Annotated in this window: 53 protein-coding genes (2 of these 53 running past the window's edge); 35 read left to right on the top strand and 18 right to left on the bottom strand. The window is 45.0% G+C overall.

What is annotated here, in order from left to right:
* Both prfB and pruA read left to right on the top strand, forming a co-directional pair.
* The gene (prfB, locus tag GFS24_RS05435; RefSeq protein WP_153658565.1) for a peptide chain release factor 2 occupies nt 1-1,030 on the top strand; it begins 66 nt to the left of the window's first position. Within the gene, nt 1-1,030 belong to an annotated coding region that runs on past the window's edge; the region does not span the whole gene.
* A 54-nt stretch (nt 1,031-1,084) separates the two neighbouring features.
* Nucleotides 1,085-2,716 carry an L-glutamate gamma-semialdehyde dehydrogenase gene (pruA, locus tag GFS24_RS05430; protein WP_153658564.1) on the top strand — a complete coding sequence of 544 codons (1,632 nt, stop codon included), beginning with the start codon at nt 1,085-1,087 and terminating at the stop codon, nt 2,714-2,716.
* A gap of 42 nt (nt 2,717-2,758) precedes the next feature.
* Here the strand turns inward: pruA and GFS24_RS05425 are convergent, their stop codons facing one another.
* The 3 genes from GFS24_RS05425 to GFS24_RS05415 all read right to left on the bottom strand — a co-directional run bounded on the left by GFS24_RS05425 (nt 2,759) and on the right by GFS24_RS05415 (nt 5,684).
* Nucleotides 2,759-4,360: an arylsulfatase gene (locus tag GFS24_RS05425; RefSeq protein ID WP_153658563.1), complete on the bottom strand. Its 1,602-nt coding sequence runs from the start codon at nt 4,358-4,360 to the stop codon at nt 2,759-2,761.
* 77 nt (nt 4,361-4,437) lie between these two features.
* Nucleotides 4,438-4,950, bottom strand: coding sequence for a peroxiredoxin (locus GFS24_RS05420; protein WP_253906402.1), 513 nt, complete (start codon nt 4,948-4,950; stop codon nt 4,438-4,440).
* Nucleotides 4,951-5,003: 53 nt separating this feature from the next.
* The gene (locus tag GFS24_RS05415; protein WP_153658562.1) at nt 5,004-5,684 is read right to left on the bottom strand and encodes an outer membrane beta-barrel protein; all 681 of its coding nucleotides are present in this window, start codon (nt 5,682-5,684) and stop codon (nt 5,004-5,006) included.
* A 158-nt stretch (nt 5,685-5,842) separates the two neighbouring features.
* Here GFS24_RS05415 and pyrR point away from each other — a divergent pair, with 158 nt between their 5' ends.
* The gene (pyrR, locus tag GFS24_RS05410; RefSeq protein WP_153658561.1) at nt 5,843-6,373 is read left to right on the top strand and encodes a bifunctional pyr operon transcriptional regulator/uracil phosphoribosyltransferase PyrR; all 531 of its coding nucleotides are present in this window, start codon (nt 5,843-5,845) and stop codon (nt 6,371-6,373) included.
* A 23-nt stretch (nt 6,374-6,396) separates the two neighbouring features.
* A complete protein-coding gene (locus GFS24_RS05405) occupies nt 6,397-7,332 on the top strand; it encodes an aspartate carbamoyltransferase catalytic subunit (RefSeq protein ID WP_153658560.1) in 936 nt (311 codons plus the stop codon).
* Here the strand turns inward: GFS24_RS05405 and GFS24_RS05400 are convergent.
* Nucleotides 7,329-9,665, bottom strand: a complete 2,337-nt coding sequence (locus GFS24_RS05400) for an ABC transporter permease (protein ID WP_153658559.1) — start codon at nt 9,663-9,665, stop codon at nt 7,329-7,331. The genes GFS24_RS05405 and GFS24_RS05400 overlap by 4 nt on opposite strands.
* 157 nt (nt 9,666-9,822) lie before the next feature.
* Between GFS24_RS05400 and GFS24_RS05395 the strand changes: the two genes are divergently transcribed.
* The 6 genes from GFS24_RS05395 (at nt 9,823) to GFS24_RS05370 (ending at nt 16,207) form a co-directional block, all read left to right on the top strand.
* Nucleotides 9,823-10,152 (top strand): DMT family protein, encoded by a 330-nt coding sequence (locus GFS24_RS05395; RefSeq protein WP_153658558.1) that lies wholly within the window; start codon nt 9,823-9,825, stop codon nt 10,150-10,152.
* Nucleotides 10,153-10,155: 3 nt separating this feature from the next.
* Complete coding sequence (locus GFS24_RS05390) at nt 10,156-11,232, top strand: serine hydrolase (RefSeq protein WP_153658556.1); 1,077 nt, start codon at nt 10,156-10,158, stop codon at nt 11,230-11,232.
* Between the two features lie 10 nt (nt 11,233-11,242).
* A complete protein-coding gene (locus GFS24_RS05385) occupies nt 11,243-11,416 on the top strand; it encodes a hypothetical protein (RefSeq protein ID WP_153658555.1) in 174 nt (57 codons plus the stop codon).
* Nucleotides 11,417-11,542: 126 nt separating this feature from the next.
* Complete coding sequence (locus GFS24_RS05380; RefSeq protein ID WP_153658553.1) at nt 11,543-11,710, top strand: hypothetical protein; 168 nt, start codon at nt 11,543-11,545, stop codon at nt 11,708-11,710.
* Nucleotides 11,711-11,752: 42 nt separating this feature from the next.
* Nucleotides 11,753-14,224, top strand: coding sequence for a PIG-L family deacetylase (locus tag GFS24_RS05375; protein ID WP_253906401.1), 2,472 nt, complete (start codon nt 11,753-11,755; stop codon nt 14,222-14,224).
* A 282-nt stretch (nt 14,225-14,506) separates the two neighbouring features.
* Complete coding sequence (locus tag GFS24_RS05370) at nt 14,507-16,207, top strand: sodium:solute symporter (RefSeq protein ID WP_153658552.1); 1,701 nt, start codon at nt 14,507-14,509, stop codon at nt 16,205-16,207.
* Nucleotides 16,208-16,564: 357 nt separating this feature from the next.
* Here the strand turns inward: GFS24_RS05370 and GFS24_RS05365 are convergent, their stop codons facing one another.
* The 5 genes from GFS24_RS05365 to GFS24_RS05345 are packed head-to-tail and all read right to left on the bottom strand — an operon-like array spanning nt 16,565 to nt 19,992.
* Nucleotides 16,565-17,398 (bottom strand): DUF2911 domain-containing protein, encoded by an 834-nt coding sequence (locus GFS24_RS05365; protein WP_153658550.1) that lies wholly within the window; start codon nt 17,396-17,398, stop codon nt 16,565-16,567.
* Nucleotides 17,399-17,443: 45 nt separating this feature from the next.
* Nucleotides 17,444-18,103 carry a response regulator transcription factor gene (locus GFS24_RS05360; RefSeq protein WP_153658549.1) on the bottom strand — a complete coding sequence of 220 codons (660 nt, stop codon included), beginning with the start codon at nt 18,101-18,103 and terminating at the stop codon, nt 17,444-17,446.
* 13 nt (nt 18,104-18,116) lie between these two features.
* On the bottom strand, nt 18,117-18,917 hold the full coding sequence (locus tag GFS24_RS05355; protein ID WP_173002973.1) for a sensor histidine kinase: 801 nt from the start codon (nt 18,915-18,917) through the stop codon (nt 18,117-18,119).
* A complete protein-coding gene (locus GFS24_RS05350; protein WP_153658545.1) occupies nt 18,914-19,588 on the bottom strand; it encodes a hypothetical protein in 675 nt (224 codons plus the stop codon). The genes GFS24_RS05355 and GFS24_RS05350 overlap by 4 nt, the downstream gene beginning before the upstream one ends.
* Before the next feature lie 8 nt (nt 19,589-19,596).
* Nucleotides 19,597-19,992: a hypothetical protein gene (locus tag GFS24_RS05345; protein ID WP_153658543.1), complete on the bottom strand. Its 396-nt coding sequence runs from the start codon at nt 19,990-19,992 to the stop codon at nt 19,597-19,599.
* Between the two features lie 450 nt (nt 19,993-20,442).
* Here GFS24_RS05345 and GFS24_RS05340 point away from each other — a divergent pair, with 450 nt between their 5' ends.
* A complete protein-coding gene (locus GFS24_RS05340) occupies nt 20,443-21,330 on the top strand; it encodes a hypothetical protein (protein ID WP_153658542.1) in 888 nt (295 codons plus the stop codon).
* A 111-nt stretch (nt 21,331-21,441) separates the two neighbouring features.
* On the opposite strand, the gene xerD is transcribed toward GFS24_RS05340, so the two are convergent.
* Complete coding sequence (xerD, locus tag GFS24_RS05335; protein ID WP_153658540.1) at nt 21,442-22,338, bottom strand: site-specific tyrosine recombinase XerD; 897 nt, start codon at nt 22,336-22,338, stop codon at nt 21,442-21,444.
* A gap of 87 nt (nt 22,339-22,425) precedes the next feature.
* On the opposite strand from xerD, the gene GFS24_RS05330 reads away from it, so the two are divergent.
* From GFS24_RS05330 to GFS24_RS05320, 3 genes are all read left to right on the top strand, one after another.
* A complete protein-coding gene (locus GFS24_RS05330; protein ID WP_153658538.1) occupies nt 22,426-22,812 on the top strand; it encodes a hypothetical protein in 387 nt (128 codons plus the stop codon).
* Nucleotides 22,813-22,993: 181 nt separating this feature from the next.
* Complete coding sequence (locus tag GFS24_RS05325) at nt 22,994-26,449, top strand: pyruvate carboxylase (protein ID WP_153658537.1); 3,456 nt, start codon at nt 22,994-22,996, stop codon at nt 26,447-26,449.
* A 50-nt stretch (nt 26,450-26,499) separates the two neighbouring features.
* Nucleotides 26,500-26,787: a hypothetical protein gene (locus GFS24_RS05320; protein WP_153658535.1), complete on the top strand. Its 288-nt coding sequence runs from the start codon at nt 26,500-26,502 to the stop codon at nt 26,785-26,787.
* 121 nt (nt 26,788-26,908) lie between these two features.
* Here GFS24_RS05320 and GFS24_RS05315 read toward each other — a convergent pair whose 3' ends face one another.
* The gene (locus GFS24_RS05315; protein ID WP_153658534.1) at nt 26,909-28,891 is read right to left on the bottom strand and encodes a CehA/McbA family metallohydrolase; all 1,983 of its coding nucleotides are present in this window, start codon (nt 28,889-28,891) and stop codon (nt 26,909-26,911) included.
* 131 nt (nt 28,892-29,022) lie between these two features.
* Between GFS24_RS05315 and GFS24_RS05310 the strand changes: the two genes are divergently transcribed.
* From GFS24_RS05310 to GFS24_RS05275, 8 genes are all read left to right on the top strand, one after another.
* On the top strand, nt 29,023-30,411 hold the full coding sequence (locus GFS24_RS05310; protein ID WP_153658533.1) for an alkaline phosphatase: 1,389 nt from the start codon (nt 29,023-29,025) through the stop codon (nt 30,409-30,411).
* Nucleotides 30,412-30,532: 121 nt separating this feature from the next.
* A complete protein-coding gene (locus GFS24_RS05305) occupies nt 30,533-31,129 on the top strand; it encodes an RNA polymerase sigma factor (RefSeq protein ID WP_153658531.1) in 597 nt (198 codons plus the stop codon).
* A 72-nt stretch (nt 31,130-31,201) separates the two neighbouring features.
* A complete protein-coding gene (locus GFS24_RS05300) occupies nt 31,202-32,371 on the top strand; it encodes a FecR family protein (protein ID WP_153658530.1) in 1,170 nt (389 codons plus the stop codon).
* Between the two features lie 229 nt (nt 32,372-32,600).
* Nucleotides 32,601-35,954: a TonB-dependent receptor gene (locus GFS24_RS05295; protein ID WP_153658528.1), complete on the top strand. Its 3,354-nt coding sequence runs from the start codon at nt 32,601-32,603 to the stop codon at nt 35,952-35,954.
* Between the two features lie 11 nt (nt 35,955-35,965).
* Nucleotides 35,966-37,858, top strand: coding sequence for a RagB/SusD family nutrient uptake outer membrane protein (locus GFS24_RS05290; RefSeq protein WP_216647360.1), 1,893 nt, complete (start codon nt 35,966-35,968; stop codon nt 37,856-37,858).
* An 18-nt stretch (nt 37,859-37,876) separates the two neighbouring features.
* A complete protein-coding gene (locus tag GFS24_RS05285) occupies nt 37,877-38,563 on the top strand; it encodes a DUF3823 domain-containing protein (RefSeq protein WP_153658526.1) in 687 nt (228 codons plus the stop codon).
* Nucleotides 38,564-38,639: 76 nt separating this feature from the next.
* Nucleotides 38,640-38,990: a VOC family protein gene (locus tag GFS24_RS05280; protein WP_153658525.1), complete on the top strand. Its 351-nt coding sequence runs from the start codon at nt 38,640-38,642 to the stop codon at nt 38,988-38,990.
* Between the two features lie 98 nt (nt 38,991-39,088).
* On the top strand, nt 39,089-40,957 hold the full coding sequence (locus tag GFS24_RS05275; protein WP_153658523.1) for a tetratricopeptide repeat-containing sensor histidine kinase: 1,869 nt from the start codon (nt 39,089-39,091) through the stop codon (nt 40,955-40,957).
* Nucleotides 40,958-41,009: 52 nt separating this feature from the next.
* Here GFS24_RS05275 and GFS24_RS05270 read toward each other — a convergent pair whose 3' ends face one another.
* Nucleotides 41,010-41,426: a nucleoside-diphosphate kinase gene (locus GFS24_RS05270; RefSeq protein WP_153658521.1), complete on the bottom strand. Its 417-nt coding sequence runs from the start codon at nt 41,424-41,426 to the stop codon at nt 41,010-41,012.
* 186 nt (nt 41,427-41,612) lie between these two features.
* On the opposite strand from GFS24_RS05270, the gene GFS24_RS05265 reads away from it, so the two are divergent.
* Both GFS24_RS05265 and GFS24_RS05260 read left to right on the top strand, forming a co-directional pair.
* Nucleotides 41,613-42,617, top strand: a complete 1,005-nt coding sequence (locus GFS24_RS05265; protein ID WP_153658520.1) for a bifunctional oligoribonuclease/PAP phosphatase NrnA — start codon at nt 41,613-41,615, stop codon at nt 42,615-42,617.
* Nucleotides 42,618-42,636: 19 nt separating this feature from the next.
* A complete protein-coding gene (locus tag GFS24_RS05260; protein WP_153658519.1) occupies nt 42,637-43,533 on the top strand; it encodes an FKBP-type peptidyl-prolyl cis-trans isomerase in 897 nt (298 codons plus the stop codon).
* Between the two features lie 58 nt (nt 43,534-43,591).
* Here GFS24_RS05260 and GFS24_RS05255 read toward each other — a convergent pair whose 3' ends face one another.
* A complete protein-coding gene (locus GFS24_RS05255) occupies nt 43,592-44,338 on the bottom strand; it encodes a pseudouridylate synthase (RefSeq protein ID WP_153658517.1) in 747 nt (248 codons plus the stop codon).
* Nucleotides 44,339-44,422: 84 nt separating this feature from the next.
* Here GFS24_RS05255 and GFS24_RS05250 point away from each other — a divergent pair, with 84 nt between their 5' ends.
* Together GFS24_RS05250 and GFS24_RS05245 are read left to right on the top strand one after the other, a co-directional pair.
* Nucleotides 44,423-44,854, top strand: coding sequence for a DUF1801 domain-containing protein (locus GFS24_RS05250; protein ID WP_153658515.1), 432 nt, complete (start codon nt 44,423-44,425; stop codon nt 44,852-44,854).
* Between the two features lie 575 nt (nt 44,855-45,429).
* The gene (locus GFS24_RS05245; protein WP_153658513.1) at nt 45,430-45,816 is read left to right on the top strand and encodes a hypothetical protein; all 387 of its coding nucleotides are present in this window, start codon (nt 45,430-45,432) and stop codon (nt 45,814-45,816) included.
* A 90-nt stretch (nt 45,817-45,906) separates the two neighbouring features.
* Here GFS24_RS05245 and GFS24_RS05240 read toward each other — a convergent pair whose 3' ends face one another.
* Nucleotides 45,907-46,332 (bottom strand): thiol-disulfide oxidoreductase DCC family protein, encoded by a 426-nt coding sequence (locus GFS24_RS05240; protein ID WP_153658512.1) that lies wholly within the window; start codon nt 46,330-46,332, stop codon nt 45,907-45,909.
* Nucleotides 46,332-47,672, bottom strand: a complete 1,341-nt coding sequence (purB, locus tag GFS24_RS05235) for an adenylosuccinate lyase (RefSeq protein ID WP_253906400.1) — start codon at nt 47,670-47,672, stop codon at nt 46,332-46,334. The genes GFS24_RS05240 and purB overlap by 1 nt, the downstream gene beginning before the upstream one ends.
* A 94-nt stretch (nt 47,673-47,766) precedes the next feature.
* Between purB and GFS24_RS05230 the strand changes: the two genes are divergently transcribed.
* Both GFS24_RS05230 and GFS24_RS05225 read left to right on the top strand, forming a co-directional pair.
* Complete coding sequence (locus GFS24_RS05230; RefSeq protein ID WP_153658510.1) at nt 47,767-48,504, top strand: menaquinone biosynthetic enzyme MqnA/MqnD family protein; 738 nt, start codon at nt 47,767-47,769, stop codon at nt 48,502-48,504.
* 32 nt (nt 48,505-48,536) lie between these two features.
* Complete coding sequence (locus GFS24_RS05225; RefSeq protein WP_153658508.1) at nt 48,537-49,175, top strand: NADPH-dependent F420 reductase; 639 nt, start codon at nt 48,537-48,539, stop codon at nt 49,173-49,175.
* A 459-nt stretch (nt 49,176-49,634) separates the two neighbouring features.
* Here GFS24_RS05225 and GFS24_RS05220 read toward each other — a convergent pair whose 3' ends face one another.
* A complete protein-coding gene (locus GFS24_RS05220) occupies nt 49,635-50,861 on the bottom strand; it encodes a TCR/Tet family MFS transporter (RefSeq protein WP_153658506.1) in 1,227 nt (408 codons plus the stop codon).
* Between the two features lie 122 nt (nt 50,862-50,983).
* Between GFS24_RS05220 and GFS24_RS05215 the strand changes: the two genes are divergently transcribed.
* Nucleotides 50,984-51,145: a DUF1328 domain-containing protein gene (locus GFS24_RS05215; protein WP_153658505.1), complete on the top strand. Its 162-nt coding sequence runs from the start codon at nt 50,984-50,986 to the stop codon at nt 51,143-51,145.
* On the opposite strand, the gene GFS24_RS05210 is transcribed toward GFS24_RS05215, so the two are convergent.
* Nucleotides 51,131-52,216 carry a DNA replication/repair protein RecF gene (locus GFS24_RS05210; RefSeq protein WP_153658503.1) on the bottom strand — a complete coding sequence of 362 codons (1,086 nt, stop codon included), beginning with the start codon at nt 52,214-52,216 and terminating at the stop codon, nt 51,131-51,133. The genes GFS24_RS05215 and GFS24_RS05210 overlap by 15 nt on opposite strands.
* A gap of 139 nt (nt 52,217-52,355) precedes the next feature.
* On the opposite strand from GFS24_RS05210, the gene pdhA reads away from it, so the two are divergent.
* Genes pdhA through GFS24_RS05180 form a run of 6 tightly spaced genes read left to right on the top strand, consistent with a single transcriptional unit; the run spans nt 52,356 to nt 56,469 of the window.
* Nucleotides 52,356-53,348: a pyruvate dehydrogenase (acetyl-transferring) E1 component subunit alpha gene (gene pdhA / locus GFS24_RS05205; protein WP_371729877.1), complete on the top strand. Its 993-nt coding sequence runs from the start codon at nt 52,356-52,358 to the stop codon at nt 53,346-53,348.
* 42 nt (nt 53,349-53,390) lie between these two features.
* The gene (locus tag GFS24_RS05200) at nt 53,391-54,092 is read left to right on the top strand and encodes a tetratricopeptide repeat protein (protein WP_153658501.1); all 702 of its coding nucleotides are present in this window, start codon (nt 53,391-53,393) and stop codon (nt 54,090-54,092) included.
* Nucleotides 54,093-54,101: 9 nt separating this feature from the next.
* The gene (gene ribH, locus GFS24_RS05195) at nt 54,102-54,599 is read left to right on the top strand and encodes a 6,7-dimethyl-8-ribityllumazine synthase (protein ID WP_153658500.1); all 498 of its coding nucleotides are present in this window, start codon (nt 54,102-54,104) and stop codon (nt 54,597-54,599) included.
* A 28-nt stretch (nt 54,600-54,627) separates the two neighbouring features.
* Complete coding sequence (locus GFS24_RS05190) at nt 54,628-55,347, top strand: (Fe-S)-binding protein (RefSeq protein WP_153658499.1); 720 nt, start codon at nt 54,628-54,630, stop codon at nt 55,345-55,347.
* Between the two features lie 31 nt (nt 55,348-55,378).
* Nucleotides 55,379-55,786 carry an EVE domain-containing protein gene (locus GFS24_RS05185; RefSeq protein WP_153658498.1) on the top strand — a complete coding sequence of 136 codons (408 nt, stop codon included), beginning with the start codon at nt 55,379-55,381 and terminating at the stop codon, nt 55,784-55,786.
* The gene (locus GFS24_RS05180) at nt 55,783-56,469 is read left to right on the top strand and encodes an NAD-dependent deacylase (RefSeq protein ID WP_371729873.1); all 687 of its coding nucleotides are present in this window, start codon (nt 55,783-55,785) and stop codon (nt 56,467-56,469) included. The genes GFS24_RS05185 and GFS24_RS05180 overlap by 4 nt, the downstream gene beginning before the upstream one ends.
* Before the next feature lie 196 nt (nt 56,470-56,665).
* On the opposite strand, the gene GFS24_RS05175 is transcribed toward GFS24_RS05180, so the two are convergent.
* Nucleotides 56,666-57,671 carry the 3' portion of a saccharopine dehydrogenase C-terminal domain-containing protein gene (locus GFS24_RS05175; RefSeq protein ID WP_153658497.1) on the bottom strand. The gene runs 320 nt beyond the window's last position, so only the last 1,006 of its 1,326 coding nucleotides appear in the window; its start codon lies beyond the right edge, outside the window; its stop codon occupies nt 56,666-56,668.

Here is a 57,671-nt window from a genome sequence, read left to right as displayed (position 1 = left end):
ACAGGACCGCATAGACAAAATAGAAAATGATAAGCAGATGACCCTCGCGCCCGGATTCTGGGATGATAACGAACGGGCAACTGCTATCCTGAAAGAAATTAAAGTTAGCAAATTCTGGGTGGACCTTTACCAACAAGTAAAGGACGCAATTGAAGACAGCGCCGTATTGCTGGAATTTCAAAAGGAAGGCGAAGCAACAGAGGAAGAAGTGAAAGCAGCTTATGATAATGCCACTGCGGCATTGGATGAACTGGAATTCAAGAGTACCCTGAACCAGCCGGAAGATGAAATGCCGGCCGTTCTCACCATCAATTCCGGAGCCGGTGGTACGGAAAGCCAGGACTGGGCTGAAATACTCCTCCGCATGTATCGCATGTACGGGGAAAAGCAAGGCTGGAAAGTGAGTGAGATCGATGTGCAATATGGTGACGGTGCAGGGATCAAATCCGCTACACTGGAATTTGACGGGGATTTTGCCTACGGACTGTTAAAAGCAGAAAGTGGTGTTCACCGCCTGGTGCGCATTTCTCCATTTGACTCCAATGCCCGCCGTCATACTTCCTTTGCTTCCGTATTTGTATACCCGCTCGTAGATGATACCATAGAAGTAGCCGTAAACCCGGCCGATCTGGAATGGGAATTTTACCGTTCAGGTGGTAAAGGTGGTCAGAACGTGAACAAGGTGGAAACCGCTGTTCGTTTGAAACACATTCCTTCCGGTATTATCATCGAATGTCAGCAGGCACGTACGCAAGGAGAGAACCGTACAAAGGCGCTCACCATGTTGAAATCCAGGTTGTATGAAGAAGAGATCCGCAAACGCGAAGAACTGAAGAACGCCTCGAATGCAAATAAACGCAAGATCGAGTGGGGCTCACAGATCCGCTCTTACGTTTTCCACCCATACAAAATGATCAAAGATCACCGCACTGAACATGAAGTAGGGAACATCGGCCCTGTAATGGATGGTGAACTGGATGGATTCATCAAGGCATACCTGATGATGCAGAAAGAAGAAGAGAAAGGTTGATTGGAATACCCATCACCAACCATATTGTATAACAACACAACAACAATCTAAGCCATGCATAATGCTTATTTTGACTTTGCAGCACCAAGCAATGAACCGGTTATGAGCTTTGCTCCGGGATCCCCGGAAAGAGCCGCATTGAAAAAACAACTGGCCGCATACAAAGCTGTTGAGCAGGACATCCCCATGTACATCGGCGGTAAAGAAGTACGTACCGGTAAAACGGTAGACATTCGCCCGCCACATGAGATCAAACATAAACTCGGTCATTTCCATTCCGGTAATGCCAGTCATGTTACAGATGCCATCAACGCCGCACTGGCCGCACGCCAGCAATGGGCAGATACACCATGGGAACATCGTGCCGCCATCTTCCTGAAAGCAGCTGAATTACTCGCCACCAAATATCGCGCGCATACCAATGCCGCTACCATGTTAGGTCAGAGCAAAAGTGCTTACCAGGCAGAAATCGACAGCGCCTGTGAACTCATCGACTTCCTGCGCTTCAACGTGCATTATCTCACAGAGATCTATCGTCAGCAACCTATCAGTTCTCCCGGTGTGCACAATCGCCTGGAATACCGTCCACTGGAAGGTTTCGTACTGGCAGTAACACCTTTCAACTTCTCCGCTATCGGTGGTAACCTGCCTACTTCTGCTGCCATGTGCGGTAATGTTGTAGTATGGAAACCCGCTAATACACAAGTGTTTCACGCAAGCCTTTTCATGAAGGTCCTCATCGAAGCCGGTTTACCGGATGGTGTGATCAATCTTGTTTATGCAGACGGACCCACTATCGGCGAGGTGTGTTTTGCTCATGCAGACTTTGCAGGCATTCACTTCACAGGTTCTACCGGTGTATTCCAAACCATGTGGAAAACCATCGGCAACAACATTCACAAATACAAAACATACCCACGCATAGTAGGAGAAACCGGTGGTAAGGATTTTGTGATCGCACACAAGTCTGCTAATGTAGATGCAGTAGTAACTGCACTGGCAAGAGGCGCCTTTGAGTACCAGGGTCAGAAATGCTCTGCTGCTTCCCGCGCATACCTGCCCAGCAACATTGCAGAAGAGATCAAAACCAAACTCGCTGCTACCCTGAAGACCATGAAAATGGGTACTACAGAAGATTTCTCCAACTTCATCAATGCCGTGATCGATGAGCGTTCTTTTGATAAGATCGCTACTTACATTGATAACGCGAAGAAAGATGAAAAGGCAAAGATCATTGCCGGCGGTAACTATAATAAAACAGAAGGTTACTTCATTGAACCCACTGTGATAGAAACAACAGATCCTTTATACACTACCATGTGTGAAGAGATCTTTGGACCAGTACTCACTGTATACGTTTACGATGCAGAGAAATATGAAGAAGCATTGGCCCTGGTAGACAGTACCAGTACCTATGCACTTACAGGAGCTGTATTGGCACAGGACCGTTATGCACTGGAACTGGCTGCTAAAAAACTGGTGAACGCAGCAGGTAACTTCTACCTGAATGATAAACCAACCGGTGCTGTAGTAGGCCAGCAACCATTCGGCGGCGCCCGCGCTTCCGGAACTAATGATAAAGCTGGTTCTCAGTTGAACCTTTATCGTTGGTTAAGTGCGAGAACAGTGAAAGAAACACTGGTTCCACCAACAGATTACAGGTATCCTTTTTTACAGGAAGCTTAGATAAATAAAAAAAAGGTTGTATCGTTTGATACAACCTTTTTTTTATAGTGCTGCCTTGGCATCTTTATAATTATAGAACCATTTAAATGTTCTCTTAAATGGCTCTGCCTGTACCTTCTGATACCAGCTTTCGTATTCGCTTTTCAATCTGCCCGTTATCTCTGGCTGCTCAGCAGAAAGATCATGCAATTCTGAACGGTCATTCTCAATATCATACAACTGCCATTGTTCTGTATGCTCGGCAACCAGTTTCCACTTACCATCCAGTATAGCCTTGTTTCCTTCATGTTCCCAGAAAATGGGGTTTGTTCTTTTTATCTTTCCGCCTGTAAAGGCAGGTACGATACTGGTGCCTTCCAAAGGAGGAATGGAATTACCTCCAAATGTAGAAGGGTATTGCGTTTTACCCAGATCAACCAATGTGGCCATGATATCGGTAATATGAGCCGGCTGCCGTTCAAAAGTACCATTTTTGGAAGCCGGTATCCCTGCCGGCCAGGAAATAATACAAGGGGAGGAAATGCCACCTTCGTGTGTTTGGTGTTTATATCCCCAGAACGGTGTACAGCAAGCCTCAGCCCATCCTTGCCCCAGGAACACACTGGATTGAGAAGAACCGGGTATGGCGCCGTCGTATTTTGCTTCCGGCCCAGGCTCTGCATTGCCACCATTGTCTGAAACAAAGAGGATGACCGTATTATCAAAAACTTTTCTCTTTTTCAAACCCGCTACCAGATCTCCGATGCTCTTATCCATATGCGACACTACTGCAGCATAGATGGCCATGATGTGATCAAATTTTTCTTTATCCTGCTGGCTCAGCTGATCCCAGTCAGGAACATTTGGATTAAATGGTGTCAGTTTCGCTGAGGGATCGAGCAATCCAAGTTTGAGCTGTTTCTTGTATCGCTGCTCTCGTAATTTTTTCCATCCCTCCATGTATTTCTTTTTGAATTTTTCAATTTCATCGAGGGGTGCCTGCAAGGGGAAATGAGGTGCATTATATGCCAGGTAAAGCATAAAAGGCTTTTTTTCCTGTAACGCCCCATCTATAAACTTTAGACTGTATTGGGACCATAGATCTGTGCTATACCAGTCTTTAGGTAGTAAAGAACTTCTTTTAGCCAAAAGGATACCGTTATAAAAAAGTTTTGCATTCGGATGGTCGCCATAATAAAAACCTCCGGCTGGCGCACAGAGCGATCTGTCAAAACCACGTTTCCAGGGTACCACGCCCTGCTGCAAGCCTACATGCCATTTCCCGGCCATCGCAGTAAAATACCCTGCGTTCTTCATTACTTCACCAATAGTGACCGTGTTGTTATTCAACCGGCCCCGGTAAGCCGGGTGCTCCGGACCTTTATCTTCCATCATATGCCCCACACCAGCCTGGTGTGGATATATGCCGGTGAGCAAAGCGGCCCGGGAAGGACAACAGCGTGCTGTATTGTAAAAGTTGGTGAACCGGATACCTTTTTTAGCAAGGGCATCCAGATTGGGTGTTGGAATTTCACTGCCATAACATCCCAGATCAGCAAACCCAAGATCATCAGCCAGGATAACGATAACATTAGGCCGGTCCTGTGCAATAGTGGTTTCTATCGGGAAGATACCAATGGCAAATAACAATAGGGCTTTTTTCATCAGGTGTTGGACATTCTTTTAATTAAATGGTTTAAGCCAAGCAAAAAAAAGGCGCCCTTTTTACAGGGCGCCTTTTTTTAAATTTTCTTAATCGCTGCAATGGCTTCCTCCACATGTTGCGTGGCCTGCGTCATCGAATTGAACTGATGTACAACTGTACCACTCTTGTCCAAAACATAACTAACACGGCCCGGCATCATCATGGTTTTGGGCACACCAAATAACTTCCGTACGGCACCTTTCTCATCACTGAGTAAAGTAAAAGGCAGATGATATTTTTCAGCAAACTTCTTATGAGACGCTACATTGTCTGAACTGATCCCAACTACCTGCACACCTTTATCTGTGAACTCTGCAAAAGAATCACGGAAAGAACAGGCTTCTTTTGTACAACCCGGGGTATCATCCTTCGGATAGAAGTAGATCACCACCGGACCCTTCGCCAATGCTGAAGACAATTTGAAGTTAGCCCCATTTTGATCTTTCAATTCAAAATCAGGGATCTTTTCACCGTTCTTGATCTGTGATTTGGCAGAAGCGCCAAAGCCAAATATTGCCAGGGTAAGGAGCATGGTTTTTATGAATTTCATGATGTTTGATATTAGATATATCAAAGCTACAAAACCGGGATCATTCAGAAATGTTAAAACAGGAGATTTACACCGAGCCTGAAGGAGTTGAAAGCAAAGAAGTCGCTATTGATACCCACATTATGGCCAGAGTTCCTTGTTTTAACGAAACGATCGCTTTGCGCCCTTATCGTTTTCTCGTAATAATTGTAATTAAATAAATTACCCAGGGTAGCCATGAGGTTAATGTTATTCTTTAACCTGAACTGGATCCCGGGTTCGTAAAAAGCGCCCAGGTTGATAGTTTTTGCATCACCAGCGAATCCGCTGGACATGCTTTCCCCGTTTTCGCTATACCCTGCTGAAATGCCAAGGTCGTTATACACAGAGAAACGGCTGCTCCCGATAGGAACAATAAAACGAACAAATGGAGAGGCGGTATAACTATTTGAAGTGTAGAGATTATCTCCACCTGAATGGCTATAGCCTAACTTAATACCCAGTGCAGTGTTCTTCCTGATGTAAAAACCAAACTCCGGGGTAATGCTGTACGTAGTGTTGGTGCCTTTAGTTGTAACATAAGAAGATGGTGTACCAGTACCGGGAGGAACTGTATTGACCGTATTTTCCTGCGTTGTGCTGTTAAATCCTATACTTCCTCCAATGAAGTATTTCTTAGCCGGCGCATCCTGCGCAAATAAACTGGCACTTGAACATAAAGCTGCCGCAAACATGGTTCCGTAAAATTTTTTCATAATTGAGAATTGGGTTATGAGGAATATTGTCTCTACAAGTATAACTAGCCAAATCTTAATATAAAGTTAAATGACTATGCGTTAGATAAGTTCCTTTTAAATCAGAGTTTTTAATCTGGCCCATTAATCCTTATTTTTGATGCTTAAACACTTTTGTTTTGAAATCTATTTTGACAGATCGGCAATTAGCGATTACCATCGACCGGCTTAGTCACCAGCTGATAGAGAACCACCTTGGATTCAAGGACACGGTGCTCATTGGCTTGCAGCCAAGAGGGATCTATTTGTCTGACAGGATCTACCATAATCTGAAAAAGCTGCTTCCCGATACCCATATTGCCTACGGCAAACTGGACATTACCTTTTACCGGGATGACTATAAAAGTGAGAAAGGGCTCCAGGCGCCCAACGAAACAGATATTAATTTTTCCATAGAAAAAAAGCGGGTGGTGTTGATAGACGACGTGTTGTACACCGGCAGAACCATCCGTTCCGCCATGGATGCCATGCTGGATTTTGGCCGCCCGGCCGCCGTGGAGCTGCTTGTACTGATAGACAGGAGGTTCAGCCGAGAGCTTCCCATCCAGTCTGATTACACCGGAAGAACCATCGATGCTATCATAACAGAACGCGTAAAAGTGTTGTGGAAAGAACGGGATGGAAAAGACGAAGTTGTGTTGATTGCCTAAACCTCTTATATTTGCACCTTAGAATGTCATTATCTGTTAAACATCTACTAGGTATACGCGATCTGACGCGTCAGGATATAGAGCTAATCTTCCAAACAGCAGATCAATTAAAGGAGGTTTTGCAACGTCCTATTAAGAAGGTTCCCACACTTCGGGATACCACTATCGTCAATGTTTTCTTTGAGAATTCCACCCGTACCCGCATCTCTTTTGAGCTGGCGGAGAAAAGGCTGGGCGCTGATGTGGTGAACTTCTCCGCATCCGGTTCTTCGGTATCCAAAGGGGAAACACTGATAGATACCGTCAACAACATCCTGTCCATGAAAGTGGATATGGTGGTGATGCGGCATTCCGCAACAGGGGCTCCTCACTTCCTGAGTAAACATATTAATGTGCCCATCGTAAATGCCGGAGACGGTATCAACGAACATCCCACGCAGGCACTGCTGGATGCTTTCTCTATCAGGGAAAGGCTCGGCAGCGTGGAAGGCAAGAAGGTAGCCATCTGTGGCGACATCATGCATTCCCGTGTAGCACTCTCCAATATCTACTGCCTCAAGAAACTGGGCGCAGAAGTAACCGTGGTAGGGCCTCCCACACTCATACCCAAACACATTGCCAAAGCATTAGACGTGAACGTTAGTTACGACATCCGCGAGGCCCTGGCCTGGTGCGATGTGGCAAACGTACTGCGCATTCAGCTGGAAAGGCAGAACATGCCTTTATTCTCCTCCTTAAGGGAATATTCCCTGGCTTATGGTGTGAACCGCGCGCTGCTGGACAGTCTCCAGAAAGAGATCGTGATCATGCACCCGGGGCCCATCAACAGGGGAGTAGAGTTAAGTTCAGATGTGGCAGATTCCGGCCAGTCCATTATCCTGGACCAGGTGGAAAACGGTGTAGCTACACGGATGGCAGTGTTATATCTCCTTGCCCGGAAAGAACCGGTTTTCAATTAATCATTCTTCAAACTCTCTACAGGGTTCACCCTGGCAGCCCGCCAGGTTTGTGATACGATCGTGAGTAAACCTATCAGCAGCAACACAGCCAGGCTGATCAGCAAACTACCCATGCCGAAACTGATCCGCATCGCAAAGTTCTGCAGGAAGAACTGGCTCGCAAAGTAACCGACAGGTAGAGCTATACAAGCCGCTATCAGGATCAGTTTCAGGAAACCACGCGAGAGCAGGGTGATAATACTGCTAATACTGGCGCCCATTACTTTCCTTACACCAATTTCTTTCCTCCGTACCGCTGTATTATAGATCACCAATGCCAGCAATCCCATCGCAGCAATAATGATGGTCATTGCAGCCAGGAAACCTAAGAAGGAAACATCACTCAGGTTTGAATTGCCTTTAAACAATTCTTCTTTCAGCCAGGAGATCTGTAAAGGCTGACCGGGATATAATTTATTCCATACCGCAGTGATCTGTTTATTCAGCGCTTCTTTATTATCCGTATTCACTTTCAGATCTAATGTGTTGTAATTGCCAGGGGAAGGAAGGAATGCCAGTGGCGCTATCATTTTGCCTAAGTTTTCAAAATGAAAGTCCTTTACAATGCCTGCTACTTCTACCTGAAGGGAATCATTCATCCAGATGAGCTGACCAGCTTTCGCTTTCAGTTTTTCCGCAGCTTTCTGATTTAAGATGATCTGTTGTGTAGCCCTTTGTCCATTAAAATTATTACCCTCTACGAAACTGAGTCCCATCATGGAAATGAATGCCGCATCTGCATGATAGTAATCCACCTGCAGCTGTTCCTGTTCTTTGTGTGTAGCAAGCGGGAAACGTCCGCTGGTATATCTTCCAAAGTTGCCGGAAGTTGCTGCAACAGTCTCCACACCACTGATAGCACTCAATTCCTGCGCCAGTAAAGTTTCTTTGTTTCCCTGCAATTGCACCGCCACAACACGGTCTGGTGTAAAACCAGGGTCCGCCTTCGCCATAAATGCAAACTGCTGATAGAAGGCAGTGAGGAAAATAGTGATGATCAGTGAAATGGCGAATTGAAATACGAGCAGGCTTTTGCGTAGGTTCATCCTGCCGAAGATGCGGAAGGAGGGCATGCTTTTCAATACCTGCACCGGCTTGAAAGCAGAGAGTAACCAGGCTGGTAAAGTACCAGCCAGCAAACCGGTAAATACACCAAAGCACAGGAACACCAATATCAGTTTCCAGCTGGCACTCACCGCATGAATGTTTTCGTAACCACTGTTGAACAAGTTGAAACGCGCCATGAGCAAAAGCATCAGGTAAGCCGTCCCTAATGCGAAAAGAGAAATAGAAACCGCTTCAAAAATATATTGTCCGAAGATCTGTTTACGCGTAGCCCCGGAAACTTTGCGAATACCAATTTCCTTCGCCCTTGTTAAAGAACGTGCAATGGAAAGATTTGTATAATTAAAACAGGCAGAGATAAGGATGATCAGCATAATACCCAATGCGCCCATATGTTTAGCCCAGGTGCCGCCATTGTGCATATTGTTATACGTTTCCTCCCATGCCGGCGTGATGCTTCCTAGTGATTGTAACTGGAAGTGAATACTGCCCTGGTCTTCCTTTTTATAAAGTGCAGAAGCGATGCTGTTCAGTTCAGTCTTCAAAGCACTTTTATTTACATGTTCCTTCAGCATCACATAAGTATATGCTTTCTGTGGATCCCAGGTAAATGGTTTTTCATCCACACTGCTGGCAGAACCATAAGCATCAAAATCAATGTGGCTCTTTTCCTGCTGAGGTTTTAATACACCCGTTACCTGGTAGTCGCCACCGTTCTCTATAGAAATGATCTTCCCGATTGGGTCCACAGAACCAAAGAACCGTGTGGCCGCTTCGTCGCTTAATACAACACTGTTAGGTAATTGCAAGGCCGTGGCCGTATTCCCTTTCGCCAGTTCAAATCCGAATACTTTAAAGAAAGAAGGTTCTGTAAAAGCACCATGGATGCTCATCGTTTTGTTACCATCACTTACCTTGCCGTTCAGTGCAGGATATATTCGCACTACTTCTTCTGCCACACTATTATTAGTGAGCAGCGCTTGCCGCAGAAGCAGGGGAGAACTGGCCAGTTTCCAGCTGTTGCCTTCAGGGTTTTTCATCTCCGTGATCACACGATAAGTGCGTTCCGGATGCGGATGGAATTGATCGTAATCCATTTCCTTACTGATGCCGATAATAACGTTCATGCATACACTCATACTCAACGCAAGGCCGAATATGTTGATGAAGGTGAACAATTTATGCCGCGTGATATTTCTATAGGCAGTCAGAAGGTAATTACGGATCATGAAGGTGAATTTAGGTATAATCCCTTTTCAAAGGGAATGCCAGAGAAGAGTGATATGCATATGAATAGAATATAAATGTATATTTATAATAAAGTGTTCGATTACGGTCATCTTATGTTCGCTTGAGAACAATGCAAAAAATGATTAGTTTAGCTGCATGCGTACGATCTTATTACTGCTCGTCTCCAACGTATTTATGACCTTTGCCTGGTACGGCCATCTGAAACATACCGATGTGCCCTTATGGAAAGTGGTACTGATCAGTTGGGGGATTGCTTTTTTTGAATACTGTTTTATGGTGCCGGCTAACCGTTTGGGTTATATGGAAGGTTTTAACGGATTCCAGTTAAAGATGATCCAGGAAGTGATCACCCTTTCTGTATTTTGTGTATTTGCCATCTTTTTCCTGAAAGAGCCGTTGCGCTGGAATTACCTGGTATCCTTTTCCCTGTTATTAGGCGCCGTATATTTTATGTTTAAGAAATAACCTATGAAAAAAATGCTCCTTACAGGGTTTGCATCCCTTTACACTATACTCAGCTTTGCACAAGCCACTGATAATCCGCTAAGAACACCGCGGGATATGATGGTGGATTCCCTTGTCCGTTCCAGCTTTGCCATGGATCAATGTGTAGGACTCGTTGTAGGAATAATAAGGAACGGGAATATTTCCATTTATAATTATGGCGAAACCGTTCGCGGTAATGGCAAATTGCCCGATGAAAATACCGTATTTGAAATAGGTTCTATCTCTAAAACATTCACCGGTACGCTATTGGCTCTGCAAGTGAACCGTGGTAAAGTAAAGCTGGATGATCCCATTGGAAAATTCCTGCCGGATTCAGTTCCTACCCCTGTTTTTGATGGCACGCCGGTAACGATGGTATCCCTCAGTAATCACTCCTCCGGCTTCCCGCGTTTAGCGCCCAATATGTTCCAGGGCGCTCTGGATATGAAAAATCCCTATGCCCAATATTCCAATGAAAAGCTCTTCCGCTTCGTGAAGAATTTTAAACCGCAGAGAAGGGTGGGAGATAAATACGAATATTCCAACGTAGCTGCAGGCCTGCTGGGAGCATTATTAGCACGTAATGCCAATACGAATTATGCCACTTTGCTGGAAAGAGAAATTACGCTACCACTGCAAATGAAGGACACAAAGATCAAGCTCACGGAGTCTATGCAAAGTCGTTTTGCACAAGGATACACAAAAGAACTGGACCCACAGGGCCCCTGGGACTTCCAGGAGATCGCAGGTGCCGGAGGTATCCGTTCCACGATGCACGATATGCTCATTTATGCGAGGGCTAACATGAGCAAACAACCCACCACGCTGGAAAAAGCGATAGCCCTAACCCATATACAAACTTTTTCCGGAGAAAGCAGCGTAGGCCTGGGCTGGCATTTAGCCAACAGAGATGGCCGCCACTGGGTAGTACACAATGGCCAAACCGGTGGATATCATTCATTTATTGGAGTAGATGAAGAAACGGGTGTAGCTGTAGTGGTACTTTCTAATGTTTCCGAAGATAACCGTGTAGGAGCAAGGTTATTGGGGAGGATGTAGTTTGTTTTAGATGAAAAAGGCCATCCGCCTCTTAAAAAGAAAAAAACTTCTTGCAATAGAAAAATTTCCTCGCAAAAAGAAGAAAAAACCGCCCTTTGCAGCGCGGCAAACTTTAAATGAAAAACACTCTCATCCCAAAAAAGAAAGAAAAACCGCCCTTTGCAGCGCGGCAAACTTTAAATGAAAAAACACTCTCATCCCAAAAAAGAAGAAAAAACCGCCTTTTGCAGCGCGGCAAACTTTAAATGAAAAAACACTCTCATCCCAAAAAAGAAAGAAAAACCGCCCTTTGCTGCGCGGCAAACTTTAAATGAAAAACACTCTCATCCCAAAAAAGAAGAAAAAACCGCCCTTTGCAGCGAGGCAAATTTTAAATGAAAAAAACACTCTCATCCCAAAAAGAAAGAAAAACCGCCCTTTGCAGCGCGGCAAACTCCAAGATGAAAATCCACAAACGGTACACCGTTCACCAGATTAATGATTATTTTTGACAACTTGATTTAAACCAGGAAGCTATTTCATGTTAAATATCCGCAACTTTATTCTACTGGCATCCCTGCTAATGCCAGCCACTATCCGAACATCCGCTCAAACCGCTCCGGCACTAAACGCTGCAGAGATCAAACTCCAGCTCAAAAAACTCGCCACACTAGGAAGCGTACTATATATCGCCGCCCACCCGGACGACGAAAACACCAAACTACTAGGCTTCCTCTCAAAAGAAAGCCTCTACCGCACAGGTTACCTCTCCCTCACAAGAGGAGACGGCGGCCAAAACCTGATCGGCAACGAACAAGCAGAACAGTTAGGCCTCATTCGCACACAAGAACTCCTCGCAGCAAGACGAATAGATGGAGCAGAACAATTCTTCACCCGCGCCAACGACTTTGGCTTCTCCAAAAACCAGGAAGAAACCTTCACCATCTGGGACCGCAAAAAGATCTTAGGAGACGTAGTCTGGATCATCCGCAACTTCCAGCCCGATGTGATCATCTGCAGGTTCCCTGCAGACAGCCGCGCAGGCCATGGACATCACACCGCCTCCGCAGTATTAGCCGCAGAAGCATTTGATGCCGCAGCAGATCCAACAAAATACCCGGAACAACTCAGCAAAGTAAAAGTATGGCAAGCCAAACGCATATTATGGAACACCTTCAATTTCGGTGGTAACAACACCACATCTGAAGATCAGTTCAAAATGGACCTCGGCGCCTATAACCCTTTACTTGGCAAAGGTTTCGGAGAAATAGCCGCAGAAAGCCGCTCCCAGCATAAAAGCCAGGGCTTCGGCGTTCCATCCAGCAGAGGTACTTCCATAGAATATTTCGAAACCATCAAAGGAGATAAACCAAAGACCAGCCTGATGGATGGCATCCAAACCGACTGGCCCCGTATAAACCAAAAAGCCATCCAGGAACTGGTAAACGCCGCCGGCAAAAATTACAACATGGAAAACCCATCAGCCACCATCCCACAGCTGTTGGAGATCCGCAAAAAGATCAAAGCACTACCGGACGGTTATTGGAAAACACTAAAACTCCGCGAAACAGATAAACTGATCCTCGCCTGCGCAGGCATCTGGGCAGAAGCATTCAGCACATCCGCAGAAGTAGTACCCGGTGAAACAATGGGCAGCAATCTTCAGCTGATCAACCGCAGTAACATAACCGTAACGCTGGAAAAGATCAGCATCAACGGAAAAGATACCGCTATTCAGCAACCACTTGCTTACAACAAGTTCACCACCTTCCAGAAAACAGTAGCCATCCCGGCAGAAACAGCTATATCACAACCTTACTGGCTGCAGGAGCCACATCCGATCGGCACCTACACCATAAAAGACGAAAGCCTGATAGGCCACCCGGAAAACATCCCAGCCCTCAGCGCTACTTTCTATTTAAAAGTAGAAGATGAAGTGATCGCAGTAGAAAGACCTTTCATTTATAAATTCACAGATCCCGTAAAAGGAGAAATATACCGTCCGCTGGTGATAGCACCACCAGTCATTGCATCACTCAGCAACCAGGTGTTCGTCTTCACCAAAACAGAACCACAAACTGTTCCGGTAAAGATCCACTCCATGAAGAGCAATGTGAGTGGTACCGTAAGTTTGCAATTACCAGCAGGGTTCAAAGCAGATAAAGCTTCCATCCCATATTCCCTCACAGGAAAAGGAGATGAAACAGAAGTAATATTCCATGTTTCCCCCGTAAAAATAAACGGCCAGAATATCGTAGATACCATGACCGTAGCCGTATCCACTAACGGAAAGGAGTATACGCAAAGCATGACCACCATCGAATATGATCATATTCCTTCCATCACTATTTTCCCATCTGCCAGCGCAAGACTCGTTACGGTAAACCTGAAATACAATGGCCGCAAACTCGGTTACATTCCAGGCGCAGGAGATAAAGTAGCAGAATCATTACGCCAGGTAGGATACGAAGTAAGCCTGCTGGGAGAAAAAGAGATCATGCAGGGAGACCTTGCACAATTTGATGCCATCATCACAGGTGTTCGCGCATACAACACACAAGATCGTCTCCGTTACTGGCAGCCACGTTTACTGGATTATGTAAAGAACGGCGGCACATTGCTGATCCAATATAACGTAAGCGGCAACCTGGCCACAGACCAGCTCGGCCCTTTCCCTTTCAGCCTCTCTCGCGACAGGACAACAAACGAAGCAGCTCCCGTAAAATTCCTGTTACCACAGGATAAAGTATTCACTTATCCAAACGAAATCGGCCAAAAAGATTTTGACGGCTGGATACAGGAACGTGGATTATATTACCCTGCCAGCGTAAACAGCGCCTACCTGAAACCATTAGAGATGAATGATCCCGGCGAACGTTCGCTGGATGGATCAACAATTATAGCCAACTACGGTAAAGGAAAATACGTATATACCGGTTTAGCCTTCTTCCGCCAGCTACCAGCTGGTGTTCCAGGAGCATACCGTTTATTTGTGAACATGATATCGAAATAATTATGAGTAATCAAAGCTTCAGCCGTTTTAGGATCTCAGCGCTCTTCTGTATCGGATTGGCACTGCTGCTCGGTTTCATGATGAAAAACGTACGCGTTGGATTATTGATAGGCCTTGCTTTAGGATTATTAAGCGGAGCTTTTTTATCTAAAAGGAATTGATCATGACTGAATCAAACGAGAAGCCACCCTTATTTTCACGTTGGTCCACCTGGTATTGGGTTATTGCCGGCTGGCTCGTGGCATTGATCATTTTTTTCTATCTGTTCACCAAAACATATTCATGAGTTTTCAGGACTGGATCGTACTTGTTTTCACGTTAACTGCTATCATTTTATACGGGGTCTGGAAAAGCCGCGGACAAAAGAACATGGACAGCTATTTCATGGGAAACCGCACCATGCCATGGTATATCGTGTTGCTTTCTATCATGGGTACACAGGCCAGTGCCATCACTTTCCTGTCCGCTCCCGGCCAGGCATATGCAGATGGCATGCGTTTCGTGCAATACTACTTTGGGCTGCCGCTCGCCATGATCGTGATCTGTATAGCATTCGTCCCCATTTTCAGCAGGTTGAAAGTGATCACCGCATACGAGTTCCTGGAGAAACGTTTTGACCTGAAAACACGTACGCTCACCTCTTTCCTGTTCCTCATACAACGCGGTTTGTCCACTGGTATCAGTATCTATGCGCCTTCTATTATATTGTCTTCTTTATTAGGCTGGAACATCTATTACACCAATATTGTAATGGGTGGGCTGGTGATCTTTTATACTATGTACGGTGGCACCAAAGCCGTATCCTACACACAATCCCTGCAATTAGCCATCATCTTCACGGGCATGTTCCTTTCAGGCTGGATGGTCGTAAAACTGCTGCCGGACAACATCGGTTTTTCAGAAGCCCTGCATGTATCCGGTAAAATGGGAAAGCTGAATGTGATCGTAACTGATTTCAATCTAAAAGACCGATATAACATTTGGAGCGGCGTAATAGGAGGTTTCTTCCTTGCACTCTCTTATTTTGGTACAGACCAAAGCCAGGTAGGACGTTACCTCACTGCTAAAACTTTAACTGAAAGCAGGGTAGGCCTGCTCATGAACGGTCTCGTAAAAGTACCCATGCAATTCCTGATCATGCTGATAGGAGCATTGGTATTTGTTTTCTACCTGTATTTCAGAGCACCTATCACTTTTAATAAAGGCGAACTGGACAGGGTGCACAACACAAAATATGCACCCTTAATGGCAGAACAGGAAGCGCGATATGATTCCCTGTTCACTGTAAAAGAAACACATGTAAAAGCCATGGCAGCAGCCCTGGAAACAGATAACGAGAAACAGATAAACGAATTACAGGTGTTGTTGAAGGATGCAGATACCTTGTCCATGAAAACAAGGGATTCCGCCCGAAAGCTGATCCGCACAGCCTTACCCGGTGCAGAGGACAATGATACCAACTACATTTTCCTCCATTTCGTAGTGAACAATCTCCCCAAAGGATTAGTAGGATTGTTGATCGCCATTATTTTCCTCGCTTCCTGGGGAAGTATTGCCGGCGCTCTTAATTCCTTAGCATCCAGTTCCATGGTAGACATCTATCAACGCCTGATAAATCCCAACTGCTCTGATGCAGAAAACTTACGGATGTCCAAATACATAACGTTAGGCTGGGGTATTTTCAGCGTAGCCGTAGCCATGTTTGCGACAAACTTAGGCAGCCTGATAGAAGCCGTAAACATCCTGGGCTCCTTATTCTATGGCACCATATTAGGTATTTTTGTAGTCGCCTTCGGCATGAAAAAGATCAGGGGCACAGCCGTTTTTCAGGGAGCAATCATGGCCGAAATAGGCGTAGTTCTTGTTTGGCTGCTGGATATTGTTTCTTTCCTATGGCTGAATCTGATTGGATGTGCATTCGTGATGCTCTTCGCCTGGCTGTGGCAATTAATAGCACCAAAGAAAATTAACACAATTCCATAAAAAAGGAAAAAGTTTGCCGCGCTGCAAAGGGCGGTAAACTTTTTATTTAAAATTGAAATACTATTTCTTTAAATAAATCATCCTTTCCTCAAAGAAAAAACACAGCCCTCTTCTAAAACACCCATCCTTAAACAAAAAACATCCCTTTAAAAGAAAAAAAACTCCCCCCTGCAGCGGGCAAAATCATCCTTCCCCAAAGAGAAAAAACATCCCTCTTCTAAAACACCCATCCTTAAACAAAAAACCACCCCTAAAAAGAAAAAAAACACCGCCCTTTGCTGCGCGGCAAGCTCTCTACATAAAAAAAGAGGCCGATCAAAACGACCAGCCTCTCAAAAAATTATCGCAGTAAGCAAACTACAAATTAGCCATCAGCTTCTCATTCAAAGCCACATAGTCATCATTCTTCGCTTCCTTCGCCAAAGCAATAGACTGCAAAGCAGTAGCCTTCGCACCCGCTTTATCACCCAATCTAGCCTGTATCTTAGCTTTCAGGTGAAAAATGTAGAAAGCCTTAGGCGCTTCTTTCGTAGCAGCATCAGCCCAGCTCAACGCCTTTTTCAGATCTTTACCAGAGTCATAATAATAGGAAGCCGCAGAGAAATAAGGTTTCTTTTCAGTCGCCATGGCACTATCGATCTGCGCCATTACTTTACCATCAATATCAGCAGTGATCTCAATAGGCACAAGCGTTTTCTCCCAGGCCAGCATCATCGTCATCGCAGTAGGACGAACATTCTCAAACATGATCATGAACGATTCAACAGCGAAAGGCAATTTTTGTGATTCCGTCTGAAACCGCACCAGATCATTTTCTTTCTTGTAACCATCAACACCCCAGTTCTTCAGGCCATCGTTAATTATAATCTCCCAGCCAGTTTTGGAAGGAACAGTATATAATGCATAAGAACCAGCAGGTACAGCTTGTCCATTCAGCTTAACATCTTCACCAAAAGTGATCTTGGTAGGATTGTTAGCACCAGTACGCCATAATTTGTCATAAGGTACGAGGTCGCCCATAATAGTACGCCCTTTAGCCAGCGGACGGGAATAAGTAACTTCTACAGCAGAAAGCGCAAATTGCTGTTTGATAGTTTGGGTAGGACTGGCCGCTGGTGTTTTAATACCCTGGCCCATAGAAGCAGATGCAGTTAGCAGGCAAACCGCCACAGCAGATAGAAATTGTTTCATAGTTTATTATTTGGTGGTAAGAATTCTGCGCGAATGTAAGAAAACCTATTCAATCAATCCATTCCGGAATGCATAGAGTACAAGGCCTACAGTGTTTTTTACGTTAAGTTTCTCCAGCAGTTTCTGCCGAAGGCCTTCCACAGTACGGGGGCTCAGGAAGATCTGCTCAGAAATTTCCTGCGTAGTGAATTCATTGCAAATGAGCTTCAGTACTTCCAGCTCCCGGTCACTGAGCTGTACTTCGTTCTTGAAAGTAGGTTTGAATTGTTGCTTGTTTTTGTGGAGTACCTTTTTAAGCAGGGCAAGGTTTACATTTTCATTGAAGTAGAAACCTTTATCAAAAGTAGTGCAGATAGCTTCGTAGATCTCTTCCGGCTCACTGTTCTTGAGCAGGTAAGCGTTGGCGCCGTTCTCTACAAGGTGAACGATGAAGTTGTCGTCTTCATACATGGTGAGGATGATCACCTTTACCTGGGGATATTTTTCTTTTACTTTGATGGTAGCCTGGATACCATCCATTTTAGGCATCTTGAGGTCCATCAGGATCACATCAGGTTGTTGTTCCTGCATGATCTCCAGGAGATGTTCCCCGTCTTCCGCTTCAAATACCACATTAATATTGGCATAGGGCGTGAGCGTATTGATCACCCCACTACGGAATATTTTATGGTCGTCAGCAATGGCGACTTTGATTGGCGGTAGCATAAACGGAATAAGTTTAACTTACTAAAACAGGCTGATAGTTATCCACCCGGATCTCAGCAACAGTGCCTTTTGGCAAATTTTCCACAAAGTTGATATTTCCGCCGATAATATTCAAGCGGCTTTCGATATTTTTCAACCCTAAATGTCCTGTTTTTTTGCGGAATTCGGTGAGATCCTTAATTAATTTGCTATTCCCGTCGTCTTCAATGCGAACGGTTAGCAGGCTGGGAGAGCTTTCATACGTGATCAGCACGTTATGGGCTTCCGCGTGTTTGAGGATATTATTGATCAGTTCCTGCACAACGCGATACACGTTCAGGGCCTTTTCCCGGTCAACCGGGTAGCTGGTACCATCTGTACGGAAGGAGATCAGGATCTGTTTGTTCTTGTTCATCAGGCTGGAGAAGGAATCCAGCGCATGGCTAAGGCCAAGATTTTCGAGGGTGGTAGGGTGGAGGCTTTGGGAGATGAACCGTAGTTGTTGTATGATGGTGTCTGTAAATTCCTTGGTTTCCTTGATCCGCTCCACTTCTCCGTTGCTGGCCAGCTGCTGAAGATGGTTCAGGTTGAGTTTCAGTACGGATAACTGCGCGCCCACTTCATCGTGGAGGTCTTCCGCTATCCGTTTGCGCTCAATTTCCTGCCCCTGTAATACAGCTACCAGTCGTTCTTTCTGGATTTGAAGGTCTTTATCCTTCAGCTTCAGTTTATACTGAACCACCTGCTTTTGCTGTAATACAACCATTACCACAACAAAAATACCAAGGCTCAGCATAACGATGGTGCCTATTAATATTAATTGCAGTGTGTTCATCTTCTGACTCCTTTGATTTTTAAGAGCCCAATATAAAAAAGAATTGCCTGAAATATGCCTCCACTCCATGTTAAAGAAGCCGTAACCCTGAAAATAGAGAGCAGTTCTTCACCCGGAGGGCCCTTTTGGAGGAAATTAAAGCAAAGGTCCAGCGGGAAGGAACAGCACAGGCTCACAAAGAGGCCCGCATTAAACCAGAAAGCAGGAAGGGTATTGATGTAAATAGATTGTTCGATCAGACTTTCATCCCTCATTAACTGGAGGAAGAATATCACACCGTAAATAATAAGCACAAAGGTGCGGAACGAAATGAAAATGGAGTTAAATACGAAGGGGCCTTCCAGTATCGCAAAATCTACGACACAAAGAATAAAAGTGGCACCCAGTATCATCTGTAAGATCTTTTTGGCTTTGGGATGTTTTAGGACGTTAATGTAAAAGATCGTGAGGATGAAAAACTGAACGAGCATCATCGCGGTGATGAAGATCATATTATTATGATAGATCCTGGCTATGATATCCGATACCACGCCCATAAAGGCATTCGCGATAGCATATGCGAAGATCACCCGTTCTTCCTTATTAAGGAATCGGAAATTTAAAAAGAAGGGGATCAGAAGTAATACTTCGATCCCCACCATGGAATAAAAGATATAATGATGAAGATGCATTTAGTTCTTTATCCGTTATCTGAATCTGAATTTAAAGGATTTGCTTTGGGGCAATCGAAAGGGCAATAAGTATCTGTACCAAGGATATCATCAGCAGGTTGATCTTTAGCGCCTTGATTTCCTTGCGAAGGCAGGATATCATTGCCATTTTCATCTACTGCAACCAGTACGAATTTTTTATCACGTTTGCCATCACCGTCAATGTCCATGCCATAATAGATCCGGAGGCCGGTGGCTTCTTTCTTGTTCAGCAGTTCATTAACCTTGTTCAGACCGAAGAAACCAGCCAAAAGCGGATCTTTGTGTTTTTTACGATCGATCTGATCGATACGGTAAGCTTGTGTAAGCTTGGCGCCGTGAATAAGGGAAATAAACTTCCCGGCGTCTTTGTTAAATTTAGACATGCGTGTCAATTTAAACTGTTAAAAATAGTTATCGGGGCTAAAATTATTACAAATTCTCACATATAAAATCCCTATTAGTTGTAGTGATAACCTGCGGGGAGCCATTGAATATCAATCAAAATCATATCTGCTGCGGTTTTCCCCAGCTGATAAGCTACCCAATGGGATGTTCGATTACGTGTTTCTCCCTCCAAAATGCGTACTTCTACGCATTCAGTATTTATAGGGTCTTAACGCTTGACTGGCAGATTATTCTTTTCAAACTTTGTAACAGTGAAGAGGACGAAAAGGAGGGTTGTTGAAACCGTGTTAATTCCAAAAATTTTACACGCACTCGGGCCTTTCTACCAATGTTTGTTTCGTTAGTATGCAGAGGGTCGGCTGGTTACCCTGAAACCAGTAAACGAAAACAAGTTACCCCCAAAACTGGAAAACCAAAATGTGGTCGCTATGAGTTATCTATTAATTGGAAACATCTCTGCGTTGATCAGTGAAGAATGTATTGAACCCTTGGCAAACGCGCGGATCAGGATTTACTTACCTGTTGCCGAATACAACAGTGAAGACCTGGCGCGCGGCATTTTTAAAGATCTCAGGCAGCTGTCTGAAAGGGACGTGCAAGCCAAAGCAGAACGCCTGTTGGCCGAATCGACACTCGACGAAAGAGGTAATTTCAGCCTTGGCTGGGAAGATCTCCATCTGTTCACCGAACCGCTGGAAATGGATATATGCCTTAACAGCGTGCCCGGTAAACACAACGGCCAACAGGATTGGATCCAGTACAACCTGAGCACCTTCGTGCCCCATTGGAAAAGATCCAAAGAGAAGTATCTCGCAGCCTTCGCCTACGTGATACCTTCTGACATGTGGAGCAGGATCCGCGAAGATTTTGGAGCCTGGGTGATCACTGGTATGGTGAAACATAATGAAACCTACCAGGGACTTGGTACTTATAGAGTGGAAGCATATAATGCCCACAACGATAAATTGCTGGGCTGGTGCCTGAGCAATGAATGCGGAAGTTATAAATTGAATTTTTCACGTAAAGATATTAGTGGCAGCAGATTGCTGTACATTATAAGAGACGATAGGGCAGGTTATAGCAAAGGGCCGGACGTATATTTTAAGGTATATGACCAGAACCAGTTGATCTGGAGTGAAAGTAAAGACATGGCGTTACAGCCGGAAAGGCAGCAGATACCGCCCTGTACGAAACTGAATCTGTTCATTAAACCGCCGGGAGGAGAGAAAAAAGCTCCCAGGCTAACCGGATGGTTCAATGATTTTATAAGTAATACCAAAACAAAAAGTCATTATAAAGACCTCTATGTAATGTAGGTCTTCGCCCAATGTTGGAAGCCCCAATATCTACAAAAACAGCTACCACCCTCAGCCAAGCCTCCAACGGTAGCTGTTTTTTTCCTTTTTCTCCCTATTAGCTTAAGAAGACTAAAATCCTGGATGGTAATGCTGGAGCGTGTCGCGGAGGTACTCCCTGTCTAAATGCGTGTAGATTTCGGTAGTAGTGATGCTTTCATGCCCCAGCATCGCCTGTACCGCCCTCAGGTCGGCGCCATTTTCCACTAAGTGGGTGGCAAAAGAATGACGAAAGGTATGCGGTGAAATAGTTTTATTGATACCCGCTTTGGCAGCAAGGTCCTTAATGATGAGGAAGATCATCACCCGGCTGAGCATGCTGCCCCGGCGATTCAGGAAAAGGATATCTTCCTGGCCCTTTTTAGGCAGCATTCCTTTCCTGGTTTCATTATAATATAATAAGATGTACTTGATGGCAGATTCCCCGATAGGTATCAGCCGCTCTTTATTTCCCTTTCCAATTACCCGGATATACCCTTCATCAAAATTAAGCTGCGAGATCTTTAAAGATACCGCTTCGCTCACCCGCAATCCACAACTGTACATGGTTTCAAGGATTGCTTTATTGCGGTGACCCTCCAATTTGCTTAAGTCTATCTGGCCGATCATGCTTTCGATCTCCTCAAAACTCAAAAAATCCGGCAGCTTGCGCCGCGTTTTTGGCGCTTCCAGCAATTGGGTCGGATCTTCCCTGATCATATCCTGGTTGAGCAGGAACCGAAAAAAAGCCTTGATCCCCGAAATGATCCTGGACTGCGAAGTTGGCGTCATCCCCAAAGCTGCGATCCATTGGGCACAAGCCTGAAGGTCATCCAGCGTAACCTTTTCCGGAGGCAAAGGTTTGTTCACCTCCACCAGGTATTCCGTCAGCCGTTTAACATCCCGCTCATAAGCCTCCACCGTATTGGCCTCAAGATGGCGCTCACTCTTCAAATAGATCCGGAAGCCCTTAATGTTCGATTCCCACATAGCCTAAAAATAAACAATATCTTAGTGCAAATATTTAATATAATGCGCGGAAACATCAGATTAGTACTGGAAGTAATAATTTTATTCATGCTATCCACCATTTTGTACCTGTATTTGCTGGGGCCGATCATAGATCATTTCTCTACGGTACAGTACAACAATGATCATGTCGATTTTTTGGGACTTATCCTGCTCATCTTCATTTTCTCCATTGCTGCCTGCGTACAGAATGCAGCAACGTTAAAAAAGTTAAACAACGAAGGATGGTTGTATAGGATTATCATCTTCTTCCTGGATATCCTCGTAATGCCATTAAGTTTGCTGGCAGTAGTATTGTACAATAATTATCATGCAATTGGAATGATAAACATATCCAGTGTTTTTAACCCGTTAGTGTTTATACTTGTGCATTCGGTGTTGCAGGTATTATTTCTGTTGATACTAAAGCGTAAATCCGATAGAAATTTAATATAATATGATGAACGAGCGGTTTTTTTGTAGAAAACACCTCCCCAATCGAAATCGGTTAAAGAAAATTAATTAAAATCCACTTAATTTTAGAAATAAACGAATAAAAAACCTGATTCTTTTACTACTTTTACGCCCGCTGAGTTTTAGCAATAATGTTATATTGAAGCCTCATTTAACCACAGTTATGTCGGATTCATCGCTAAAAAGAATACAAAAGCTGTTAGTAGCAAACCGCGGAGAGATCGCGGTAAGGATTTTAAGAGCAGCATCGGAATTACGGATCAGGACCGTAGCCATCTTCACATATGAGGACCGCTACTCCCTACACCGCTATAAAGCGGACGAAGCATACCAGATCGGAAAAGACGATGAACCCCTTAAACCTTACCTGGATATAGAGGCCATTATCCATATGGCCAAAACCCAGGAAGTAGACGCCATCCACCCCGGTTATGGCTTCCTCAGTGAAAACGTTCAGTTTGCTCGCAGATGTAAAGAAGAAGGTATCATTTTCGTCGGCCCAGATCCCTCAGTAATGGATCAGCTCGGCGATAAAGTAGCCGCCAAAACACTCGCCAGAAGGGTAGGAGTACCATTGATCGAAGACAGTGAAGCAGAACTTAAAGAACTGTCCACCGTGAAATCAGAAGCCAAACGCATCGGCTTCCCCATCATCTTAAAAGCAGCATTCGGTGGCGGTGGCCGTGGTATGCGCGTAGTGCATCAGGAAGATCAGCTGGAAAAAGCATTCTCCGAAGCCAGAAGCGAAGCAGGTAAAGCATTCGGTAATGATACCATCTTCATTGAAAAGTTCATTGAAGAACCCAAACACATTGAAGTACAATTGATGGGGGACAATCATGGCAATATCGTTCACCTCTACGAAAGGGATTGCTCCGTGCAACGCCGTTTCCAGAAAGTAGTAGAAATTGCTCCTTCGCCCAATCTGCCACAGGAAACAAAAGAAGAAATATACGGATATGCGTTAGCGTTAGCCCGCGCCGTAAAATATAATAACGTAGGTACCGTAGAGTTCCTGGTAGACCGCCAGAACAAAGTTTACTTCATTGAAGTAAATCCTCGTATCCAGGTAGAACATACCGTTACAGAAGAAGTAACCGGTATCGACATCGTACGTTCTCAAATACTTATTGCCAAAGGGCATCATCTATCAGATCCCGAGATCTTCCTGAAAAGCCAGGAAGATGTAAGACTGAATGGTTTCGCCATCCAATGCCGTGTAACCACAGAAGATCCGGAAAACAATTTCACACCAGACTATGGTACCGTTATTGCTTACCGTAACGCAGGTGGTTTTGGTATTCGTTTGGATGAAGGCAGTGCCTATTCCGGCGTAAAGATCTCCCCGTTCTTTGATTCCATGCTGGTGAAAGTAACCGCATCAGGCCGTACCCTTTCAGGTGCCGCCGGTCGTTTACACCGGACATTAAAGGAGTTCAGGATCCGTGGTGTAAAAACCAATATCCGCTTCCTGGAAAACGTGATCACACACGACACTTTCCGCAAAGGCAATTGCACCGTTAGCTTCATAGATAAACATCCGGAGCTGTTCAAACTGTCGCCAATAAGGGACAGGGCCACTAAAACCCTGATGTACCTGGCAGACGTAACCGTGAACGGCCATGTAGATGTAAAAGGAAAGAACGACAACAAACGCTTCCGCGTACCCACTATTCCATCATTTGATCCGCTGGCACCCGTACCAAACGGTTCCCGCAACAAACTGGAAGAATTAGGTCGTGAGCAGTTCTCCCAATGGCTGCGGAACGAAAAGCCCGTTTACTTTACAGACACTACTTACAGAGATGCACACCAAAGCCTGCTGGCTACCCGTGTTCGCTCAAAAGATATATTGGCAGTAGCAGAAGGATACGCCCGCAACAATCCACAGATCTTCTCCATGGAAGTATGGGGTGGCGCCACATTTGATGTAGCCATGCGTTTCCTCCATGAAGATCCATGGCGCAGATTGCAGAACTTAAGGCAGGCAATGCCCAACGTATTACTGCAAATGCTTTTCCGCGGCTCCAACGCAGTAGGTTATTCCGCGTATCCGGAAAATCTCATCGCTAAGTTCATCGAAAAAGCAGCAGAGAACGGCATCGACATCTTCCGCATTTTCGATTCCCTCAATGATATTGATGCCATGACACCCAGCATTGGTTTCGTGCGTAACAACACCAAATCACTGGCACAGGCCGCTATCAGCTATACAGGCGATCTGCTGAATAAAGACAATAAGAAATATACCCTGGATTATTACATCACCCTTGCCAAAAAATTAGAAGATGCCGGAGCACACATGCTCTGTATCAAAGACATGGCAGGATTGCTGAAACCCCAGGCTGCAACCGTTTTGGTAGAAGCATTGAAAGATGCCGTAAAACTGCCGATCGTATTACATACACACGATACCGCATCCGTTCAGGCTGCTACTTACCTGAAAGCAATTGAAGCAGGAGTGAATGTAGTAGATTGTGCTATTGCATCTCTCAGCGGCCTCACTTCCCAGCCCAACCTCAATTCCATGGCGGCTATCCTGGAAGGCCATGAGCGCAGTCAGCACATGAACCTTCATTCATTGAATGAATACAGCAACTATTGGGAAGATGTACGCGAGTACTATTATCCTTTTGAATCAGATATGAAAGCCGGAACGGCACAGGTGTATGAGAACGAGATCCCTGGTGGTCAGTACTCCAACCTCCGCCAGCAGGCTGAATCGCTGGGCCTGGGAGATAAACTGGAAACTATCAAGTTTAACTACGCAGTAGTGAACCAGCTGTTTGGCGACATCGTGAAAGTAACGCCAAGTTCCAAAGTAGTAGGGGATATGGCGCTGTTCATGACCTCCAACAATCTCACTGCACAAGAGGTATTGGACGAAACCCGCAACCTCGCATTCCCTGCGTCCGTTCAAGGTTTCTTCAAAGGCGAGATCGGTTTCCCCTATGGCGGATTCCCTGAAAAGCTGCAAAAAATAGTACTGAAAGGACAAAAGCCTCTCACCGGCAAACCCAACGGCCATTTACCACCCGTTGATTTCGACAGTGATTTCGCTGCCTTCCAGCTAAAATATCCACTGGCCGAATTCCTCGATTACCTCAGCTACCACATGTTCCCCAAAGTATTTGAAGAATACTACGAACATGCAGGTATCTACGGAAACGTAGAAGCCATCCCAACACCCGCATTCTTCTACGGATTGAAGCTGGGAGAGGAGATACTGATCACACTCGGCAGAGGCAAAACCATCATCGTAAAACTCGTGTACGTATTGCCTGCAGACGAAAGCGGCATGCGCACCGTAGTATTTGAATTGAATGGTTACACCCGCCGTGTACAGATCAGGGATAAAGCCGTAAAAAGCGAAGTACCTGTAAACAAAAAAGTAGCCAACAAAGATCTGGAAGTAGGCGCACCCTTACAAGGCAAGCTCTCCAAACTGCTCGTAAAAGCAGGAGATAGCATCAGCGCCAACACCCCACTCTTCATCATCGAAGCGATGAAGATGGAAACCACGGTAACCGCTACACGAGACTCAAAAGTTAAAACCGTCCATCTCCGGGAAGGCACCATGGTTCAGCAGGATGACCTGGTGGTGGAATTGGATGCATAAGGAAATAAAAAAAGGCTGTCTCTAAGACGGCCTTTTTAATACATACTAAAATGAAGATATTCTTAATTCACGGGGGGATTTTTTTAACTTACTTTATAGCAACATCGCTAAAGTTTGTTTATGAAAGATCTCCCAACCCGATCGGGCATGGAATACTGCTGTTGCTCTGTATGCTGATGCATATTGCCGGAGGGATATACTGGATTGTCGCTCACAGGAAAACAATGTTAAAAGCGGATGTTATTAAACATGTTGCAGCATTGCTTTTACCGATCCTGATATTCTTCATCTTTAGCACCCCCATTTACGAGTTACTGTGGAAATGGAGAGGAGATTAAAATACAAAGAGGCGCATCTCAAAAAAGAGACGCCTCTTTATAAAAACCTTAAAACCAAAATCCCTCTCCCCATAAATAAAAAATCCCGAAGGGATTCCCATTAGAGCACAATAAGCCCTACCTAAAATAACCCATCAAAATCCTTCCACAACCCTTCCCGCTCATTTGCCTCAAATTTAATCTCCCATTTCACCGCAGACAACACCGCCTTCGTCTTCTCAAACTCAAACACAGACCATGGCACCTGCCCACCATTGATCGTATTCTTCCAATTATCTTTTTCTCTCCATTTCCCATTGGCAATCCTTTCAAGGATATTCAGGTAAGGAACATAATCAGTATACAAACCTCTTGTAATAGTAGGATACCCTGCAGCACTGATCTTCAGCAAAGCATTCACCGGCATACTGAATTGCGCTCTCCCGTTAATAAGCCGGAAAGAATTGATCTTCTCACCAGTAAGCATTACATCCACCTGCCCATCCACCGGTTTCCCGGTAGCCGGAGAAACAACCGTAAGATCGATCTTAGACTGCAAGGGCCGAGGCCTTACCTCATTTGCAAACCGGAAGTAAAAAGGAGAAGTAATAGCCACAGAATGCCTCCCACCCGGGAACCCCTGCTGCACCGCAGATTTCTCAGCAGCATCACAATAAGCCATCACATCTATATTCTCCGGTTTATCCCAAGCCTCACGGCCATACGCTTTCACCACATACCAGGCATTTTCTTTCTCAGACAAAGAAAGCGTTTCCGAAAACTCCCGGGGCTTTTTATCCCGCAGGTCCCATAAACGAAACACCTTGCCATTGCGGAACACAACAACATAAGATAAGTGGTCCGCCGGATCACCAGATGCATAAGCGTTGATATGAAGCTTATTCGTGTTACCATTTAAAGGAACCACATCACCCACCTGGTATTGATTATCGATATCAGCAAGGATAGCAGGCCCGGAGGTCACAAACGTATGTCCTTTACGAACAGCATCGCGAATACCATCAACCGAAGCCGCAGATGAAGCCAGGTAATAAGTCCGCACCTGCCCATAATAGAATTTATTATCATCCGGATAACCACCATCCAGCTCTGAAAAAGGCGGCATGATATAACCTTCATTCAGCAAATGGAACCAGATATTCTGATAGTAATAGTTATCATTCATATAACCCATCACCGTCATCCCACTCCATATATTCCCGGAAAGCAATCCAAAAGAAAGATTACCCACAACATTGGTAGTATACTTGCTGATATCACCACGTTGCTGCATCCACCAGGAAGTAGGATGCGCAATGATAGCCATCGCATCTTGTGATTTCGAATAGCGGGGAATAACTTCAACATCCGGAATGAATTTAAACTTCAACCAGGAGTAATCCCACTCCGTATGCTGAAATGCCTGGTAGTATTGGTTCTCATACACCGTATCCATCAGGTTTTCAAAATTACCCAATGTACTGCTCAACCCCAGCCACCATACATGCCCTGTACGGTATTTAGGCATTTCTGCGCCATAATATAAATTGAATTTATCATCGCTTACTTTAGCATAAGCTGCTCTCCAGGTATTGTCGTTAAATCCACCCCAACCCTGGCAGGCACTGATGAAATCAACACCTTGTGCCAGGCAGATCTTACGTACCTGTCTTGGTATCGTGTCATTAGATTTTTTATCAGAATACAAATGCGCATGCCCGTCTCCGTTTAACCATCCACGTTGTTTGAGATTGATCCATGGCTGAAGAAAGATCACAGCTTTAACTCCTTCGTTTTCTTTCACGGTAAACGTATGTTCCTGTATCAGGTGATCAATGCCATGAACGATCTTTATACCATACACTCCCGGTTTTAATGGAATCGAAAAAGTCCCGTCTTCTTCCGTGAAGATGCCCTCTAATTTATTCTTATAATAGTAAGTAGCCTGTATTTTCTGTGCAGTGTCTCTTACTTCGATCCTTGCGGATAAGGGCTTTTTCATAACCCCGTCAAATACCTGTCCTTTAATACCAGTAAAGCCCTTCAGCGGTGTGATGGTCTGTGCAGAAGCACACCATGGAAAGAGCAGCAAAAGAAAGATCCCAATTACATTTTTATTCAACATACGGTGTGCTGTTTTTATATAGAACGAACACACAAAGCGTTTAACTAATCCACCAAGAGAAAATATTTTGATAATAAATCCTTAATACAGGAATCCTTCCACATTCGCACTAACATGATCATCTTTATCCAATGAAAAGAAGACAATTTCTACAACACTCATCATTAGCCGCGCTGGCATCTTCCATATTATCCCCGCTTGATCTGTTTGCAACTGATAAGCAAAAGCAATGGGATGGCACAACTGCCAGGAACATTATCTTCCTGGTAAGTGATGGCATGAGCATTGGTACATTATCCATGGCTAATATGCTGCTGCACAGAAAAGAAGGCCGTTCCAGCAGCTGGATAAAATTGTATGAAGAAGGAAAAGCAAAGAGAGCGTTAATGGATACAGCATCTGCCGATGCATTAGTAACTGATTCTGCTGCCGCCAGTTCTGCATGGGGCGGAGGTGTACGTGTACCAAATGGTATGCTGAATGTTAATGCCGATGGTTCTTTCAACACACCCATCCTGCAAAAATTCAAAGCAGCCGGCAAATCTGTAGGTTGCGTAACAACCGTTCCCATCACACACGCAACACCGGCAGGTTTTTGTGTAAACAATGCCAACCGCGGCTCACAACCGGAAATTGCAGAACAATACCTGTCGCTCAGGTTTGATGTTATGATGGGAGGGGGCACAGAATTTTTCAGCGCCAATACCAGGAAAGATAAACAGGACCTCTTTGCCAAATATGCACAAGCTGGTTTCAATGTAGTGCGCACAAAACAGGAAATGCAACAGGCCAACGCAAGCAAACCTATGATGGCCGTATTTCATGAGGATGCGTTGCCCTTCAGCATAGATGCCGTTAGCAGCAGCATTCCTTCACTCGCAGAAATGACGAAGTCTGCCATTGAACAAATGAATAACAACAAGAAAGGTTTCGTGTTACAGGTAGAGGGCGGGAAAGTAGACTGGGCAGCACATTCCAACGATGTAGGTGGATTGATATATGATCAGATCGCTTTTGACGAAGCGATAAAAGTAGCAATTGAATTCGCAGAAAAGGATAAGAACACTCTTGTCATTATCACAACAGACCATGGTAATGCCAACCCAGGCATCTTCGACGGAAGCCCGAACGACAAAAAATTCGACAGCATCCAACACTTTAAACACAGCAACGACTGGTTACTGAACGGCATCGATAAAGGATTTACAACAGCACAGGTGAGAGAAAGGGTAGAAGCTGCATTCGGCTTCACCGTTACACCAGAGGAAGCACAAGCCCTGCTGAGCCATTATACCAATCTGAATGAAGAAGGTTTGTACAACAACCGTAAGCTGCCCTTCAAAGAACTGGGAGTACTACTGAACCGTTACACTACAGTGAGCTGGGGCTCTATGGGCCATTCCGGAGATCACGTGGAATTAACCATGATGGGGCCTGGCAGTGAAATGTTGCAGCCGTTCATGAAAAATACTGCCTTACATAATCTCATGCTGGAAGCCACCGGCGTAAAGAAAGGATAGAGTGAAACCATGAAAGCTGTACATCCATCAGCTTTCATGGTCTTGTTTCTTAAAGGTTTCTTAACATAACGCCATTGATTCTTTTTAATAGTTTTACAACGGCAACCTTATACACGGGAACATGGAAGATTTTAAAATTGCCAATTTTAACAGGGGGAAAACGGGCGCCTTTAATTACATATACAAGCTGTTCAATAAGCCACTGCTTTATTTCGCTTTCAGTCTTACCAACAACCATGCAGAATCACAGGATATAGTATCTGAGGTCATGATCAGGTTATGGGAGAAAAGAGAAGATTTTGAAGATGTAACAAAGATCAGGTCTTTCCTTTATGTGGCGGTGCGCCACGCCAGCATTGATTATTTAAGGGCGAAACAACGGCATGATCTTTCTCACAGCGAGATCCTCTACTTATCTGAAGAAGGAGAGCTGATGATCAATGAACACCGTATTCAGGCAGAAGTATTGCATGAATTATATAAAGAGATCAAAAAGCTTCCACCACAATGCGGACAGGTTTTTAAACTGTTGTTCTTTAACAGGAAAACCACTGCCGAAATCGCCGCGCTGATGGGTATTCACCCGCAAACAGTCCTTAATCAAAAAACCAGAGCGCTGCAGCTATTACGTACGGCACTGTTCAAGAAGAACCTGCCTGCTTATTACGTACTGTTATCCATCATATGTTACCTCCCTGATGCAGCAATGCCTGCATAATTATTTTTATTCTTCTTTGGTTAAATCTGCAACCGGTTCGTTCTATATATAACAGATCCGGAAACACGCTTCATGGAAATAGAAAATCAAAAAATAGTTGCGCTCATATTAAAGCATCTCCGCCAGGAATTAACAGAAGAGGAGAAGGCTGAATTGCAGTATTGGATAGCCGCTTCAGATAGGAACGCGTTACTTTTCCGGCGTTGTACAGATGATCTTTTTTTAGAAGAAGGACTGGAATCCCTGGATCAATTGGGTGATGAAGACGTATGGGAAAATGAGAAAGTATGGACGGCCATTAAAGGAAGGAAGCCCATTAAGATGAAGGCATGGTATGCCGCAGCAGCCAGCATCCTGATCATCATCAGCGTGACCGTTTATCAGTTTACAAGACCAGTTGCAGCACCACCACAAATGGCGCAGACTCCCGTGATCCTTCCCGGAACCAACAAAGCAGTATTGCAATTGGCAGACGGAACCATCATCCCGCTGGACAGTACTGCGAATGGTACACTGGCGCAACAGGGCAATATCAATATCATCAAACTGGATTCCGGCAAACTCGCTTACCAGGCAGATGCAGCTACAGACGAAAGTAACTTATATAATACCATCATAACACCCCGTGGCGGACAATACCAGGTAACACTCGCAGATGGAAGTAAAGTATGGCTGAATGCTGCTTCATCATTACGTTTCCCCGCCACCTTCAAAGGCCGGCCAAACAGGGTAGTGGAATTGATCGGAGAAGCTTATTTCGAAGTAGCAAAAGATAAACAACAGCCCTTCCGTGTTACCACAAAGAATGTTGAGATAGAAGTACTGGGCACACACTTTAATGTAATGGCCTATAAGGATGAAGATATGCTCAAAACCACCCTGCTGGAAGGATCTGTAAAAGTAAGCAGCGATGCCGCAAGTGCATTACTGCAACCAGGCCAGCAGGCACAGGTAACAACAGGAAAACCAGGCATAGCCATCGTAAAGGATGCAGATGTGCAGCAGGCTACCGCATGGAAGAATGGCATCTTTGAATTTACAGGAGAAGATATCCACTCCGTTATGCGCCAGTTGGCAAGGTGGTATGACATTGATGTGCAAATTGCCGCGCCCATTTCATCCCACTTTATGGGCACCATCTCCCGGAATGTGAATGCATCAGAAGTATTTAAGATGCTGGAAATGACCGGCGCCGTAAAATTCACCAGTAAAAATAACCAGGTAACCGTACGCTCTAAATAACGAAAATATGGGTCCTTAAAAGGTACACCAACCCATAAAAAAGCCGGAAGCGTTTGCAGCGCAGCCGGCAAGGTCCGGGTTGTTGTTTTTTCAATCGCGTTCAACAATTGATTTCTCACCCAAACATGCCAAAGGTATGCATTTATTTTTTCCCGGAAAAAGGGGAAGTGACCAGCCTGTATATAACGGTATCGGCTTTTCCCGATTTTTTAACCACCTTATCAGAATAATGAAGCTAGCCGCTTTTTATATGTTGCTTTTTGTGCTGCAGGTGAATGCCAAAGTGTATTCCCAGAAAGTCACCATTTCGCAACATAACTTATCGCTCGAAAAGGTTTTCAGGACCATCCAGAAACAAACAGGATACCATTTCCTGTGCACACTGGAACAACTGAAGGATACCCGCAACATTGATATCAATGTAAAAGACGCTTCCCTGGAAGACGTACTGGAGCATTGTTTCAAAGACCAGCCCCTGAAATACGCGATCGCCAATAAAACGATCATCGTGGAAAGGAAGGCCGGGATCTTTTCTCTTCCCTCCGTTCTTTTTGCCGAAATATCCGGTAACATCAGCGATTCTGCAAAGGGAACACCTTTACAGGGCGTAACCATCCAGGTAAAAGGTACCGCAGTAGGAACAGTGACAGACGAAAACGGTTATTTCAAACTAACCGTTTCTGAAGGATCTATCTTGCTCATTTCCTACCTAGGTTACAACAAGCAGGAAATCCTGTACACCGGCCAGCAGAAACTGAACATCCGCCTGAGCGCATCCCGCTCCGGTTTGAATGAATTGGTAGTAGTAGGTTATGGTGCACAAAAGAAAGCCACATTAACCGGTGCCATTTCCAACCTGGTAGCAGATGAAATTCAAACCACCACACATTCCAGCCTTGCGCAAAGCCTTCAGGGCAAAATGCCCGGTTTGCAGATCAGGCAGAATACCGGCGAACCGGGAGATTTCAACACCATGATCAATATCCGTGGTTTTGGAACACCCCTGTACGTAATTGACGGTATCACCCGCGATGGTGCCACTGAATTCCAAAAGCTCAATCCGGAAGACATAGAAAGCATTTCCATCCTGAAAGATGGTTCTGCCGCCATTTACGGCTTAAATGCTGCTAACGGCGTAGTGATCGTTACCACAAAAAAAGGTACTTCAGGGAAAGCTAAATTTACCTACAGCCATGTTACCGGTTTCCAGGTTCCTACGAGCATGCCTAAAATGACCAGCGCCGCACAACACATGGAAATGATGAACGAAGCCAACATTAACGGCGGCGGAAATCCCATCATCTCCAAAGAAGAACTGGAGAAATACCAGTTAGGCCTGCCCGGATATGGCTCTACTGACTGGTACGATGAAACTTTCAGAAAATATTCCACACAATCCATGCACAACATTTCTGCACAGGGAGGAAATGAATCCGTTTCCTATTACCTCAGCTTCGGCTTGCAGAATGATGAGGGTTTGCTGAAGTCAGGAGATATGGATTATAAGAAATACACCTTCCGCTCCAATATCACCGCCCAGCTCACAAAAGACCTGACCGCAGATATTAACTTATCCGGTTTATCAGACACACGGAATAAACCCGGCACAGATTTCTTTACCATCTTTAAGCAAACACGTACCTCTCTGCCAACGGAAAGTGTATATGCCAACAACAATCCTGCATATCCTAACATGATCCTTCCATTGGATAACCCCGTTTTCCTGTCAGACAGAGATTATACCGGTTATAATGAAACAAAGAATAAAGCCTTTCAATCCACTATCGCGTTAACCTACACTGCTCCATTTCTGAAAGGTTTGCGTGTAAAAGGAATGGCATCCTACGATAGTAATGATGAACTCATCAAAAGCCTGGTGAAAAGCTACAAGGTATATAAGTACGATCCTACAACTGAAACATACGTAGCGTTCGATAAGAACAATCCTGCTAAAATTTCCAACACCAACACAGACAGGAATCGGGTAAACATCCAGGGGCAGATCTTCTACAATACCACCATAGCAAAAGATCATAACATCGGTGCAACACTGGTATATGAGCAAACAGAAAGCAAAAGCAGGTATTCCTATTTGTCCCGCCAATATAGTTTTTATACAAATGATCAGATAGATCAGGCCAGCAACAACGTACAGGAAACAAGAGGAAATGAAGGCGAAGCTGCCAATAAATCGTACCTCGGCCGTATCACCTATAACTACAAGAGCAAGTACCTGCTTGAATTTGCAGGCAGATACGATGGCTCCTACCGTTACAGCCCTTCCAACAGATGGGGATTCTTTCCGGTAGTATCCGGTGGATGGATCGTTTCAGAAGAAAACTTCCTGAAGAACAAAGTACCCCTCATTTCTTATCTTAAAGTGAGAGGATCTTACGGAACAGTAGGGCAGGACAATGCAGCCAATGCTTTCCAATACATTCAGGGTTTCTCCACTTCAGGCGGCGCATCTTATGAATTCGTAAACGGTACCAGCCTGAATGGTGTAGCTTCACCTCCCATTGTAAATGAAGCCCTCACCTGGTACGTAGCCAACATCGCTAACATCGGTTTGGACGTAGGACTTTTCCAGGGAAAACTAACCTTTGAAGGAGACCTCTTTCAAAGAGATCGCACAGGCCTGCTTGCATACCGCAGCGTATCCCTCCCCAATACTTTTGGTGGTGCACTACCACAGGAAAACCTCAATAGCGACAGGGTACAGGGATTTGACATCTCCATCGGCCATCAGCAAAAACTGCGTGATTTCTCTTACAGCATCAAAGGTAACCTGAGTTTCTCCAGGACCATGCAGATGTATGTGGAACGCGGTCCTTTCAGAAGCAGCATGGAAAGATGGAAAAACGGAACAGGTAACCGCTGGACGGATATCCGTTGGGGATACCAGGTGAATGGCCAATTCCAGAACCAGGAAGAAATATATTTTGCACCGGTACAGGATGGCAACTTAGGTAACACCAAAGAACTGCCCGGAGATTTCCGTTACAATGATGTAAATGGCGATGGCATCATCAATGACCAGGACCAGTTACCACTCTTCCGCAACGATCAGCCTAAATATTATTACGGCCTTGTTTTAGATGCATCCTGGAAAGGATTTGATCTCAACATGGTGATGCAGGGCGCCGGTGATTACACCGTACGGTTTGGTCAAACCTATGCCGGACCTTTCAACTTTAATGGTAACTCCCCCGAATTCTTTTACGACAGATGGCACCAGGCAGATCCTTATGATCCTAACAGTCCATGGATAGCCGGAAAATGGCCTGCCACCCGTTTCGATGCAAACAGAGGCGCTATGGGTCTTGAAAGTGATATATGGAGAAAAGATGCCTCTTACTTCCGTCTCAAAAGTATTATGCTCGGTTACACCATTCATTCTGCATTCATCAAAAGGACCGGCATAAAGAATATCCGGATCTATGTAAATGCACACAACCTCTTCACCATTGCCGATTCATTTGTAAGACAATTTGATCCGGAGAAAATTGAAGGCGATTACAGCGGCGGTTATACTTACCCGCTCACCAAAAGTTATAACCTGGGTTTAAACGTCACCTTTTAATGCTTCAACTCATGAGAAAGATATTACTATTATGCACGGTGCTGATACTCTCCGCCGGCTGTAAGAAAAACTTCCTGGACAGGCGCCCTACAGATAAGCTGGACAGCAAAGCGCTGTTCGCAGATCCTCTTGTTGGAACAAGAGTGTATATGGCGAATTTATACGGACAATTACCCATAGAAGATTTCCGGTTCTACGACAGGGGATGGTCTTATGTAGAATGGATGGCCCCATCCGTAGTAACCACCGCTTTCCTCACCGATGAATCCATTCACTCCCAATGGGATGTTAAACTCGCAGACGGCGGCACCAGCTGGTGGGAACCAGGCTACAAACTGATCCGCGACGTAAATCTCCTGATAGATCTGCTCCCTGAATTATCAATGACAGAAGACAACAGGAAGATGATCATGAGCGAATGTTCCTTCATCCGTGCCTTCGCCTATTTTGGCTTAGCTAAAAGATATGGCGGTCTTCCCATCATCAAAACAGCACAGAAATACAGCAACAATGTAGACGAGTTAAAAGTACCCAGAAGCACAGAAAAAGACACCTGGGATTTTGTACTCAGCGAATGTGATAAAGCCGTAGAATCCCTGCCTGATGTAAGAAGCGGAGATGATAAACGCAGGGCCACAAAATGGGCTGCATATGCATTAAAATCACGCGCAGCATTATACGCAGCTTCTATTGCGAAACACTGGAACAAAGCACCACTTTCCGGCGAAGCTGTAGACAAAGGTTTGGTAGGTATTCCTGCCGCAGAAGCAAACAGGTATTATGATGAATGTATCAAAGCAGCAGCAGCCATCATGAACTCCGGAAAGTATGGTTTATACAAACCAACACCAGCCAGCAGAGAAGAAGCCGCCAACAACTACACCACTTTATTCCAGGACCCTAATGCAGCAGAATCAGGTACAGCCGTAGAACCGATCTTCATAAAAGGATACGCCAAAGTAGGAGAGGGCCACAACTATGACCTCTGGTACCAACCCAACCAAACCTCCAACGGATGGGCTAATCCGGGTCGTATGAATCCATCGCTGGAATTTGTAGATCAATATGAAAACTACAGCACACCTGGTGAAGCACACCCCATCGTAACTACAACAGATGGTGATGTAAATAATTACAACGGTTACGATGCATCCAGAACATACCTGCGCTTCGATGGCCCTAATGATATCTTCAAAGATAAAGATGCCCGCTTATGGGGTACCGCTGTACTCCCCGGTACTACCTGGAAAGGAAAAACCATCATCATACAAGGTGGATACATCCAACCCGATGGCGTAGCAAAAATTGAAACCGATGCTAACATCGTAGTGAACGGCACCACATATTACACATTCGGCGCCGCCAACTGGACAGATTATTCAGGCTTCAATCCATCCAATCTCCAAATGACACGCTCCGGTTTCAGCTACAAGAAATTCATGCAACCAGCCCTGATGCCTCCTGTAGAAAGGAATGCCATCACAGACTGGATGGAATTCAGATATGCTGAAGTGATGTTAAACTTTGCCGAAGCAGCAGCAGAAAGCGGCGCTTCACAGGCAGAAGGCACAAAAGCCTTAAACGACTTACGCCGCAGAGCTGGCCACACCGTAGATATTCCATTAACCATCGGCTCTGTGCTCAGAGAAAGAACAGTAGAACTCGCCTTCGAAAATCACCGCTATTGGGATCTGATGCGTCGCAGGGATTTCCACACAGTGTTCAACAATACATCCCGCCGTGCGCTGGTACCCGTATTGGATCTGCGTGTAACACCTGCCAAGTATATCTTCATTCGCAAAACCGCTTCAAAAACAGTTCAGATCACATTTTTACCCAAGTGGTATTATGTATCCATTCCCGGAATTTCCGCTAATGGTTTAGTTCAGAACCCTCAGTATTAATAGCTTAATATGATCATCATGAAACGTATACAATTATATGCTGTGGCTGTTTCCATGTTGCTGGCCAGTTCCTGCAGTAAACTGGATAACTACGGTGCGCCCGATTCAGCCCTGTACGGCTCCATACTGGATATCAAAACAAATGAATTAGTAGAACAGGATATCATCAATGGAACGCAGATAGAATTTTTGGAGCAGGGATACGAGAATCCAATAAGCCAATACATGGTTATCAAGAACGATGGTACCTACCGGAACAATCTCGTTTTCAGCGGCGCCTACGACATCAGACCTGTAAGAGGGAACTGCCTGCCCATAGATATGCAACGCATACAGGTAAAAGGCAGCACCCAATTGGATTTCAAAGTACAACCCTACATCCGCGTCCAAAATGTGTCCATCCAAAAGATCGGCACAAAAGTGGTGGCTACTTTCAATCTGGAACAAACCGTGGCGGGCAAAGTGAAGAAGATCGGTCTCTATGCACATCCCGAACCAATAGTAGGAGAGCCCGTCCGCACTGTAGCCGCAGAGCAACAGATCAATACCACAACAAATATTAACACTGTATACCGACTGGAAATAGATCTCCCGGCCAATGCATCCCTTAAACCAGGTAAAGAGTATTTCTTCCGGGTAGGCGCATTAATAGATGTGCCGGAAATGAAACCGAATTACGCGAAGGCTGTGAGGATAGTGATTTAATGAATGGGAGAGGGCATCTGGAGAAGGGTGCCCTCTTTTATTATACCCCGGTTACAAATCTTTCCTATTTTAGTGTATGGTTAAAAGAATCGTCGCAAATATTGACACCAAAAACATCGCTAAAGCCGAGGCCTTTTATAAAACGGTACTGGGCCTGGAAATCCTGATGGATCATGGTTGGATCACAACGTATGGAGTAGAAAATGAAAACATGGCCGTGCAGATCAGCTTTGCTACACAAGGAGGTTCCGGAACCTTAACACCAGACCTGTCAATTGAAGTGGACGATTTCGAAGATACATTAAGCCGGGCTAAGGAAGCCGGATTTGCGATCGATTACGGCCCGGTAACGGAGCCCTGGGGTGTAAAAAGATTTTATGTCCGTGATCCTTTCGGCAAGCTCATTAATATTTTGTGTCACGTTTAAATGTTCAGGCAAAAAAAACCGACAGGAAGTGGAGAGGAGATTAAAAACATCTTTGCTGAAAAAAGCATAATTTAGGTTAACAATTCCTCTACCTCACTATGAACAAACCAAAATTGATTTCCCTGGCCATGCAGGGGATCTTGTTATTTATATTTCTCTTCAGCGGAAAGGTGATCGCGCAAACAGCCCTTATCAAAGAGGCAAAGGCAAAACTAGTCTTCTCAAAAGATAGCATTGAGCGGGTGAACACATTGAACCGCGTGGGGTTCCTGTACCACGAGAAGGACATTGATAGTTGTTTCTCCTATGGTATGAAAGCAAAAATATTGGCGGGTAAGATACACTATGCTAAAGGAATAGCAGATGCAGATAATGTTTTAGCCATTTCCCTTGGCTTGAGAGGTTTATACAAGGAATCACTTGAACTGTTCAATACCGCCTTAAAATCTTACAGGCAGCAGGCTGATACCTCCAATATTGCACAGGTGCTCATGAACATGGCCTTGACCTACAATCTGGTTGGAGATACTACAAAAGAAAAATTGTTTTACCTGGAGGCCATGACAACAGCCGGCAGAACTAAGCAGGATAGCATCCTGAGCCTGGTATACCTCAATTATGCCATCAGTAATTCGGAAGCATTTTTAGAAGATAGTGTGAGATATTACCTGGATAAGTCGCAAGCCATAGCGCAACGGTATAACGACGACCGGATATTGATTTCAGTCAGTTTGGAGCGGGCTTACCTCCTGATGAACACAGACAAGCACGAGGAAGCTCTGTTGCTTATTCAGCGGGCGCTGGATAAATCCCGTAATGACGGAGTGGAATACCTTGAAATGAATATATTGGGGCAGCTCGGTGTCTATTACAAGAATGACCCGGACAGTGCACTGAAATATTATAGTCTGACCTATAAGCTGATTGAGGAAAAAGGGTATACCAGTTTTAAAACAATGGCCCTGCAGGGCATTTTGGAAAAAACCGAATTGATCGGCAACAAAGACAGTATTATCAAAGCTAACCAGCTGATGACGGCCGCACTCGCGGAAGAAAATGAAAATCTGAAAAAGTTTATCGGGGACTATATTAAATATAACGTCATTCAGGAAGATAACAGGCTGCTGGAAGCCAGCAACAGTAATAAACAGACAAAGATCTGGTTCCTGATCGCACTATGTAGTATTTGCAGTCTGCTGGCTGTTTTTATTTACCGGCAGTACCGCGTGTCTCGTAACCTGCATAAAACAGTCAGCGAACAAAACAATCATCTGCGGGAAGCACTTGTTGCCTTAGAACAGAGCCAGGCAGATAATACACGTATCATGAAAATTGTCGCACATGATCTGCGTAATCCGATTGGTGCAATGATCTCAATTGCCTACCTGCTGGTAGAAGATAAAGATCGTTCAGAAAACGATAAGAAGATGCTGGAACTGCTCAAAACCGCGGGGGAGAATTCTCTGGAACTGGTGGACGACCTGTTGCGGATACATACCCGCGTGGAAGAGTTAAAGAAAGAACCTGTAGATCTGTACCAATTGCTGCATTATTGTGTGGAACTGTTACATTTTAACGCCGAGAAGAAAATGCAACAGATCAATTTAAGGGCAAAACAGATCACCCTTGAGGTGAACCGGGAGAAAATGTGGCGGGTAGTCAGTAACCTGATTGGCAATGCCATTAAGTTTAGCCCTAAGGGTTCAGTCATTTCTGTAACCATGGAAAAAAAGGCCAATGAAGTGATCATTTCGGTAAAAGATCAGGGCATTGGCATTCCTGATGAAATGAAGGATAAACTATTTAACATGTTCACAGAGGCCAGGAGAACAGGAACCGCCGGTGAAAAATCTTTTGGCCTGGGCCTGGCCATTTCAAAACAGATCGTAGAAGCCCACGGTGGAAATATATGGTATGAAAGTACACCCGGTGAAGGAGCTACTTTCTTTGTTGAGCTACCATCATAAAAAAGGCCCCGATAGGAAAATCCCACCGGAGCCTCTAAAAAAGTATCGAAAACTAGAATTTCTCCAAGCCACTGAAGAAGAAATTCCCTTCAATCTCAGCATTCTCATCAGAATCAGAGCCATGAATCGCGTTACGGCCAATAGATTCAGCATAAGTCTTACGGATAGTACCTTCTTCCGCCTGAGCAGGATTAGTAGCACCAATAAGCTTGCGGAAATCTTCCACAGCATTGCTCTTCTCCAGGATAGCGGCAACAATATGCCCACTGCTCATGAATTCAACCAATTCACCATAAAAAGGTCTCTCTTTGTGTACTGCATAAAACTCCCCAGCCTTCTCAGCAGAAAGTTTAGTTTGCTTCATTGCTACAATCCTGAAACCTGCTGCGCAGATCTTGTCCAGGATTCCTCCGATGTGCCCATTTTCAACGGCATCGGGCTTGATCATGGTAAATGTTCTGTTACTCATATTGTGAATTAGTCGTTTTTTCAGATTTAACCAATTGGGGTTCCGCGCGCAAAAGTAAACAGTTTTTGTTTAGCAGTAAAAAATTTTGAAATACTGGTCCAAATGAAGAACTTCGCACTTCGTTTGCTTAAACGAAAACAGGCTATTTATAACAGCTTGTAAATTAAAATCTTATAGTTATTTGGAATGAAGCCAATCGAGGAAATCAAACCGTTACTGGAAAGCCCCAAGAAAGTGGTGGTCACCATGCACCAGAAGCCCGATGCTGACGCAATGGGCTCGTCATTAGCGATGTGCCACTACCTGCGCCGAAAGGGGCATGATGTAACGGTAATATCGCCTACAAATTTCCCCGACTTTCTCAAATGGATGCCCGGTAGCGATACCGTCCTCGATTTTGAGTCCGCCCAGGAGAAATCGATCAAGGCTTTAGAAGGGGTGGAACTCCTGTTCTGCCTGGATTTCAACACCATGAGTCGTACCAAGACCATGGAACCTTACCTCGAAAAGCTCCAATGCGTAAAGATCCTGGTAGATCATCACCTGGAACCGCAGCCGGACTTCGATTACGGGATCAGTGATACCACTGCCGCCTCAACCGCCCAGCTGGTATACGAGATCATTTACCGCCTTGGGGATGAACATTATATAGATAATGACATAGCCCAATGCATCTACGCCGGCACCATGACGGACACCGGTTCCTTCCGTTTTGCCAGTACTTCAGCCCGCGTACACCGCATGGTGGCCGATCTGCTGGAAAGAGGGCTCGAACACGAACTCATCCACCAGGCCATATATGATAACTTCCTGGAAAACAGGCTCCGTTTCATCGGACACAGCCTGCTGAACCGTATGGAAGTCTATTATGAGGCCAATACAGCCATTATGGCCATCCCTTACAGCGACCTGAAACGCTTCGATTTGCAAACAGGAGACACAGAAGGCCTGGTAAATTTCCTTTTGTCCATCCAAGGCATTAAATTAGCGGCTTTAATTATCGATCGGAACTCTGAGGTAAAGCTCTCATTCCGCTCAAAAGGTAATTTTGACGTTAATACATTCGCCCGAAAATATTTTGAAGGAGGAGGGCATTTTCACGCATCAGGAGGAAGAAGCACAGATTCGCTCGAAAGAACAGTGCAACGTTTCCTGAAAGCAATGCATGAGAATGAAGACATTTTGCAATAGACTCACTTAATACAATCAAATGAAAAAGAACAACCTGTTACTTTTTGCTTCACTGGGCTTGCTGTTGGCAAGTTGTGGTGCAGGCGGCCCGAGAAAAACACCAAGCGGTATTGAATATACCGTAGCAAGAGAAGGTAAAGGAGACAAATTGAAAGTAGGTGATACCATCCTGGTATACTTCGCTTCTTACCTGGAACATGCAGGAAAAGATTCTCCGTTGATGAAATCCAGAGAACAATCGGCCAATGCTATTCCTATGATCGTTCAGAAATCTACTGTTAAGTGGGATCTGATGGACGGTTTCGCGCAATTGTCTGAAGGTGACAGCGCCATCTTCATTCTCCCTATCGATTCTATGCCCGCTGAGCAAAGACCTCCATTCGCTAAACCAGGCGATAAAATGAAAGTACATTTCATCGTGGATGGTATCTATTCTTCAGCTAAGCAAACCGCTAAGGATGAAGTAGCTATTAAGGAGTATATCGACAAAAACAAACTGAAAACCACTAAATCTCCTAAAGGTGTTTACATCGCAGTTACCACAGAAGGTGCCGGCGAAACTCCTAAAAGCGGTGACGTAGTTACAGTAAACTATACAGGCAGATTGCTGGATGGTACACCATTTGACTCTAACACGGATTCTACGATCCGTCCTGGTCCATTGGAGCCGTTAGTATTCCCTGTTGGCCAGGGCCGTGTTATTCCAGGATGGGATGATGCACTGTTACAACTGAAAAAAGGTTCTAAAGCCGTTCTCGTGATCCCGTCTGCTTTAGCTTACGGTTTACAAGGACAAGGCATGCAGATCAAGAGCAACAGCGTACTCGTTTTCGACGTAGAGCTGGTTGATTTCAAAGCTGCTGAAGCTGCTGCAACGCCTCCGGCATTTGACCCGGCTGCTGCACCTCAAAAGTAACTTGTTACAAAAAATATATAAAAAAGGGGCTGACCTTACCGGTTAGCCCCTTTTTCATTTATTGCAGCATATGCGCCAGTATAGCAGAACATTTCTCCTGGCAGGGCGCATAAAACTCTCCATGTTTCCAGTAATCGGATTTAGGCGAAGCCCCCCACCAGAATTCAGCCAATGCCAATGGTTCCATCTGATGCTGAAAAGCGTACTGCAAAAGCTTCGGCGCAGCGCATTCTCCAGCACCCGCAGGAGGCTTTCTATCTCCAAAAATATCAATCAGACTTTTTAATTCCCCCATCTTATTCAAAAAATGGTACTGCTCAAAGATCCTATACTGCAAAGCAATAGAATGCTCCTTCCGTAATATCTTGAGCAACCTCACCTGCTCTGCATCCGTTGCAGGATCATTGATCTGATCAATGATCTCTGTAAGTCTTTTCATCCCTTCATTCACAAATCCCCCTTCCACCAATCCATCAAAAACAGGCGGCACAAACCCCGCATGATGATTTCCTCCCGCCAGCTTCCCCGAAAACGCTGCCAAATAACCTAATTCATTAGCTGATGTCCTCACCACCAACACCCCAAACATTTTCCCAATCACATCCTCATCAGCATCAGAGTCCAACAATCCAAAATTATGCTCCCATTCCTGCTGATACTGCAAATGCAATTGCAACTCACTGACAGCCAACAGGCAAAGTGGATGAGGGGTGGTTTCCTTCAATGAAAGCACAAGCCCTTCCGCCAGTTCATAAACCGAAGAAGACACAGCAAAAGGACGAAAAGCAGTAGAAACAGACGTCATAAGGTCCGCAAAGGTAAGCCCATTCCGATTAGTGCATAACTAAAAAAATAGCGAAATTTGAAAAGGACACATTTAATATCTCATATGAACATACAAGAACAGATCGAAAAGTATATCACCAGCCAGCCTGAACAAAAGCGCAGTGATATGCAATCATTACACGATCACATACTCCAAATTTTACCAGGTTGTAAGTTATGGTTCGACGATGGTAAGAATAGCGAAAACAAAACTGTTGCTAACCCTACTATAGGCTATGGATTTCACATCATAAAATATGCTGATGGAAAGACCAGGGATTTTTTTCAAATTGGTTTAAGCGCAAACACAACCGGCATCTCTGTCTATATCCTTGGTATCAAGGATAAAACATACTTACCCCAAACGTTTGGAAAAATAATAGGCAAAGCAAGTGTAACCGGATACTGCATTAAGTTTAAAGTCCTAAAAGATATAAACATTGATACCCTTGAAGCAGCAATACGGTATGGGGTTAAGGTTACGAGTGAAAATTAAATTTCAACTGAGAGACTACGAAGTTTTTTTATAGAGATCAATAAGCCAACCAAGATCCCTAAGCCCACACAAAGACGCTAACTCAAAAAATAAAAATCCGAAGGGATATTCCCATTAGAGCCCAATAAACCATCTCCACTTTCCTCACCCCATAAAAGCCTCCCAACCAAGAGAACCCTCCACCCCAAAAGAGAAAAATCCCGCAGGGATTCCCATTAGGCCCCCATAAGCCATCCTACTTCCCTCACCCATAAAAAGCCCCCTATACCAAAAGAACATCCACTCAAAAAAGAGAAAAATCCCGCAGGGATTCTCATTAGAGCCCCCATGATCCCAGCCCACCAACCATCCTCGCCAAGCTCTTCCAAAGCACTCTCAATATATTAATATAGGCTTGACATAGGTTTAATTAACGCTAAACATATTTCTAAGAAAGGCTTTGATATGTAAAAGAGAAGGCTTATCTTAGTGTTGTTATGGCAATATCAAGAAGCATAATCCTCCGCGGAGCAAGCGGAACATTCGCAAAAGAATTCGTCCTGCGCCAGCGGAACGGAAAAACTGTGATATGCAAAATGCCAAAGCCATACCCTCCTAAAACCGCCAGCCAACTGGCCAACCAGGAACGTTTCAAAAAAGCAAACAACTTCGCAAAAGCAGCCATAAAAGACCCGGAGAAAAAAGCGCATTACAAATCCATCGCCAAACCCGGCCAAACCGCATTCAACGCAGCTTTTCAGGACGCATACCATAAACCGGAAGTAGAAGTGACCGTAGTAGACCAAAAGGTCATCATCAAAACAGAAGGAAAACACCGCGTAGACAGGGTGAAAGTCGGAAACGACCATGCCCGTTTAATAAACGATCAGTGGGAGTATGAAAACAAACAACCTGGCCAACTGATAAAAATATTCGTCTACGACATAGCAGGAAATATCTGCACCATAGAGATTCAAACGTGATTCAACTAACTATACATAGATCATATCCCTGTGAATTACTAATCCATTAATAAAAGAGGGCGTCCCTTAGAACGCCCTCTTTTCTGTATACTATAAAAACTTCTTTCGAACTCTTTCATCAGGCACCATACACTGATCCTTCTTCCCAAACCACTTATAACGGTTCCTCGCTATCCAGTTGTACACCCCGTCCCGCAAGCCTTTCGGAAGAATGATAAAAACATAGGACATACTCCAGGGAAATCCTAATGCTTTGGCTACTTTCAACACCGCCGTACTTCGCATGTACACATTTGTTACTTTCAACACTGCACTACTTCGCATACGCACTCTTTCATCACAGATCAGCACGAAGGAATTCATGCTCGTAGTATCCAACTGGTGCTTGAAAAGCAGATCCTGTCCGGCAGGAGACTGCAAAGGAGTGAACATGAATTTATCCTGCTTATCATGCCGGATGATGAAGTTCACACTCGCATTACAGAACTGGCAAACACCGTCGAACAAAATGATCATCAATGGATACCTGTATAATTATGCGGAGTAATAGCTTTCAGTTCTTTCTTCAGGGTAGCGCTGATCTTCAGACCATCAATGAATTTAACCATTGTTTTCTGTGTGATCTGCTCACCATTACGCGTCAGTTCTTTCAATGCTTCATAAGGTTGCGGATAATTCTCACGACGTAAAACAGTTTGAATAGCTTCCGCTACAACTGCCCAGTTATTCTCAAGATCAGATTGCAATTTGTTTACGTTCAGGATCAGTTTACCCAATCCTTTTTCGATGGATTTAAGAGCAAGCACCGTATGTGCCATAGGCACCCCTACATTACGTAATACAGTAGAATCTGTGAGGTCACGCTGTAAACGGGAGATGGGCAATTTAGCACTGAGGTGTTCAAAGATGGCATTCGCCAGGCCAAGGTTTCCTTCAGCATTTTCAAAATCGATCGGGTTTACTTTATGCGGCATCGCAGAAGAACCCACTTCATTCTTTTTGATCTTCTGTTTGAAGTAATCCATCGAAATATACTGCCACACATCACGGGAAAAATCCACGAGGATAGTGTTCACACGTTTCAGTGTGTCAAATTGTGCAGCAAGGTTATCGTAATGTTCTATCTGCGTAGTGTATTGCATTCTTTGCAGACCTAATACACCGTTTACGAACTTATTACCGAATTTCTCCCAGTTAATGGCAGGGAATGCAACATGATGCGCATTGAAATTACCCGTTGCACCACCAAACTTGGCCGCAAAAGGAATCTGGCCCAATAATTTGATCTGGCCTTCCAGTCTTTCTACAAATACAAGGATCTCTTTGCCCAAACGGGTAGGGGATGCAGGCTGACCGTGTGTTCTGGCCAACATGGGCACCGCTTTCCATTCCTTCGCCAGTTTCTTCAGATGAATCACGAGGTTAGAGATGGCAGGCAGGTAAACATGCTCTACTGCTTCCTTCCAGAGCAAGGGGGTAGCTGTGTTGTTCACATCCTGAGAGGTAAGCCCGAAGTGGATCCACTCCAGCTTGTCTTCCAGCCCGAGGGCTTTCAGCTCATTTTTCAGGAAGTATTCCACCGCTTTAACGTCGTGGTTGGTGATCTTCTCCGTATCCTTCACTAATTGCGCATTTTCAATCGTGAAAGACTGATAAATGTTCCTTAAAGCAGGAATTTTAGCTTTCGGGAGCGTAAAAAGCTTCTGATCAGCCAGGGCTATGAAGTATTCTACCTCTACCTGTACACGGTAGCGTATCAACGCAAACTCGGAAAAATAGGGAGCCAGTTCTTCCAGTTGTCCTCTGTAACGCCCGTCTACCGGGGAAATAGCAGTTAAAGCTTGTAATTGCATCATATATTTATTAACCAGTCAATATAGCCCCTCGCAACCATGATCGTATTTAGTTTGCAGGAATTACTTTATTTTTGCAGGCTCAAAATTACGGAAATTGGAACGGAAAGTAAAAGTAGCGGCAGTTAGTTATTTGAATACGAAACCTTTGTTATATGGTTTCAGGGATCATAAAGTCTTACGCTCCATGGAGCTGACGATGGATTATCCGGCTAAGATAGCCCGCCAGCTGATAGATGGAGAAGTAGATCTGGCCCTGGTGCCGGTGGCAATTATTCCAAAATTGAAAGAATATCACATCATCGCAGATTTCTGCATTGGTGCTGAAGGCCCCGTTGCCTCTGTTTGCCTTTTCAGCGAAGTACCGCTGCAGGAGATCAAACGCATCTACCTCGACTACCAAAGCCGTACTTCCGTAGCCCTCCTGAAGGTCCTGGTGCGGGAACACTGGAAGCTGGATGTGGAATTTGTGGAAACAACTGAACATTACCAGGATAAGATCAAAGGCACAGACGCCGGATTGGTCATTGGAGACCGTGCCCTCAAGCAACGCCTTATTTCCCCCTTCATTTATGACCTTGGCGAAGCCTGGGTACGCTTTACCAGTCTGCCTTTTGTATTTGCCGCCTGGATCAGCAACCGCCCGTTACCTGTGGAATTCATACAGCAGTTCAACGATGCCAACCAGATAGGGCTTAATAACCTTCCGGTGGTAGTGGCAGAAAACGGGAGTCCTGATTACGACCTTACCACTTATTATACCCAAAACATCAGTTACCGCCTCACACCTGCAAAGCGGCAGGGGATGCAAAAGTTCCTCAGTTACCTGCAATAAATGCTTAACTTCCTGTACTAAATTCATGTAGTATGAAGGCAGGCATCCTTGGCTCCGGCATAGTAGGTACTACTATTGGTCGTGGTCTTGTACGTTTAGGCCATTCCGTTATGATCGGAACACGGCATCCTCAACAGGAAAAACTACAACAATATGGCGGCCATGTTGGCACTTTCGCCGAAACAGCCGCCTACGGAGAAGTGATCTTTCTCTGCACAAACTGGGCTGGCACACAGGGTGTGATAGAATCCGCCGGCGTGTGGAATTTCAAAAAGAAGATAATTATAGATGTAACGAACCCGCTTGATGGCAAAGGTCCTGATAAAGCCGGCCGTCTTGCATTAATAGCTGGGAATAGTGGTTCAGGAGGGGAGCAGGTACAAGCCTGGCTACCGGATGCACACGTCGTTAAAGCCCTCAACACAGTAGGTAACAACCTCATGATAAACCCCAATTTCCAGGAAGGAGATCCCACCATGCTCATCGCCGGCAACGACAACCTCGCCAAAAAAGCCGTCAGCGAAATCCTCCACCAAATGGGCTGGAACGATATCGCAGACGTAGGCCACATCGAAATGAGCCGCTACCTCGAAGGACTCTGCGTGATCTGGTGTGCTATTGGCTTTAGAGAAGGCAGCTGGAATCATGCTTTCAGGCTGTTGAGGAAGTAAGATCTCAAAATAAACATCCTCAACCAGAAAAGAGGGCTTCCGCTGCGCGGGCCTATTTTCGATTTAAGAAAAAATCACCGCCCTTTACAACATGGGCGATATTTTCGGTTTAAGAAAAAAACACCCCTTGTAGCGCGGCAAATAGTGCCACCTCAAACAGAAAAGAGGGCTTCCGCTGCGCGGGCCTATTTTCGATTTAAGAAAAAATCACTGCCCTTTACAACACGGGCGATATTTTCGGTTTAAGAAAAAAAACACCCCTTGTAGCGCGGCAAATAGTGCCACCTCAACCAGAAAAGAGGGCTTCCGCTGCGCGGGCCTATTTTCGATTTAAGAAAAAAATACCCCTTGCAACACAGCAAATAGTGCCATCCTCAACCAGAAAAGAGTGCTTCCGCTGCGCTGCGCTATTTTCGATTTAAGAAAAAAAATCACCGCCCTTTGCAGCGCGGCAAACGCTCAAGCAACAACAACCCTCGTCCTCCTAAAAGCCCTAATAGCCAAAAGCGCACTTATCCCCGTAAGAAAAGCCGCCAAAAAGAACGGCGCTCCAGCAAACACAAACGGAGCATCCTTCTTCGTGAAATAATGAAACACCCCCGTCATCATCAAAGGCCCGATTATATTACTCAAACTGATCAAACTCGTCATAGCCCCCTGTAATTCCCCCTGTTCAGAAGGCAACACCTGATTACTCATAATCCCTTGCAGCGACGGCCCAAAGATCCCGCCCATACTATAGATCACCAGGATACCAAACATCATCCACCCCGCATTAGCTAAACCAAACAGTAAGAAACTCGTCATATAGATCAGCAACCCAATGTAAACCGCCCGATGGTAGCCAAGTTTCGGCAAAACAATCCGGATCAGCCCACCTTGCACTATAGCCAGCAGTATACCGGAAAGAGAAAGCGAGAACCCCACCATATCCTCCTCCCAGTTGAATTTAAACATGTTATAGTACGTCCAGTTGCTCTGAATAGCATGCACCGCAATGTAAATGAGGAAAACAGCACCCAGCAAAGAGTAGATCTTCTGATAATTACGCAGTTGTTTTAAAGTACCGATGGGGTTGGAGCGTTTCCAGTCAAAAGTCCGCCTGTTCTCAGGTTTGAGGGATTCCGGCAGAATGAAATAACCATACAATGCATTCAATAAAGACAGCGCAGCCGTGATCATAAAAGGCGCCCGCACTCCCCAAAGTTTACTGGCAAACCCTCCGATAGATGGCCCCAGCGTGAATCCTATCCCCAAAGCCATCCCCAGCAAACCAAAGTTCTGCGCCCTTTTCTCAGGCGTGCTCACATCAGCAATATAAGCCGAAGCCGCTGTGATACTGGCCCCCGTGAAACCCAGGATGATCCGTCCTACAAACAACCAGAAGATAGAAGGTGCAAAAGCCAGGAAGATGTAATCCACGCCCATACCGAACATAGAAAGCAGCAAAACGGGTCTGCGTCCATAACGGTCACTCAAACCTCCCAGGATGGGAGCACATACAAATTGTATAATAGCATAGCAAAACGTAAGCCAGCCGCCATATTGAGAAGCTTCACTGATGTCTCCGCCGATCAGTTGTTCAATTAATTTAGGTATGATGGGAGAGATGATCCCAAACCCTGTAAAGTCGATCAGTAAAGTAATGAAGATGAAAGATAGTGCCCACTTTTGCCTGTCAGCCATGATGGTGAAAATTTGCGCAAAGCTAACGGGAATAAACTGAGCACAAAACACCAAATGATATACCTTATTCGTGGAACGATAATTGCGACTGGTAATCCATTGCTAACCTTAAATGTTATATTATGTTACGCTGGGCACTAATTTTCTTCATTATCGCAATCGTGGCTGCAGTTTTTGGATTCGGCGGAATCGCTGCTGGTGCAGTTTCCATCGCACGTATCCTCTTCTTTATTTTCATCGTATTGTTCCTGATCTCCTTGATCTCAGGCTTATTGCGGAAGTGATTGCATATCGATCAGCTGAATAGCATCCGGATTATCGGAAAACGCCTGCAGCAACCGTTCTCCATGAGTATCGGTAATAAACACCTGCCCGTAATCCGCACCTTGCACTAAGGAGATAAGGCGAGAAACTCTTTCCTGGTCCAGCTTTTCAAAAACATCATCCAGCAAAAGGATAGGAGGGAACTTCTTATGTTCCCGGATAGCCTCATACTGCGCCAGTTTCAGGGCAAAGAGGAAACTCTTCCGCTGCCCCTGGGAAGCACTGGTTTTCATAGGATGTTCATCCAGGAGGAACAACAGATCGTCCCGGTGGATGCCTTGTGTGGTCCGTTGCATTTGCTTGTCCCGCAACCTGTTAGCAGAAAGCAGATCCGCCAGGTCCCGTTCCAGGAGTTGACTTTGATACCGGAAGGCCACCACTTCATGCCGCCCTGCCAGGTAATCATATTTCTGCTGCACCTGTTCAATGAAAGTATGCAGGAAAGCTTTCCGTGCTTCAAAGATCGGCACCCCATGTTGTACCAGTTGTTCATCAAATACATCCAGCAAGGCATCAGGGGAGATGGCCAGGGATTTTAACAAACTATTGCGTTGTTGCAATATCTTTTGATAAGCGATGAGGTGGTCCAGGTACCCCGGCTGAAGCTGGGAAAGCAAACTATCCAGCCAGCGGCGGCGATCTTCACTACCCCCCAGGATGATCTCCGCATCGTCCGGCGCAATCATCACAGCCGGAAACTGACCAATATGGCGGGAGAACTTCTCATAACTTTCCTCATTCAGCGAAATATCCTTTTTTCCCTCTTTTACCGTACAAACGATCTTTTCTTCCCGGGAATGCCGGATAAACTGAGCCTCCAACCGGAAGCCATTGGTCGTATACTGCACATTCTGGGTTTCTGCCGTACTAAAATAGCTTTTGGAGAAACACAGATAGTAGATGGCATCCAGCAGATTCGTCTTGCCGGAACCATTATGCCCCGTGATCCCCACGATCCTTTTGGAAAAGTGGAATACCCGGTGGGAATAATTCTTAAACTGGGTGAGTGATATTTTAGAAACGGATAACAAGCTTATCAGATATAATTAATATAATATTTTCAACCGCCACAAACCGCGTTCGGACAACGTTCCGCAAAATTGCTTGAATTTGCAGATTTTCCTGTTATATTTGCGAACAAATTTAGAAATAGTGCAAACTTTAACAGACGTGAAAACGAAATTCTCCAAAGAGACCTATCTATACTGGTACGAATTGATGCTGTTACTGCGCCGCTTTGAAGAAAAAGCTGGGCAACTGTACGGTATGCAAAAGATCCGTGGATTCTGTCACCTTTACATTGGCCAGGAAGCAATTGCTGCCGGAGCCATGACGGCTACTAAACCCGGGGATAAATTCATTACAGCTTACCGTGATCACGCCCTGGCAATCGCTAAAGGTATTTCACCAGAGGCTTGTATGGCGGAACTGTATGGTAAAGCAACAGGTTGTTCCAAAGGTAAAGGAGGCTCTATGCACTTTTTCTCTAAAGAACACGGGTTCTTTGGCGGTCACGGGATCGTAGGTGCGCAAATTGGTACCGGTGCTGGTTTGGCTTTTGCTGAAACCTACCTGGGTACTGACAATGCTGTACTTTGTTTCTTTGGTGATGGTGCTGCCCGTCAGGGTATGCTGCATGAGACATTTAATATGGCCATGCTGTGGAAACTGCCCGTAGTATTCATCTGCGAGAACAACCATTATGCAATGGGTACTTCCGTAGAGCGTACTTCCAATGTACTGGATATCTACAAACTGGCAGACGCTTATGAAATGCCTGCTGATTCTATCGACGGTATGAGCTGCGAAGCTGTACACGAAGGAGTTGACAGAGCTATCAAACGTGCCCGCGAAGGTGGTGGACCGACCCTGCTGGAGATCAAAACTTACCGTTACCGTGGCCACTCCATGAGTGACCCCGCTAAATACCGCACCAAAGAAGAGGTAGAAGAGTATAAGGAAAAAGATCCATTGACCATCGTCCTGAAAACATTACAGGATAACAAATGGATCAATGATGCAGAACTGGAAGCCATCAACGAACGTGTAAAAACTAAAGTGGAAGATTCCGTTAACTTTGCTGAAGAAAGCCCATGGCCTTCTGATGATGAATTATACAAGGATGTTTATATCCAGCAGGATTATCCATTCATCGTAGACTAATACGGAACCCTATTACCACTATCTAATATATTAGAGCAACAAATGGCAGATAATAAAACAAACACCAAACAACCGGCAGTAGCCGCTAAAAACCAGGACTTTGACCTGCAGCACACCGCAGACAGAGCACAGGACTTTTATACAAAGAACAAAAATGTGATCAACATTGGCCTCCTCGCCATCGTAGTGATCATTGGCGGATTCTTTGCTTACAATCGTTTTGTAAAAGCACCTAACGAAAAGAAAGCGCAGGAAGCTATCTTTGGCGCACAGCACTTCTTTGCGGTAGATTCTTTTAAACTGGCACTGAACGGAGATGGTAACACCTACGGTTTTCTTCAAGTGATAGATAAATACGGTGGAACAAAAGCAGGCAATCTAGCTAAATACAGCGCAGGTGTTTGTTTTGTGAAACTAGGCGATTACCAGAAAGGTATCGATCAGCTGAAAGCATTTTCCAGCAGCGACCTCGTGATCCAATCCCTCGCAAACGGACTGATCGGAGACGCTTACATGGAACTGAACAAAGCAGACGACGCTGTTTCTTATTATAAGAAAGCAGGTGCCGCCGATAACATGCTTACTTCCCCCATCTACCTGCTGCGTGCAGGCCTGGCACTGGAAAAAGCAAACAAACCGCAAGACGCTATTGCAGTGTACGAGCAGATCAAACAAAAATACCCACAGACAAACGAAGGCCGTGAAATTGAGAAATACCTGGCCAGATTAGGAGTGGTGAAATAACTTCGGGAAATGTCTATATATAATCAGACCTTACTCAACGACGCTGGCATTCTTCACCTGGAGGGTGCCAGTGTTGTTATTGTGTATACAGAATGGAATGACTTTATTGTCAATGAACTGGTAACAGGCTGCGAGCGCACACTGGATCAATACAAAACAAAGTACACCAAAGCAGTAGTACCTGGCGCATTTGAATTGCCATTTGCCTGCAAACAGATCTGGGAGCAAACAAAAGGAACCGGCGCACAACCCTCTGCCATCGTAGCTTTTGGCTGCGTGATAAGAGGAGAGACCCCTCACTTCGATTACGTATGTAAAGCAGTAACAGACGGTATACTGCAACTTAACCTGGAATTACCCGTTCCAATTATCTTTGGTATCTTAACCGTAGATAATATAGAACAGGCCAAAGACCGTCTCGGTGGCGCCCATGGCCACAAAGGAGAAGAAGGTGCACTCACCGCACTGAAAATGATCAGCTTTCAAAGGCAACTGGTAAAGATTTAAGAGGAAAACGCAACCTGATACTGATATAATGAACGTACAGCTATTCATACCATGCTTCGTAGACCAGCTATTTCCCGAAACAGCTTTTAATATGGTAAAAGTGCTGGAAAAACTGGGTTGTAACGTAAGTTACAATACAGACCAAACCTGTTGCGGCCAGCCAGCCTTCAACGCAGGTTACCAGGACGAATGCCGTTCCGTTGCCACTAAATTCCTCAAAGATTTTCATACATACGATTACATCGTTGCACCCAGCGGTTCCTGCACAGGTTTCGTCCGTAATTACTACGGCAAACTGTTCGACAATTCTGCTGCACACAACGATGTAAAACTGCTCAGAAAGAACCTCTTCGAATTCACAGAATTCCTCGTAGATATACTGAAAGTAAAAGACCTTGGCGCCACACTGGAAGGCACCGGCACTTATCATGATGCCTGCGGCGCATTACGCGAATGCGGCATCAAAGAAGGCCCCCGCCAGTTACTGGAAAACGTGAAAGGACTGCAGCTGAAAGAGATGAACGATTGTGAAGTCTGCTGCGGATTTGGGGGTACATTTGCCGTAAAATACAAACCCATCTCCCTGGGAATGGGCGAGCAAAAAGTACTCAACGCCATAGACAGCGGGGCAGATTACCTGATCTCCACAGACCTCAGTTGCCTCATGCACCTGGATGGTTATATCAAAAAACACGGGCACAACATTAAGATCATGCATATCGCTGATGTACTGGCCAGTGGCTGGTAATCAGATTTTATCAATATAATACTTCGTCCGAATGCAATACTGGTTAGTGAAATCTGAACCGTTTAAGTACTCCTGGGATCAATTTGTAAAAGACAAGAAAACATTGTGGGATGGGGTGCGCAATTACGCCGCACGCAACAACCTCCGCGCTATGAAAAAAGGAGACCAGGTATTATGGTACCATAGCAACGAAGGCCTGGAAATTGTAGGCATCGCCAAAGTAGTGAAAGAACATTACCAGGACCCTACAACACCAGATCCCGCCTGGCTTTCAGTGGACCTTGCGCCCGTAAAGAAATTGAAAAAGCCGGTTACCCTGGCACAGATGAAAGAAGAAGAAAGTCTGCAGAATATGGACCTCATCCGTCTCAGCAGATTATCCGTAGGTGCCGTGAAAGAAGAGGAATTTAAGAAAGTAATGGAAATGGCAGGAATGTGAATAAACCTAAACTCATAGTACTCACAGGTGCTGGCATCAGCGCAGAAAGCGGTCTCCGTACTTTCCGGGACAGTGATGGCCTCTGGGAAGGATACGATATTTACGAAGTTGCTTCACCCATGGGCTGGCAAAAAGATCCTGCCCTCGTACAGAACTTCTACAACATGCGCCGCAAAGATGTGATGAACGCACAACCCAACATAGCACACATCGGCCTCGCTAAACTGGAAGAACATTTCGACGTACACATCATCACACAAAACATAGACGACTTGCATGAACGCGCAGGCTCCACAAGGGTTTTACACCTGCATGGAGAGATCGCCAAAATGCGCAGCGAGTTAAACGAAACAGAACTGTTCCCCATCACAGGAGACATCCAAATGGGAGACCTCGCAGCAGATGGCGGACAATTCCGCCCGCATGTAGTTTGGTTCGGCGAAGCAGTCACCATGATAGAACCCGCCATACTTGAAATAGTACAGGCAGATGTGTTTGTGCTCATTGGCACTTCACTGAATGTCTATCCTGCTGCAGGTTTGGTAGATTATCTCAGACCAGGCATTCCCAAATATATCATCGATAAAAAGATCCCTCCCATAAAAGGTTCAGACTATCATCTCATAGAAAAGCCAGCTACAGAAGGAGTGGAGGAGTTGTTGAAATTGTTAGTGGCCGAATAAAACAGATTAGTACCTGCAAATAAAAAATCCGCCCAAACAAAAACTACTTCCAAATAAAAAAACTACTACCCCAAAAAATAAAAAAATCCGCCCTTTGCTGCGCGGCAAACACTCAGCCCAATAAAAAAAGCCGCCCAATACAGGCGGCTCCATACTTTGATCATCAAACGGAGTTTACCACAGGAAAAATTTCTTGCTACTCAAAACTCTCTTCGAATCTGATATCGTGTTCTTCCAGTTCCCTGAGTACCGGATTATAGATCTCCGGCATCACTGGTATATGTAATCCTTTTAATTCCACCTGGCCGGAGAGTACCAGTTTGGCCATAATGCCCAAAGGTAATCCCACCGTTTTTGCCATGGCGGTACGGAGATTATCTTCTCCCTGAACGATCATGTAGCTATGTAACTTGGTGCCCATGTGCCTGCGCTCGAACTCTATCTCATGCAGCATAACGATCATGTCTTTATCAGAGGGCTCCATCTTCAACCGAACATCCAATACATGTTGCAACACCCCGGCATTGGTCTGTTCTCCTAAGTTAATCAATTCCCCGTTGAGAATACCCAGGAATTTCAGCTGGCGGATCAGTTTGCTTTTGCTACTTACCCCCAGGAACTGGGCTATATTTTCCTCATTCGTGAGTTCCTTATTTACTTTGATATGTTGCGCTGCCCATTTGAAATAGGGCATATTATCCGTATGATGTTTTTTAGTATCGTCCGTTAAACCCAGCTTCACCAAAGCATTCCAGCCTTCGGTAAATTCAGGATATCGCAAAGTGGCCCGCATGAAAGTAGGGATATTGCTCAGTGCATACACATCCACATAGTTCAGGGAATCCCGGTTAGGATAAAAGGCCAGTTTCCCAAGTCCTGGTATCTGTACGGTTTTGGACTGATCAAACAATTGCTGGTACTCTATTTCCTTCACTTTCCCCTTTTCCCGGTAAGTGGCACCGGAAACACCCGCCAGTACAATATTGCGGGAATTCCAGGAGATCTTGTAACACCAGGGGTTATCATTACTTTCTGGTGAAATAAGCCCGCCGCAGTAAGATTTGAAGGAATAGATCTGTCCGCCTTTCTTTTCAATGGAATGGATCAATTTCATGGCAGACATGTGGTCGATACCCGGGTCCAGCCCCATTTCATACATGAAAAGCAGCCCTGCTTTCTCAATTTCCTTTTCCAGCTTGCGG

The sequence above is a fragment of the Chitinophaga sp. SYP-B3965 genome (assembly GCF_009647655.1).
In the GTDB taxonomy this organism is placed as follows: domain Bacteria; phylum Bacteroidota; class Bacteroidia; order Chitinophagales; family Chitinophagaceae; genus Chitinophaga.
Note: the sequence above shows the minus strand (reverse complement) of the source record. Positions and strands in the feature narration are given on the sequence as shown.

What these genes read in the sequence shown, in the direction of transcription:
- pruA (WP_153658564.1), top strand. Translation starts at nt 1,085, where the DNA reads ATGCATAATGCTTATTTTGACTTTGCAGCACCAAGCAATGAACCGGTT.
- GFS24_RS05425 (WP_153658563.1), bottom strand. Translation starts at nt 4,360, where the DNA reads ATGAAAAAAGCCCTATTGTTATTTGCCATTGGTATCTTCCCGATAGAA.
- GFS24_RS05420 (WP_253906402.1), bottom strand. Translation starts at nt 4,950, where the DNA reads ATGAAATTCATAAAAACCATGCTCCTTACCCTGGCAATATTTGGCTTT.
- GFS24_RS05415 (WP_153658562.1), bottom strand. Translation starts at nt 5,684, where the DNA reads ATGAAAAAATTTTACGGAACCATGTTTGCGGCAGCTTTATGTTCAAGT.
- GFS24_RS05405 (WP_153658560.1), top strand. Translation starts at nt 6,397, where the DNA reads ATGTCATTATCTGTTAAACATCTACTAGGTATACGCGATCTGACGCGT.
- GFS24_RS05400 (WP_153658559.1), bottom strand. Translation starts at nt 9,665, where the DNA reads ATGATCCGTAATTACCTTCTGACTGCCTATAGAAATATCACGCGGCAT.
- GFS24_RS05395 (WP_153658558.1), top strand. Translation starts at nt 9,823, where the DNA reads ATGCGTACGATCTTATTACTGCTCGTCTCCAACGTATTTATGACCTTT.
- GFS24_RS05390 (WP_153658556.1), top strand. Translation starts at nt 10,156, where the DNA reads ATGAAAAAAATGCTCCTTACAGGGTTTGCATCCCTTTACACTATACTC.
- GFS24_RS05385 (WP_153658555.1), top strand. Translation starts at nt 11,243, where the DNA reads ATGAAAAAGGCCATCCGCCTCTTAAAAAGAAAAAAACTTCTTGCAATA.
- GFS24_RS05380 (WP_153658553.1), top strand. Translation starts at nt 11,543, where the DNA reads ATGAAAAACACTCTCATCCCAAAAAAGAAGAAAAAACCGCCCTTTGCA.
- GFS24_RS05375 (WP_253906401.1), top strand. Translation starts at nt 11,753, where the DNA reads ATGTTAAATATCCGCAACTTTATTCTACTGGCATCCCTGCTAATGCCA.
- GFS24_RS05370 (WP_153658552.1), top strand. Translation starts at nt 14,507, where the DNA reads ATGAGTTTTCAGGACTGGATCGTACTTGTTTTCACGTTAACTGCTATC.
- GFS24_RS05365 (WP_153658550.1), bottom strand. Translation starts at nt 17,398, where the DNA reads ATGAAACAATTTCTATCTGCTGTGGCGGTTTGCCTGCTAACTGCATCT.
- GFS24_RS05360 (WP_153658549.1), bottom strand. Translation starts at nt 18,103, where the DNA reads ATGCTACCGCCAATCAAAGTCGCCATTGCTGACGACCATAAAATATTC.
- GFS24_RS05355 (WP_173002973.1), bottom strand. Translation starts at nt 18,917, where the DNA reads ATGAACACACTGCAATTAATATTAATAGGCACCATCGTTATGCTGAGC.
- GFS24_RS05350 (WP_153658545.1), bottom strand. Translation starts at nt 19,588, where the DNA reads ATGCATCTTCATCATTATATCTTTTATTCCATGGTGGGGATCGAAGTA.
- GFS24_RS05345 (WP_153658543.1), bottom strand. Translation starts at nt 19,992, where the DNA reads ATGTCTAAATTTAACAAAGACGCCGGGAAGTTTATTTCCCTTATTCAC.
- GFS24_RS05340 (WP_153658542.1), top strand. Translation starts at nt 20,443, where the DNA reads ATGAGTTATCTATTAATTGGAAACATCTCTGCGTTGATCAGTGAAGAA.
- xerD (WP_153658540.1), bottom strand. Translation starts at nt 22,338, where the DNA reads ATGTGGGAATCGAACATTAAGGGCTTCCGGATCTATTTGAAGAGTGAG.
- GFS24_RS05330 (WP_153658538.1), top strand. Translation starts at nt 22,426, where the DNA reads ATGCTATCCACCATTTTGTACCTGTATTTGCTGGGGCCGATCATAGAT.
- GFS24_RS05325 (WP_153658537.1), top strand. Translation starts at nt 22,994, where the DNA reads ATGTCGGATTCATCGCTAAAAAGAATACAAAAGCTGTTAGTAGCAAAC.
- GFS24_RS05320 (WP_153658535.1), top strand. Translation starts at nt 26,500, where the DNA reads ATGAAGATATTCTTAATTCACGGGGGGATTTTTTTAACTTACTTTATA.
- GFS24_RS05315 (WP_153658534.1), bottom strand. Translation starts at nt 28,891, where the DNA reads ATGTTGAATAAAAATGTAATTGGGATCTTTCTTTTGCTGCTCTTTCCA.
- GFS24_RS05310 (WP_153658533.1), top strand. Translation starts at nt 29,023, where the DNA reads ATGAAAAGAAGACAATTTCTACAACACTCATCATTAGCCGCGCTGGCA.
- GFS24_RS05305 (WP_153658531.1), top strand. Translation starts at nt 30,533, where the DNA reads ATGGAAGATTTTAAAATTGCCAATTTTAACAGGGGGAAAACGGGCGCC.
- GFS24_RS05300 (WP_153658530.1), top strand. Translation starts at nt 31,202, where the DNA reads ATGGAAATAGAAAATCAAAAAATAGTTGCGCTCATATTAAAGCATCTC.
- GFS24_RS05295 (WP_153658528.1), top strand. Translation starts at nt 32,601, where the DNA reads ATGAAGCTAGCCGCTTTTTATATGTTGCTTTTTGTGCTGCAGGTGAAT.
- GFS24_RS05290 (WP_216647360.1), top strand. Translation starts at nt 35,966, where the DNA reads ATGAGAAAGATATTACTATTATGCACGGTGCTGATACTCTCCGCCGGC.
- GFS24_RS05285 (WP_153658526.1), top strand. Translation starts at nt 37,877, where the DNA reads ATGAAACGTATACAATTATATGCTGTGGCTGTTTCCATGTTGCTGGCC.
- GFS24_RS05280 (WP_153658525.1), top strand. Translation starts at nt 38,640, where the DNA reads ATGGTTAAAAGAATCGTCGCAAATATTGACACCAAAAACATCGCTAAA.
- GFS24_RS05275 (WP_153658523.1), top strand. Translation starts at nt 39,089, where the DNA reads ATGAACAAACCAAAATTGATTTCCCTGGCCATGCAGGGGATCTTGTTA.
- GFS24_RS05270 (WP_153658521.1), bottom strand. Translation starts at nt 41,426, where the DNA reads ATGAGTAACAGAACATTTACCATGATCAAGCCCGATGCCGTTGAAAAT.
- GFS24_RS05265 (WP_153658520.1), top strand. Translation starts at nt 41,613, where the DNA reads ATGAAGCCAATCGAGGAAATCAAACCGTTACTGGAAAGCCCCAAGAAA.
- GFS24_RS05260 (WP_153658519.1), top strand. Translation starts at nt 42,637, where the DNA reads ATGAAAAAGAACAACCTGTTACTTTTTGCTTCACTGGGCTTGCTGTTG.
- GFS24_RS05255 (WP_153658517.1), bottom strand. Translation starts at nt 44,338, where the DNA reads ATGACGTCTGTTTCTACTGCTTTTCGTCCTTTTGCTGTGTCTTCTTCG.
- GFS24_RS05250 (WP_153658515.1), top strand. Translation starts at nt 44,423, where the DNA reads ATGAACATACAAGAACAGATCGAAAAGTATATCACCAGCCAGCCTGAA.
- GFS24_RS05245 (WP_153658513.1), top strand. Translation starts at nt 45,430, where the DNA reads ATGCCAAAGCCATACCCTCCTAAAACCGCCAGCCAACTGGCCAACCAG.
- GFS24_RS05240 (WP_153658512.1), bottom strand. Translation starts at nt 46,332, where the DNA reads ATGATCATTTTGTTCGACGGTGTTTGCCAGTTCTGTAATGCGAGTGTG.
- purB (WP_253906400.1), bottom strand. Translation starts at nt 47,672, where the DNA reads ATGATGCAATTACAAGCTTTAACTGCTATTTCCCCGGTAGACGGGCGT.
- GFS24_RS05225 (WP_153658508.1), top strand. Translation starts at nt 48,537, where the DNA reads ATGAAGGCAGGCATCCTTGGCTCCGGCATAGTAGGTACTACTATTGGT.
- GFS24_RS05220 (WP_153658506.1), bottom strand. Translation starts at nt 50,861, where the DNA reads ATGGCTGACAGGCAAAAGTGGGCACTATCTTTCATCTTCATTACTTTA.
- GFS24_RS05215 (WP_153658505.1), top strand. Translation starts at nt 50,984, where the DNA reads ATGTTACGCTGGGCACTAATTTTCTTCATTATCGCAATCGTGGCTGCA.
- GFS24_RS05200 (WP_153658501.1), top strand. Translation starts at nt 53,391, where the DNA reads ATGGCAGATAATAAAACAAACACCAAACAACCGGCAGTAGCCGCTAAA.
- ribH (WP_153658500.1), top strand. Translation starts at nt 54,102, where the DNA reads ATGTCTATATATAATCAGACCTTACTCAACGACGCTGGCATTCTTCAC.
- GFS24_RS05190 (WP_153658499.1), top strand. Translation starts at nt 54,628, where the DNA reads ATGAACGTACAGCTATTCATACCATGCTTCGTAGACCAGCTATTTCCC.
- GFS24_RS05185 (WP_153658498.1), top strand. Translation starts at nt 55,379, where the DNA reads ATGCAATACTGGTTAGTGAAATCTGAACCGTTTAAGTACTCCTGGGAT.